The following is a 57,671-nucleotide window of genomic DNA, read 5'->3' as shown; positions in this document are numbered from 1 at the left end:
CGCGTACGCGAACCGGGTGCTCGCCGACGAGTCGCCGGCGGCCGGCCGGGAGACCATCGACGACGAGACCCGGTACGTGGAGCGGCTGCTCCTGGCGGCGCGGGTCCGTGGGGAGCTGCGGACGGACGAGATCCGACAGGACGCCCGTGGCCGGGTCGCCGGGCTCATCGCACGCGGTCTCGTCGACGGGCGCAGCGCCCTGGGGACGCCCGGCACGCCGGGTCGCCTCGACCTCACGCTGCAGGGCCGGCTGCTCGCGGACGCGGTGGTGCGGGAGCTGCTCGGCTAGGTGCTCGTGCTCAGTTCTTGATGAACTCGATCGAGAGCGGGTAGCGGTAGAACCGGCCCTGGTTCGCGGCGACGGCGGCCATGATGCCGAAGATGATCGTCACGACCCAGACAGCGAAGAGGATCAGCAGGCCGATGCCGAGCCAGACCGTGACGACCCCGACGGCGTACGCGATGGCCATCGTGATGTGGAAGTTCAGCGCGACGCGGGTGTGCTCGCGGACGAAGCCGCCGCGGTCGCGGAACAGCAGGTACGCGACGAGCGGGGCGATGAAGTTGAAGAAGATCCCGCCGATGTGCGTGAGCGTCGACCAGAGGCGCTGGTCCTCGGGGGTCATCGGCTGGGGTGGCTGGTACTGCTGACCGCCGGGCTGCTGTCCGTAGCCCTGGGGTCCGTTCGGCGGCTGTCCGTAGCTCATGCCGAGAGCGTATCGACACCGGTGCGCAAAGTGTCGGGACGTCGGTGGTCGGGCGTAGGATCAGCACTCGTCACGTCCGAGTGCCAGCGCGAGCGGAAGGGGTCCTGGTGGTCAGTGAACGGTCCCTCGAGGTCCTCAAGGCCATCGTGCGCGACTACGTCGCCTCTCGCGAACCCGTCGGCTCGAAGTCGATCGTGGAGCGCCACGCGTTCGGCGTCAGCGCGGCCACGATCCGCAACGACATGGCCCTGCTCGAGGACGAGCAGCTCATCATCGCCCCGCACACCTCCTCCGGTCGGGTGCCCACGGACAAGGGGTACCGCCTCTTCGTCGACCACCTCGCCGCCGCGCGCCCGCTGACCAGTGCCCAGCGCCAGGCCATCGAGACCTTCCTCGGCGCGTCGAACGACCTCGACGACGTCCTCAGCCGCACGGTCCGCCTGCTCAGTCAGCTGACGAACCAGGTCGCCCTCGTGCAGTACCCGTCGATGGTGCGCGCCCGGGTGCAGCACGTCGAACTCGTCCGGCTCGGGGACACCCGCCTGATGGTGGTGCTCATCACCGACACCGCCCGGGTCGAGCAACGCGTCGTCGAGACGGACGTCACCCTCGACGAGACCGCGCTCGTCGAACTCCGCTCCGTCGTCAACGGTTCGTCCGTCGGGCTCCTGCTCCACGACGTCCCGACGGCACTCCGGGCGATCCCCGCGCAGATCCGGCCGGAGTCCCAGACCCTCGCCGGCGTGGTCGTCGCGACCCTCATCGAGCAGGTCGCCGCCAACCGCCAGGACCGGCTGCTGATGGCCGGCGCCGCGAACCTCGCGAAGAGCGAACAGGACTTCTCCGGCGGCCTGTTCCCGGTCCTCGAAGCGATCGAGGAACAAGTGACCCTGCTCCGGTTGTTCGGGGAGATGCAGCTCGACGACGTCTCCGTGACCGCACGGATCGGCGTCGAGAACGCCGAGTACGGCCTCGACGCGACGAGCATCGTCGCCGGCGGGTACGTCGCGGCGGGCGGCGAGGTCGCCCGGCTCGGCGTCCTCGGCCCCACCCGGATGGACTACGGCTCCAACATGGCCGCGGTCCGCGCGGTCGCGCGGTACCTGTCCAGACTGCTCGGAGAGAATTGACGACCGACCACCCCGGGGACGCGCGCTGAGCGCGCGAGCCGACCCGGGCCTCCAGACCGATCCACCAGCAAGACCGACGAAACCTACCTGAGGAACACGTGGCAGACCACTACGACGTCCTCGGTGTCCCGCGCGACGCGGCCGACGCCGACATCAAGAAGGCGTACCGCCGCCTCGCCCGCGAACTGCACCCGGACGTGAACCCGAGCCCGGACGCCGCCGAGCGCTTCAAGGACGTGACGCACGCGTACGACGTGCTGAGCGACCCCGAGCAGCGTCGTCGGTACGACGCCGGCCCCCAGGCCGACAACCCGTTCGGCGGCGGCGCCGGCGGCTTCAGCGACATCTTCGACGCCTTCTTCGGCGGCGGGGGCGGTGGCGGCCGTGGCAACGGTCCGCGCAGCCGCGCCGAGCGCGGGCAGGACGCCCTGCTCCGCATCGACGTCGACCTCGACGAGGTCGTGTTCGGCACCCACAAGGACGTCGAGGTGGACACCGCGGTGCTCTGCGAGACGTGCGGCGGCTCCTGCTGCGCGCCCGGCACGAGCCCGCGCACCTGCGACATCTGCGGCGGTACCGGCCACATCCAGCGCCAGGTCCGCTCGCTCCTCGGCAACGTCGTGACGAGCGCGCCGTGCGGCACCTGCCGCGGGCACGGCACCGTCATCCCGAACCCGTGCCCCACCTGCCAGGGCCAGGGCCGCGTGCGCGCACGCCGGACCATCCCCGTGGACATCCCGGCCGGCGTCGACTCCGGACTCCGCCTGCAGATGCCCGGCCAGGGTGAGGTCGGCCCCGCCGGCGGCCCCTCCGGTGACCTCTACCTCGAGATCCGCGTGCGCCACCACGACGTCTTCAGCCGTGACGGGGACGACCTCCTCGCCACGCTCGAGGTGTCGATGACCGACGCGGTCCTCGGCACGAAGACCACGATCGACGGCCTCGACGGCCCGGTCGAGCTCGAGCTCCGCCCCGGTGTGCAGAGCGCCGACGTCCTCGTCCTCAAGGACCGCGGCGTCACGAAGCTCCGCGGGAACGGCCGCGGCGACCTCCGGGTCGGCGTGCAGGTCGTCACCCCGACGAAGCTCTCGCACAAGGAACGCCAGCTCGTCGAGCAGCTCGCGAAGTCGCACAAGGCGGCGCCGCCCCAGCTCGCGAAGTTCCAGCAGGGCATGTTCGGCAAGCTCCGCGACCGCTTCTTCAACTTCTGATGGCATCGCTCTACCTGGTGGACTCGCTCGACGGCGTGAGGGTCGGCGCGTCCGTCGCGCTCGACGGACCAGAGGGGCGGCACGCCGTGACCGTCGCGCGGGTCCGGGTCGGCGAGACGCTGCGGCTCTCGGACGGCCGGGGGACCGTCGCCCTCGGCTCGGTGGCGTCGCTCGACCGTGACGCCCTGGTGCTGACCGTGTCGTCGCTGACCACGTCACCAGCGCCGGTCCCGTCGCTGACGCTCGTGCAGGCGCTCGCGAAGGGCGGCCGCGACGAGATGGCGGTGCAGGCGGCGACCGAGATCGGTGTCGACCACGTCGTCCCGTGGTCGGCCGCGCGGAGCGTCTCCCGGTGGGAGGGCGCGAAGGTCGCGAAGGGGCAGGCCCGGTGGGCGGCCATCGCGCAGGAAGCCGCGAAGCAGGCGATCCGGTCGCGGGTGCCGTCCGTCTCGGCGCCGGTGACGACGGCGGCGTTGGCTGCCGGGGTCGGTGCCGGCGGTGCTGTCGGCGTCGGCGGTTCCGGCGGGCTCGGCTCCGGCGGTGCCGGCGATCCCGGCCTGGAGGCTCGGGTCGCGTTGGTCGTGCTCGACCCGACCGCCACGGTGCGGCTCGCGACCTGGGAACCGCCGTCCGACGCCACCGAGATCGTCCTGGTCGTCGGCCCGGAAGGCGGGATCGACGGCTCCGAGTTCGACCGGCTCACCGCCGCGGGCGCCGTCCGGGTGCGGCTCGGCGACAGCGTGCTGCGGACCTCCACCGCCGGCCCCGCGGCACTCGCCGTGCTGCAGGCCAAGCTCGGACGCTGGTGAACCCGGTGTCGCGGTCGGTGGCGCGTTCTACGATGGGGTCATGAGCAGCGTCTTCTCGAAGATCATCGCGCGGGAGATCCCGGCCACCATCGTGACCGAGGACGACCGCGTCATCGCGTTCGAGGACATCGCACCCAAGGCCCCCGTGCACGTGCTCGTCGTCCCCAAGACCGAGGACTACGCCAACGTGACCGAACTCGCCGCGGGTGACCCGGACCTCCTCGCCCACATCGTGACCACCGCGCAGCGCATCGCCGACGAGCGCTCCGGCGGGCAGTACCGTCTCGTCTTCAACACCGGCGAGACCGTCGGACAGACCGTGTTCCACGTGCACGCGCACGTACTCGCAGGCGACCTGCAGGAAGGCACCCTTGCCAGCTGACGACACCGCACACCCCGAGCCCGAAGCCGTCTCGGAACTCAGCGTCGACGGGATCGCGATGGTCCAGCTCCTCGGCCCCCAGGACCGGCTGCTGAAGACCGTCGAACGCCAGTACCCGGGCGTCCGGGTCCTGGTCCGTGGCAACGAGGTCACCCTCACCGGGCCGGAGCGCGACGTCGCCCGTGCCCGCGCGCTCGTCGACGAGCTCGTCGGCATGGTCAAGCGCGGCCAGGACATCGGTCAGGGCGACATCCCGACCTCCGCCCGGATCATCGACGAGGAACGTAGTCCTTCCGACGTGTTCGGCACGCCCATCGTCTCGAGCCGCGGCAAGTCCGTGCGCCCGAAGACCGACGGACAGCGGCGCTACGTCGACGCCATCGACGAGAACACCATCACGTTCGGCATCGGTCCCGCCGGCACCGGCAAGACGTACCTGGCGATGGCGAAGGCCGTGCAGGCACTGCAGCGGCGCGAGGTCACCCGGATCATCCTGACCCGCCCCGCGGTCGAAGCGGGGGAGCGCCTCGGGTTCCTGCCCGGCACGCTCACCGACAAGATCGACCCGTACCTGCGGCCGCTGTACGACGCGCTCAACGAGATGATGGACCCGGAGCTGGTCCCGAAGCTCCTCGCCGCCGGCACGGTCGAGGTGGCACCGCTCGCGTACATGCGCGGCCGGACGCTCAACGACTCGTTCGTGGTCCTCGACGAAGCGCAGAACACCACGCCCGAGCAGATGAAGATGTTCCTGACGCGTCTGGGCTTCGGCTCGAAGATGGTCGTCACGGGCGACATCACCCAGGTCGACCTGCCCGGCAACGTCTCCGGCCTGCGGATCGTCACCCAGATCCTGTCCGAGGTGGACGACATCCACTTCGCCCGCCTGGGCAGCGAGGACGTCGTGCGGCACACGCTCGTCGGCCGCATCGTCGACGCGTACACGGTGTACGACGAACAGCGGCTCGCCGAGCAGGCCGGGCACCGCCCCGGTGGTCGCGGCACCGCCCCGACGCCGAACCCCGCCGGCGCGAACCGTGCCGAGCGTCGTGGTCGCCCGCCGCAGGACCGCCAGCACAGCCCGTACCCCCAGAACGACCCCCGAGGAGGAACCCGGTGAGCATCGAGCTCAACAACGAGTCCGGTGTGGACATCGACGACGACGCCGTGCAGCGGCTCGCGGCCTTCGCGCTCGACGCGATGCACGTCCACGCGGACGCCGAGCTCGCGATCGTGCTCGTCGACGAGGGCGCGATGGAGCAGCTGCACGTCCGGTGGATGGACGAGCCCGGCCCCACGGACGTGCTGAGCTTCCCGATGGACGAGCTCCGCCCCGGGACCGAGGACGAGCCGACGCCCGCCGGACTCCTCGGCGACATCGTGCTCTGCCCGCAGGTCGCCGAGGCCCAGGCGAAGACCGCCGGGCACTCCACGACCGACGAGCTCCTGCTGCTCACCTGCCACGGCATCCTCCACCTCCTCGGCTTCGACCACGCCGAGCCGGAGGAGAAGGCCGAGATGTTCGGGCTGCAGGGGGAGATCCTGACCGCCTTCGCCGCGCAGCGCCGGGGGCGGTGACCGCAGTGCTGCTCGTCGCCGTCCTGCTCGCGGTGGCGTTCGTGCTCGTCGTCCTCGGCGGGCTCCTCGCCGCGTCGGACGCCGCGCTCGGGGTGCTCTCGCGCGCGGACCTCGACGACATCGCCCGCGGCAGCAAGCGCCGCCGAGCCATCGAGGCGATCGCTGACGACGTCGGTGCCCACGTCAACGCGTTGAACTTCTTCCGCGTGCTCGCCGAGACCGCAGCGGCCGTGCTCGTCACGATCGCGCTCTTCTCGGTGCTCGACACCTGGTGGCTGGCGCTGATCGTCTCCGCCGCGATCATGACCGCCGTCTCGTTCGTGCTCGTCGGGTCCAGCCCGCGGAGCGTCGGGCGCGCGCACGCCGACCGGCTCGTCGCGGTCACCGGCGGGCTCGTGCACGCCGTCCGCATCGTGCTGGGGCCGCTCGCCGGCCTCCTGGTGCTCATCGGCGACCGGGTCACCCCCGGCCGGAACGGCAGCACGTCGAGCGTCTCCAGCGAGGAGCAGCTGCTCTCCCTGGTCGACGAGGCGACCGAGAGCAACGTGCTCGAGGACGAGGACCGAGAGCTCATCCACTCGGTGTTCGAGTTCAGCGACACCCTGGTGCGCGAGGTCATGGTGCCCCGGACCGACATGGTCACCGCGGACGCCACCGACACCCTCGCCGCGGTGATGGAGCAGTTCCTCGCCGCCGGCGTCTCCCGGATGCCGGTCACCGGGCGGGACAGCGACGACGTCCTCGGCGTCGTGTACCTCCGCGACCTCGCCAGGGCCCTCTACGAGAGCACCGACGCCGGCGGCCGCCCCGTCACCTCGTTGCTCCGCGTCGCCGAGTTCGTCCCGGAGTCCAAGCACGCCGACGAGACCCTCCGGCACATGCAGGCCGCGAAGAACCACCTCGTCCTGGTCGTCGACGAGTACGGCGGGGTCGCCGGGCTCGTCACCATGGAAGACCTCATCGAAGAACTCGTCGGCGACATCTCCGACGAGTACGACCGCACCGTCATCGACCGCGTCGACCTCGGCGGCGGAGTCTGGCGGATCTCCGCCCGGATGCCGATCGACGACCTCGGCGACCTGTTCGGCATCGACCTCGACGACGACGACGTCGACACCGCCGGGGGCCTCCTCACGAAGGAACTCGGCCACCTGGCCACCGCGGGCGAGTCCGTGACCGTGTCCGGCGTCGTGCTGACGGCCGACCGCGTCGAGGGCAAGCGCCGCCACCTCATCTCCGTGCTCGCCGAACGCACCGACGCCCTCGCCGGCGCGGAGCAGGCGTTCGACGACACCGCATCCACCACGACGGGAACCACGCACCCATGACCGACACCTCCGCCACACCGTTCCGAGCCGGGTTCGTCTCGTTCGTCGGCCGCCCGAACGTCGGCAAGTCGACGCTCACCAACGCGCTGGTCGGCGAGAAGGTCGCGATCACCTCGTCGAAGCCGCAGACCACCCGCCGCGCGATCCGCGGCATCGTGCACCGCCCCGACGGGCAGGTCATCATCGTCGACACCCCCGGTGTGCACCGACCGCGTACGTTGCTCGGCGAGCGGCTCAACGACCTCGTCCAGTCCACCCTGGGCGACGTCGACGTGATCGGCTTCTGCGTCCCGGCGAACGAGCCGATCGGGCCGGGCGACCGGTTCATCAACGAGACGCTCGACCACTTCCCGCGCGCGAAGAAGATCGCGATCGTCACGAAGGTCGACCGTGCCGGCAAGGAGAAGATCGCCGAACAGCTCCTCGCAGTGTCCGCGCTCCGCGAGTGGGACGCGATCGTGCCGACGTCAGGGACGCAGGGCACGCAGCTGGAGGCCCTGCTCACGGAGATCACCGCGCTCCTGCCCGAGTCGCCCGCGCTCTACGGCGCCGAGGCCGTCACCGAGGAGACGAACGAGGAGCGGATCTCCGAGCTGATCCGCGAGGCCGCGCTCGAGGGTGTGCGCGACGAGCTCCCGCACTCGCTCGCCGTCACGATCGAGGACATGGTCGAGCCGGACCCCGACGACGACCCGAACGGGCCGCTGCGGATCTTCGCGAACCTGTTCGTCGAGCGTGACAGCCAGAAGTCGATCGTGATCGGGCACAAGGGCGAGCGTCTCAAGGACGTCGGTACCCGGGCGCGCGCCGAGATCGAGGCGCTGCTCGGCGGCCGGCACGTCTACCTGAACATCCGGGTCAAGGTCGCGAAGGAGTGGCAGCGCGACCCGAAGCAGCTCGGGCGGCTCGGGTTCTGACCGAACGGGCCGGGTCATTCCGCGGACTGACGCGCTCGTGACCCGGCGGTCGTACCGTGGACGGGTGTTCCGTCCAATGCTGCGCAGTCAGGTCACCGTCGACGTCGTCGTCGCCGGTGTCCTCGGCGCCCTCGTAGCGATCACGTCCACGCGCGGCATCGACGGCCCGGTCGCCTACCTGACCGTCCTCGGCATGACCGTCGCGCTGGCCTTCCGGCGACTCTCACCGGGCCTGGCCCTCGCGATCGCCTGGGCGGCCGCCGTCTTCCAGATGGCGACGATGCAGCAGCCGGACCTGTCCGACGTGTTCATCGCCGGGGTCCTGTACACGACGAGCGCGTACGGCAGCCGGCGGATCCGGATCGCCGGGCTCGTCTCGGCGATCGGCGGTGCCGTCGTCGCCGCCGCGTACGTCGGCCTGCAGGACTACGCCACCCGGTCCCACGAACAGACGATCTCCGGCCCGGTGGTCGAGTCCTCGCAGCTCGCGCTCGGGTCGCTCGTCGTCATCCTGGCGATCCTGCTCCTGCCCTGGCTCGGCGGCGTCGTCGCACGGACCCGGCAGACCGCGCGGATGAGCCGGGAAGCCCAGCTGCTCGCCGAACGCGATGCCGCCCGCGCCGACCGCGCGGTGGCCGTCGAGCAGGAGCGCGTCCGGATCGCCCGGGACATGCACGACATCGTGGCGCACTCGCTCGCCGTGGTCATCGCCCAGGCCGACGGCGCCCGGTACGCGCTCCGGGCCGACCCGGCCGTCGCCGACCAGGCGCTCGGCACGATCTCGACCACCGCCCGCCGCGCCCTCGGTGACGTCCGGGAACTCCTCGGCGCGCTCCGCCACGAGCAGGGCACCGCGCCGACGCCCGACATCGACGACATCGAGCAGCTCGTCGGGGAGATGCGCGACGTCGGCCTCGACGTGCAGGTCGAACGTCGCGGAGACGCGTCGGGGCTGCCGACGACCACGCAGCTCGCCGTGTACCGGATCGTGCAGGAGAGCCTGACGAACGCGTACAAGCACGGTGAGCACGGCACCCCGGTGCGCACCACTCTCACCTACCGCCCGGACACCGTCGAGATCGACGTGGTCAACCGGCGCGCCGACCACGGTCGTTCCGGGCCGGGCACCGGGCACGGGCTCGTCGGCATGCGGGAGCGTGCCACGATCTCCGGTGGGAGCATGACCGCCGGCCCCCGCGGCGCCGACTTCGCCGTCGCCGTCCGGATCCCGGCACACCCGGCCAGCGGGCAGATGCCCCGCGGGCTCGTCACCTCGACCGACCAGGAGCGCACCGCACGATGACCGAGAACCCCATCCGCGTCGCACTCGTGGACGACCAGGCACTGTTCCGGACCGGCATCCGGATGCTCATCGACTCGCAGCCGGACCTGCGCTTCGTGGGTGAGGCCGGCAACGGCGCCGAAGGGGTCGAACTCGTCCGCCGGGGCCGACCCGACGTCGTGCTCATGGACGTCCGGATGCCCGTGATGGACGGGATCACCGCGACGGCGCAGATCGTCGAGGACGCCGGGACCGACGGGGCGAAGGTGCTCGTGCTCACCACGTTCGACTTCGACGAGGCGGCGGCGAAGGCCATCCGCGCCGGTGCGAGCGGCTTCGTGCTGAAGGACGCCGACCCGGAGTTCCTGCTCGCGGCGATCCGGACCGTGCACGCGGGCACCGCGGTGTTCGCGGCGTCGGCGACACGCGAGCTCCTCCGTCGGTACGACGACTCCGCCGAGCGTGCCGCGAACGTGCCCGCGGCCGTCGACGACCTGACGCCGCGGGAGCGGGAGATCTTCGACCTGGCGGCGCGGGGGTTCAGCAACAGCGAGATCGCGCAGCACGAGTACGTCAGCGAGGCCACGGTGAAGACCCACATCTCCCGGGTGCTCACCAAGCTCGGGCTGCGGGACCGGGTGCGGCTCGTCGTGTTCGCACACGAGCACGGGCTCGTCACGCGGGACTGAGCGCTCCCGTCCGGCGTCTGGCGTCTGGCGTCCGGCGTCCGGCGTCCGGCGTCCGGGGTCATCCTGCCGGATGACGTGACCGCCGGCATGTGAGCCGATCGATCCATCCACAGGAGCCGACGGACCGACGCGGGACGTGCCTCCCGAGCGTCATGGTGGACACATGACCACCAGCCACGCTCCGATCATCCGACTCGACCACGTGTCCAAGCACTACGGCGACGCCGCGCGCCGGGTCACGGCGCTCGACGACGTCAGCGTCGACATCGGCGCCGGCGAGTTCACCGCGGTGATGGGGCCGTCCGGCTCGGGCAAGTCGACGCTCATGCACGTCGCCGCCGGGCTCGATGCGGTCTCCGCCGGACGGATCCAGATCGACGGGGTCGACATCACCCAGCTCGGCGACAAGGACCTCACCGAGCTCCGTCGCCGGCGGCTCGGGTTCGTGTTCCAGTCGTTCAACCTCGTGCCGACGCTCGACGTCAGCGAGAACATCCGGCTGCCGTTCCTGCTCGGCGGGCACAAGCCCTCGCGGGAAGAATCGGCGTGGATCGACCGGCTCGTCGACATGCTCGGTCTCGGGAACCGCCTCGGGCACCGGCCGCACCAGCTCTCCGGTGGCCAGCAGCAGCGGGTCGCGATCGCCCGCGCGCTGGTGTCCCGGCCGGCGGTCGTCGTGGCCGACGAGCCGACCGGCGCGCTCGACTCCCGGACCGGCCGTGACGTGCTCGCGATCCTCCGCGGGGCCGTGGCCGAGTGGGGCCAGAGCGTCGTGATGGTCACGCACGACCCGGTCGCCGCTGCCAACGCCGACCGCATCCTGTTCCTCGCCGACGGGCGGATCGTGGGGGACCGCCCGGCGATGAGCGCGGCGGACATCTCCACCACGATGCTGGGGATGGAGGCAGCAGCGTGAACACCGTCAAGGAGTTCAGCCCGACGATCCTGGTCGCGGCGCTCGGCACCACCTTCGGATCGGCACTCGTCATCGCGCCAGGCATCGCGACCGAAGCGCTCACCGCCGCCGGGTTCGCGGACCTCGGGCCGGTGAAGTCGATCCTCGACGTCATCGGCTGGCTGTTCCTCGGCATCGCGCTCTACGTCGGGGCGATCGTCACGGCGAACACCTGCGCGACGCTCATCGCCGGGCAGACGCGGATCATCGCGCTGCAGCGGCTGGTCGGGGCCACCGGCGCGACCCTCCGTGCCCGCATCGTCCGGGCGGGGCTCGTCGTCGGGGTCCTCGGCGGGCTGGTCGGGGCCGTCGTCGGCACCGGGCTGACCGCGCTCTTCGTCGCGGTGCTCCGGGGCAACGGGTTCCTGCCGGACACCACCTACACGCTCGTGCCGTGGCAGCTCGTGCTCCCGGTCGTCGCGGTCGTCCTCGCCACCTGGGGTGCGTTCGGCGTCGGCTCCCGCCGGGTGCTGACGGTCACCCCGCTCGAAGCGCTGTCCTCCAGCGTCGAGCCGAGCCACGACGACGTCCGCTCCGGCACCGCGCGGAAGGTCTGGGCGATCCTGCTCATGGCCGGCGGCGGCGCGCTCATGCTCCTCGGGCTGGTGCTCAGCGCCGTCACCCCGATCGCCGTGCTGCCGGCAGCGCTCGGCGGCTTCGTGTCGTTCGCCGGGGTCTCCGTCGGCGCCACGATCGTGATGCCGCCCGTGCTCGCGCTGATCGGGCGGATCGGCGCGAAGGACCCGGTCGTGCTGCTCGCGGGCCGCAACGCGATGCGGGCGCCGGGACGCTCGTCGCGGGCGACCATCGGGCTCGTCATCGGCGTCACACTGCTCGTCACCTTCGCCGTCGCGCTCGGGATGATGCAGCACGTGCTCGAAGCGCAGCTCCGCGGGCAGCTCCAGGGCGGCAGCCCCGAGCAGCTCCAGGGGATGCGGGACTTCTTCGTGCAGGTCAACGGCGTCGTCAGCGTGATCGTCGGGTTCTCCGCCGTGATCGCCGCCGTGGGGGTCGTGAACGCGCTGGCGCTCGGGGTGCTCCAGCGCCGGCGGGAGCTCGGGCTGCTCCGGGTCCTCGGACTCACCGGTGCACAGGTCCGACGGATGATCATCACCGAGGCCGTCCAGATGGTCGTCGCGGCGGTGCTCACCGGACTCGTCCTCGGTACGTTCTACGGCTGGGTCGGTGGGCAGACGCTCCTCGGGTCGCTCGGCTCGCCAGGTGCGCCGGTGCTGCCGCCGATGACCATCGTCATCGTGGTGGCGGGCGCGCTGGTGCTCGCCGTGGCCGCGACGGTCGCTCCCGTGCGGCGCGCGATGCGCGTGCCCCCGACGGAGGCGCTCGCCGTCGACTGACCCGTGGCCCTGTTGCGGGGCTGCCCGCGGCCACGGTCGCGACCACGTCCGGACGGGAGGCCCGGTGCCAGCTGGCACCGGGCCTCCCGTCCGTCGTCCGTCCGCTGTCCGCCCGTCGTCCGTCCGCCCGTCGGCCGTCCGCCGGGTCGCTCGCGGTCGCGAGCGTCCGCTGTCCGCCCGTCGTCCGTCCGTCGGCTGTCCGTCCGTCGTCCGCCCGTTGTCCGTCGGCCGGGTCGCTCGCGGTCGCGACACCCCGTCCGCGGACGCCGACCGGTCACGTTCCGTCGCTGAGGCGCGACCCGGGTGACGGAACGCGACCGGCCGGCGTCTGACTCGCGGGATGTCGTGACCGCTCGCGTGCGTCCGCCCGCCCGCATCATCCGGTGAGATCGCGTTCTGTGTCGCCTGAGACCCGGAGGTCCGACACGAAGTGCGATCTCACCGGCACCGGCACCGGCACCGGCACCGGCGCCGGGACCGGCGCCGGCGCCGGCGCCGGCGCGGGCGCGGGCACCGGCGCGGGCGCCGGCGCGACGGGGCCCCGCCTGTCACACGGGCGGGGAGCGGTGCTACCGTTGGCAGCGATGTACTCGGCGCTCCTCCTCCTTCGCTGCCGCGACGAGGCCTGACACAACGGCCCACCTCGTCGCGGAGTCCGTCGTGGCCGCACACTCCACTACACGACGAAAGTGCGACACCATGCAGAACACCCAGCGCCCCTCCGGGATGCCGATCCACAAGTACGTCCCCTTCCACGAGCAGATCTCGGTCGAGCTGCCGGACCGCACCTGGCCGACGAAGCGCATCGACAAGGCGCCGCGCTGGTGCGCCGTGGACCTCCGCGACGGCAACCAGGCCCTCATCGACCCGATGGACGCCGAGCGCAAGCGCGCGATGTTCGACCTCCTCGTGCGGATGGGCTACAAGGAGATCGAGGTCGGGTTCCCGAGCGCCTCGCAGACCGACTTCGACTTCGTCCGGAGCCTCATCGACGAGGGCGCCATCCCCGACGACGTCACCATCCAGGTCCTGACCCAGGCGCGTGAGCACCTCATCCAGCGGACCTACGAGGCGATCGACGGCGCGAAGCAGGCCATCGTCCACCTGTACAACTCGACGTCGATCGTCCAGCGCGAGGTCGTGTTCCGCACCGACGTGCAGGGCGTCGTCGACATCGCGGTGGCCGGCGCGAAGCTGTGCAAGGCGGCCGAGGCCACGCTGCAGCACGACACGACGGTCTACTACGAGTACTCGCCGGAGTCCTACACGGGCACCGAGCTCGAGGTCGCGCTGCAGATCTGCAACGCCGTGCTCGAGGTGTTCGAGCCCACCCCGGAGCGCAAGGTGATCATCAACCTGCCGGCCACGGTCGAGATGGCGACGCCGAACGTCTACGCCGACTCGATCGAGTGGATGTCCCGGAACCTGGCGCACCGGCAGGACGTGATCCTGTCGCTGCACCCGCACAACGACCGCGGCACCGCCGTCGCCGCGGCGGAGCTCGGCTACATGGCCGGCGCCGACCGCATCGAGGGCTGCCTGTTCGGCAACGGTGAGCGCACCGGCAACGTGGACCTGGTCGCACTCGGCATGAACCTCTTCACGCAGGGCATCGACCCGGAGATCTCCTTCGCGGACATCGACCAGATCAAGCGCACGGTCGAGTACTGCAACCAGCTGCCGGTCCCGGAGCGTCAGCCGTGGGCGGGCGACCTCGTCTACACGGCGTTCAGCGGTTCCCACCAGGACGCGATCAACAAGGGCTTCGACGCGATGAAGGCCAAGGCCGCCGCCGCGGGCAAGACCGTCGACGAGGTCGAGTGGGCCGTGCCGTACCTGCCCGTCGACCCGAAGGACATCGGCCGCTCGTACGAGGCCGTCATCCGCGTCAACTCGCAGTCGGGCAAGGGCGGCGTCGCCTACCTGCTCAAGACCGACCACGCGATCGACCTGCCGCGCAAGCTGCAGATCGAGTTCTCCGGGGTCGTGCAGCAGCGCACCGACACCGAGGGCGGCGAGTTCAGCTCCGACAAGATCTGGGACCTGTTCCGCGACGAGTACCTGCCGTCCCCGGTCGACGAGGACAAGTGGGGCCGCTACGAGATCACGAAGACGGCGACCTCGAGCGACTTCGAGGGCACCACGAACCTGTCGGTCGCGATGCGCGTCGACGAGGGTGCCGTCACCGCCGAGGCCGTCGGCACCGGCCCGATCGACGCGTTCCTCTCGGTGATGCGCGAGCAGGGCGTCGACGTCACGCTGTACGACTACTCGGAGCACACGATGAGCGCCTCGGGTGACGCCAAGGCCGCGTCCTACGTCGAGCTCGACGTGGACGGTGTGCGGCTCTGGGGCGTCGGGATCGACGCCGACATCGCGACGGCGTCGCTCAAGGCGATCGTCTCCGCGGTGAACCGTGCGGTGCGCGCCGGGGCCGCCTCCGGCGCGTCCCCGGAGCTCGTCTCCGCGTAGCCAGCTGCTCGGTCGCGTGCACCGAACGCGACCACGGCCGGGAGGCTCGGTGCGCGTCCGACGCGCGCCGAGCCTCCCGGCGGGGTTGCGTTCCCACCTCCCAGCGTCGCGTTGGTGGGTGGTTTCGTGCGTAGGGGGTCGGAACTTCCGACCCCCTACGCGCGATTCGACTGCCCACGCGCGAAACAGCCCACCAGCCCACCAGCCACCACCCACCCACTCGCGGCACGCGGTGTCGGGGGACCGGGGGATACTGGGGGGATGCCGCTCTACCGGGACGAATGTGTCGTGCTCCGCACCCACAAGCTCGGGGAAGCCGACCGCATCGTCACGATGCTCAGCCGGCAGCACGGCAAGATCCGCGCCGTCGCGAAGGGGGTCCGGCGCACCGCGTCGAAGTTCGGCTCCCGGCTCGAGCCGTTCATGGTCGTGGACGCCCAGTTCTACGAGGGCCGCTCGCTCGACATCGTCACGCAGGCCGAGTCCCTCGGGTCGTACGGGGCGCAGATCGTCGCGGACTACAGCGCGTACACCGCCGCGAGCGCCATGGTCGAGACCGCGGACCGCCTGAGCGAGGCGGACGCGGGGCTCCAGCAGTACCTGCTGCTCGTCGGCGCGCTCCGCTCCCTGTCCCGCAGCGAGCACGTCCCCTCCGCCACGCTCGACTCGTACCTGCTGCGCGCGATGAGCATCGCGGGCTGGGCGCCCTCGTTCTCGGACTGCGCGGTGACCGGGGAGCCCGGGCCGCACTCGGCGTTCGTCGTGCAGCTCGGTGGGGTCGTGGCGGACGGTGCAGCGCCTCCCGGCTCGCCGCGGCTCGACTTCGCGACGCTCTCGATCCTCGGGTCGCTGCTCGCCGGCGACTGGGCCACGGTCGACTCGGCGGACGAACGCACCAGGTCGCGTGCCTCCGGCGTGGTCGCGGCCTACGCCCAGTGGCACCTGGAACGATCGCTGAAGTCGCTGCCGCACGTCGACCGTACGGAACACCCGGCGGCGGTGCCGACGCACGGCCCCGGGCACGACCCGGTCGCGGCGACGGCCCGCGCGGTCGCGGCGACTCCAGCACCACCCCTCCCGGACCACGACCTCGAGCCGGGCAGAGCCGAAGGAACGCCCACCGCATGAGCCCCCGCCGATCCGACGCCGCCGAGCCGTTCCGGCCGATCGACTGGACCGGCGAGACGCCGCCGGCGATCCCGCAGCGGTTCGTGCCCGAACACGTCGCGATCGTGATGGACGGCAACGGCCGGTGGGCGAACGGCCGCGGTCTGACGCGCATCGAGGGGCACAAGGCGGGCGAGGCATCGCTCCTCGACGTCGTCGCCGGTGCGATCCAGATCGGCGTGAAGCACGTGTCCGCGTACGCGTTCTCGACGGAGAACTGGAAGCGCTCCCCGGAAGAAGTGCGGTTCCTGATGGGCTTCAACCGCGACGTGATCCGTCGTCGGCGTGACCAGCTGAACGAGTGGGGCGTGCGGGTGCGGTGGGCCGGGCGGCGTCCGCGGCTGTGGCGGAGTGTCATCGAGGAGCTCGAGGTCGCCGAGCGGATGACGGCGGGCAACGACGTCCTGACCCTGACGATGTGCGTCAACTACGGCGGCCGGAACGAGATCGCCGACGCGGTGCGCTCGCTGGCCGAGGACGTCGCCGCGGGGAAGCTCAAGCCGAGCCAGGTGACCGAGAAGGCCATCGCGAAGCGGCTCTACGTGCCCGAGATGCCGGACGTCGACCTGTTCCTCCGGAGCTCGGGGGAGCAGCGGACCAGCAACTTCCTGCTGTGGCAGTCGGCGTACGCGGAGATGGTGTTCCTCGACCGGCTGTGGCCGGACTTCCGGCGCACCGACCTCTGGGGCGCGGTGGAGCAGTACGCCCGGCGCGACCGGCGCTTCGGCGGTGCGGTCGACACGCCGACCGCGTAGCGCACGGGCACGTCGCCGCCCCTGACCGGGTGGGACGGCGAGCCGCGCATCAGGCGAGCAGGGTGGCGGCGGCGCGCACGGCGTCCAGCGTCGCGCGGACGCTCGGGACGCGCTCGGCGCCGCGTGCGACGACGACCTCGACGCGGCGGGCCAGGTCCTCGTCGACCGGGTCGATCGACACGCCCGCGGGGATGACCGTCGTCGCGAGCGCCAACCGGGGGAGCAGCGCCACCCCGAGCCCGGCGGCGACGAGTCCCACGACGGCAGCGGCGTTGTCGGTCTCGAGCACGATGTCCGGCGTGAACCCGGCTGTTGCGCACGAGGCGAGGAGGTGCCCACGGCAGCGCGGGCACCCGCCGATCCAGCGCGCGCCACGCTGGGACGCGAGGTCGACGACCGTGGTGCCGGCCACGGAGGATGCCGGACCGGCGGCGCGGACGTGGTCCGGGCCTCCAGGCCGAACGGACGCGACGGACGCGACGGACGCACCAGACGCGACGGACGCGACGGACGCACCAGACGACACGGACGCGGCGGACGGCACCGCCGCGACAGGCGTGACCAGCGCGAGCGGGTCCCGACCGAGCGCCCGCGTCACGAGCGCCGGGTCCGGCACCGCCGCCACCTCGTCCCCGACGTAGGTGAACGTCAGCGCCACGTCGACCTCCCCGCGCCGCAGCAGGTCGAGCGCCTCGGGCGGTTCGACCTCGACGTAGGAGGTGCTGAGCCCCGGCACCGACACCGCGAGCGACGCCAGCACGGCGGGCACGAGCGTCGAGGAGGCGCTCGGGAACCCGGCGATCCGCACCCGCCCCCGGGTGAGCCCGCCGATCGCGTCGAGGTCCTCGCGCGCTGCCGTCAACGCGGCGTGCACGTGCAGGGCGTGGTCGGCGAGGACGACCCCCGCCTCGGTGAGCGTCACGCCGCGCGCCCCGCGGAGCACGAGCGTGTGCCCGAGTCGCTGTTCGGCGCGCTGCAGCAGCTGGCTGACGGCGGGCTGGCTGTAGCCGAGCGCCGCGGCGGCCCCGGTGATCGACCCGGCGTCGGCCACGGCGCGGAGCACGCGGAGGAGTTGCGGGTCGAGGTCGGACACAACGCGATGTTATGGCACTGCGAACCAAGCTGTCCTGGTGTGATGGTCACGAGCGGAACACCATGGCCGCATGGACTCCTACGTCGACGGCCACGGGTACCTCGCCGCCTGCACCGCCGGGCTCCCGACGCACGGCACGCTCGCCGCGATGCGCGCCGACCTCGACGAGTGGGGCGGCGCGGCGTCGAGCCCGACCCGGTACGGCGCCCTGGTCGAGGAGGGCCGCGCCCTCTTCGCCCGGATCGTCGGCGTCCCGGCCGAGCTCGTCGCGACGGGCTCGCAGACCTCCGCGATGACCGCCGTCGTCGCCGCGGCACTGCCGGACGGCGCGGAGGTCCTCGTGCCGGACGGCGACTTCAGCTCGATCGTGTTCCCGTTCCTCGCGCAGGCGCACCGCGGGATCCGCGTGCGCAGCGTCCCGCTCGACGCCCTGGCCGGCAGCGTGCACGCCGACACGGCACTCGTCGCCTGGTCCGCCGTGCAGTCCGCCACCGGAGCGGTCGCCGACTCCGCCGCGATCGTCACGGCGGCGCGCGCGGCCGGGGCCCGCACGCTGTGCGACCTGACCCAGGCCGCCGGCGTCCTGCCGGTCTCCGCGGCTCCCTTCGACGTCACGGTGACGCACGCGTACAAGTGGCTCTGCGCCCCGCGTGGCGTCGCCTTCATGACCGTCTCCCCGGAAGCGCTCGCCTGGCTCCGGCCGGTGCAGGCCGGCTGGTACGCCGGCGAGGACGTCTGGTCCTCCTGCTACGGCCCCGCGATGCGACTCGCCGAGGACGCCCGCCGGTTCGACGTCTCCCCGGCCTGGCAGGCCTGGCCCGGCGCGGTCGCCGCCCTGCGGCACGTCGCGTCCCTCGACACGGCATCGGCCTGGAGGCACGCCATGCGTCTCGCGGACCGGCTCGCCGTCGCGATGGGGTCGCCCCCGCGGGCCCAGGCCATCGTGACCTTCCCGGACGCGTCCGGTGCGGGGCTGGCGGCGCTCGGCGCTGCGGGGATCACGGCGTCGGGGCGGGCGGGGCGGCTGCGGCTCGCGTTCCACCACTGGAACGACGAGTCCGACGTGGACGCCGTCGTCGCCGTGCTCTCCCGTTAGTCTGGCCGGGTACGTTTTTCGCACCGGGCATCCAGCTCGGCGACCTGATGGAGTTCTCCTTGGCTCAGCCCTCCCGTCTCGACTCGGTCATCGCCCTCGCCAAAGGCCGTGGGTTCGTCTTCCAGTCGGGTGAGATCTACGGCGGTTCCCGGTCCGCCTGGGACTACGGGCCCCTCGGTGTGGAGCTGAAGGAGAACATCAAGCGACAGTGGTGGCAGCGGTTCGTCCGCGGCCGTGGCGACATGGTCGGCCTCGACTCCGCCGTGATCCTGCCCCGCAAGGTGTGGGAGGCCTCCGGCCACGTCGCGACCTTCACCGACCCACTGGTCGAGTGCCTGCACTGCCACCACCGCTTCCGTGAGGACCACCTCATCGACGCCTTCGTGGCGAAGAAGGGCCGCCAGCCCGAGGGCGGCATGGCGGAGATCGCCTGCTCGAACTGCGGCACCCGCGGCCAGTGGACCGAGCCCCGCGAGTTCTCCGGGATGCTCAAGACCTACCTCGGCCCGGTCGAGTCCGAAGAGGGCCTGAACTTCCTCCGTCCGGAGACCGCGCAGGGCATCTTCGTCGACTTCGCGCAGGTCGTCACGACCAGCCGGATGAAGCCCCCGTTCGGCATCGGTCAGGTCGGCAAGGCGTTCCGCAACGAGATCACCCCCGGCAACTTCATCTTCCGGACGCGCGAGTTCGAGCAGATGGAGATCGAGTACTTCGTACCGCCGGCCTCGGCCGAGGAACACTACGAGCAGTGGATCGCCGACTCGGTCGCCTGGTACACGGACCTCGGCATCGATCCGGAGAACCTCCGCCGCTTCGACGTCCCGGACGGGGAGCGCGCGCACTACTCCGACGCCACCGCCGACATCGAGTACCGCTTCGGCTTCCAGGGCTCCGAGTGGGGCGAGCTCATGGGTGTCGCGAACCGCACCGACTTCGACCTCAACAACCACATCGAGGCGTCCGGCAAGGACCTCCGGTTCTTCGACCAGGCCGCCAACGAGAAGTACGTGCCGTACGTCATCGAGCCGTCGTTCGGCCTGACCCGTGCGCTGATGGCGTTCCTGCTCGACGCGTACCACGAGGACGAGGCCCCGAACGCGAAGGGCGGCGTCGACAATCGCACCGTCCTGCGCCTCGACCCGCGTCTGGCCCCGGTCAAGGCCGCGGTGCTGCCGCTGTCCCGCAACGAGCAGCTCTCGCCCGTCGCCCGCGGTCTCGCCGACGACCTCCGGAAGACCTGGAACGTGGACTTCGACGACGCCGGTGCGATCGGTCGTCGCTACCGTCGCCACGACGAGATCGGCACGCCGTTCTGCATCACGGTCGACTTCGACACGCTCGAGGACAAGGCCGTCACGGTGCGCGAGCGCGACACGATGAGCCAGGAGCGCGTGTCGCTCGACCAGCTGCAGGGCTACCTCGCCGCCCGACTCATCGGCGCGTAGTCACGCCAGTCCGACGCGGCCGTGTCCCCGGGAATGCCGGGGGCACGGCCGCGTTGTCGTTGAGCATGAGCGACAGCGTCATCAACGACAGCGTCATCAACGACGGCGGCAGCAACGACAGCGTGAAGGTCGATGTCTGGTCCGACATCGCCTGTCCCTGGTGCTACATCGGCAAGCGGAAGTTCGAGGCCGGAGTCGCCGCGTTCGGCGGGCCCGTCGAGGTCGAGTACCACTCCTTCGAACTGAGCCCGGACACACCCGTCGACTTCGAGGGCACCGAGGCGGAGTTCCTCTCCGGCCACAAGGGCATGCCCGTCGACCAGGCGCAGCAGATGCTCGACCAGGTCACCGCGATCGCCGCATCGGTCGGTCTCGACTACGACTTCGAGTCGATGCACCACACCAACACCGTGCAGGCACACCAGGTCATCCACCTCGCGAAGGAGCACGGCAAGCAGCTCGAGATGGTCGAGCGGCTGTTCGCGGCGTACTTCGAGCGCGGTGAGCACGTCGGGCAGGAGTCCTCGCTGGCGGACCTGGCTGCGGAGATCGGGCTCGACCGCGACGAGGTGCTCGCCACCCTGCGCGACGACGCGAAGCTCGCCGACGTCCGGGCCGACCAGGCGCAGGCACAGGCGTACGGCATCAACGGCGTGCCGTTCTTCGTCATCGACGGCAAGTACGGCGTCTCCGGCGCGCAGGACCCGGCAGCGTTCGAGCAGGTGCTGCGCCAGGTCGTCGAACTGCGGGAGCAGCCCGCGGACGTGGAGGCGACCCGATGACGGACCTCGACGTGCGTGGCGGGGCCACGCCGGGCCTCCAGGCGGTACAGCCCGGCACCAGTCTGGAGGCTGTCCCGGGCCTGGTCCCGCTGCTCACCGGGGGTGCAGCACCGGTCTGCGAGGGCGACTCGTGCTTCGTGCCGGGCGCCGAGGGTGACTGGTCCGAGGTCCCGGACTAGGTCACTCGCCTAGGCGCGCGCGGGTTCCTCGTCGGTGATGTCGGCGACCGTCGCGCCGTAGGCGGCGATGAGGTCGTCGGCGTCGACGAAGGCGCTCGCGCCGCGCCGGCCGGCGCCGAGGGCGACCCGGCGGCCGACGATGCGCTCGTCGGCGAAGACCGGCAGGTCGCCGGTCGCGCCGATCGGGGTGATCGTGCCGCGTTCGTAGCCGGAGGCCTCGAGCGCGGTGGCGGCGTCGGGCATCGAGAGCTTGTTGACACCGACCAGGGTGCGGAGCTTCTTCCACGCGATGCTGCGGCCGCCGGGCACCAGCGCGAGGACGAAGTCGCCGTCGTGGCGCTTCACGACGAGCGTCTTCACGATGTCGCCCGGGCTGATCCCGAGGAGGTCCGCCGCCTCGGCGAGGGAGTTCGCGGCGGGACGTTCGACCACCTCGACGCGCAGTCCTCGGGCTGCGGCGTCGGCGTCGAACCGGGCGATGGGGTCGGTCGTCATGTGGAGAACGCTACCGGCGCCTGCCGACGTGGGAGAATGGAGACCGTATGACCATCACACAAGCCCCCCGGAAGCCCCTGCGCATCGGCCCGATCGAGGTCGATGTGCCGGTCGTGCTCGCGCCGATGGCGGGCATCACGAACATGGCGTACCGCCGGCTCTGCCGCGAGTACGGCGCCGGTCTGTACGTCTGCGAGATGATCACCTCGCGCGCGCTCGTCGAACGGACGCCCGTGTCGATGCAGCTCATCCAGCACCACGAGTCCGAGACCCCGCGGTCCATCCAGCTCTACGGCGTCGAGCCGAACACCGTGGCCGAAGCCGCGACGATCCTCGTCGGCGAAGACCGTGCCGACCACATCGACCTGAACTTCGGGTGCCCGGTGCCGAAGGTGACGCGGAAGGGCGGGGGAGCGGCACTGCCGTGGAAGCTCGACCTCTTCAAGGACCTCGTCGAGAAGACGGTCCGCGCCGCCGGCGACGTGCCGGTCACGGTGAAGATGCGCAAGGGCATCGACGCCGACCACCTCACCTACCTCGACGCCGCCCGCATCGCGCGGGACGCCGGCGTCGCCGCGGTCTCGCTGCACGCCCGCACCGCGAACGAGCACTACTCGGGGCAGGCCGACTGGTCCGCCATCGCCACGCTGAAGGAAGCCGTCACCGACATCCCGGTGCTCGGCAACGGCGACATCTGGTCGGCGGCCGACGCACTCCGGATGGTCGACGAGACCGGCTGCGACGGCGTCGTCGTCGGGCGTGGATGCCTCGGACGGCCCTGGCTGTTCGGCGACCTCGCGGCGGCGTTCCGCGGTGAGGGCCTCCGCTACATGCCCTCGCTCGGCGAAGTGGCGGACGGGTTCCGTCGGCACGCCGAGCTGCTCGTCGAGTTCTTCGGGTCCGAAGAGCACGGCTGCCGCGACATCCGGAAGCACGTGGCCTGGTACTTCAAGGGGTACCCGATCGGCGGCGACGTCCGCTCCGGGCTCTCCATGGCCTCCTCGCTGCAGGAGATCGACGACCTGCTCGGCCAGCTCGACGCGGACGCCCCGTACCCGGGTGCCGACGCCGAGGGTCCCCGTGGCCGTGCCGGTCACCCGAAGCGGACGGCGCTGCCCGACCGCTGGCTCGAGACCCGCGACGTCGACGCCGAGTTCCGCAAGGTCCTCGCCGCCGCCGAACTGCACCACAGCGGCGGATGAGCGCCCTGTCGTCCTACGGCCCAGCCGACGCCGAACGCTGGCTCCCCGAAGAACACGGCAACCGCCGTTCGGACTTCGCGCGCGACCGTGCCCGGCTGCTGCACTCCAGCGCGCTCCGGCGCCTCGCCGCGAAGACCCAGGTGCTCAGCCCGACGACCGGGCTCGACTTCGCCCGGAACCGGCTCACCCACTCGCTCGAGGTGGCGCAGGTCGGCCGTGAACTCGCGGACTCCCTCGGGCTCGACCCCGACGTCGTCGACACGGCGTGCCTGGCGCACGACATCGGGCACCCGCCGTTCGGCCACAACGGCGAGACCGCGGTGAACGCGTGGGCAAGGGACATCGGCGGGTTCGAGGGGAACGCGCAAACGCTGCGGCTCCTCACCCGGCTCGAGCCGAAGGTGTACGGCGCCGGGGACCGCCCCTACGGCTTGAACCTCACCAGGGCGTCGCTCGACGCGTCGTGCAAGTACCCGTGGCCGGCGGCCCAGGGCGTGGCCGAGTCGTCGTCCGGACGCACGAAGTTCGGCTTCTACGACGACGACCACGCCGCGTTCGAGTGGCTCCGCGCCGGCGCTCCCCGACGGCAGCGCTGCATCGAGGCCCAGGTGATGGACCTCTCCGACGACATCGCCTACTCCGTCCACGACTTCGAGGACGCCGTCGTCGCCGGGTTCATCGACGTCGCCGCCCTCGGGGACCGCGTCGGTGAGAACGACATCGTGTCGGCCATGCACGCCTGGGTCGGGGACGACCTCAGCCGGGACGAACTGCTCGAGGCGTTCGACCGGCTCCGCGCCCTGCCGCTGTGGATGACCTCGTACGACGGCTCCCGTCGGGACGCCGCGCGGCTGAAGAACCTCACCTCGCAGCTCATCGGCCGCTTCGCCCGCACGGCGACCGCCGCCACCCGCCAGGCGTACGCATCCGGGTCACTCGTCCGGTTCGCCGCGTCGGTCGTCACCCCGCCGGAGATCATCGGCGAGATCGCGGTGCTCAAGGGCATCGTCGCGGCGTTCGTGATGACCCAGGGCGACCGGCAGCCCGTGTACGAAGAGCAGCGGCGCATCCTCACCGAGCTGCTCGACGCGCTCGCACACGGCGGGGACGCCGCGCTCGAGCCCGGGTTCGCCGCGGACTGGCGACAGGCGCAGGACGACACCGGGCGGCTCCGCGCCGTCGTCGACCAGGTCGCGAGCCTCACGGACCAGGGCGCCCTCGCGTGGCACCGGCGGCTCGTGGTGGGGGAGCGGGAGACCGTCCACATCCCCGTCTGAGCGGTCGGCGGCGTCCCCGGTCCGAACTAAGATCGTGGGGTGGCTGGACTCATCGCGCGGAACGACATCGACGAGGTCCGCGCGCGCGTGAACATCGCCGACGTCGTCGGTGACTACGTCACGCTGAAGTCCGCCGGGGTGGGGTCCTTGAAGGGCCTGTGCCCGTTCCACGACGAGCGCTCCCCGTCCTTCCACGTCCGTCCCCAGGTCGGCCGGTACCACTGCTTCGGCTGCGGTGAAGACGGCGACGTCTTCAGTTTCATCATGAAGCAGGACCACACCACCTTCTCCGAAGCGGTGGAGCGGATGGCCGCGAAGATCGGCTTCACGCTCCACTACGAAGAAGGCGACGGGCCGCGCACCGACTACAACACCCGCGCCCGGCTGATCGCCGCGAACGAAGCCGCGCTGCAGTTCTACATCGCGCAGCTCACCACGCCGGCGGCCGATCCGGCACGACGCTTCCTCGGCGAACGCGGCTTCGACCCGTCGGCCGCGCAGCACTTCGGCGTCGGCTTCGCGCCGAAGTCGTTCGACGCGCTGAAGGACCACCTCAAGGGCCGCGGCTTCACGATGGAAGAACTCACGTCCGCGGGGCTCGTCAGCCAGGGGGACCGCTCCCCGTACGACCGCTTCCGCGGCCGCCTGATGTGGCCCATCCGCGACGTCACGGGTGCCACGATCGGCTTCGGCGCACGTCGCCTGCTCGAGGACGACAAGGGCCCGAAGTACCTGAACACCCCGGACACGCCGATCTACCACAAGAGCCAGGTGCTCTACGGCATCGACCTCGCCCGCCGCGACATCTCGAAGCAGAAGCAGGTCGTCATCGTCGAGGGGTACACCGACGTGATGGCGTGCCACCTCGCCGGGATCACGACCGCGGTGGCCACGTGCGGCACCTCGTTCGGCGTCGACCACATCAAGGTCCTCCGGCCGATGCTCGGCGACGTCGGTGGCGGCGACCCGAACGCCAACGGTGAGGTCGTCTTCACGTTCGACCCCGACGAAGCCGGGCAGCGTGCCGCTTCCCGCGCCTTCGCGGAAGAGCAGCGGTTCGCCGCGCAGACCTACGTGGCCGTGGCACCGGGTGGGCTCGACCCGTGCGACCTCCGGCTCGCCCGGGGCGACGACGCGATCCGGCGGCTGGTCACGAACAAGCGGCCGATGTTCGAGTTCATGATCCGGCGAACGCTCGACGGCCACGACCTCGAGACCGTCGAAGGGCGTGTCGCCGCGCTGCGGTCCGCCGCGCCGGTGCTCGCCGGGATCCGTGACCGCTCGCTCACGCAGGGGTACGTCCGGGAGCTCGCGGGGTGGCTCGGCATGGAGATGGCCGAGGTCCGACGGGCCGTCGACGGTGCGCGCCGTGCGTCCTCGTCGTCGGGGTCGTCGGGGTCGTCGTCCGGCGGTGGGCGCGGAGTCCCCGTCGGACAGGCCGGACCCGGCGGACAGATGGTCGCACCGCTCGACGAACCCGTCGCGGGCATCCGATCGCTGCCGAACGACCCGATCACCCGGATGGAGCGCGACGCCGTGATGGCGATGGTGCAGCAGCCGACGTCGGTCGGGGCGCCGCTCCTCGGGCTCGCCGCAGCGGCGACGTTCTCGGCGCCGATGCTCGCCGTCGTGCGGGACGCCGTGGTCGCCAACGTCGACGCGCTCGGGCGGTCGGACTGGCTCGACCGCCTGACCTCGGACGTGCCGGCGCCGGTCCGTGGCCTCGTGTCGGAGCTCGCGCTCGCGCCGATCCCCGCGCGCAACGACGAGGACCTCGCGATCTACTGCCGGGGCATCGTCGTGGCGCTGGTCGAGCGGGACCTGCTCGCACGCAAGGCCTCGCTCCTCGGGCAGCTGCAGCGCGCGGACCCGAACGAGCACGCCGATCGTCGGGCGGACCTCCAGCGCCAGCTCGTCGACATCGACGCCCAGCGCATGCGCTTGCGCGCCGACGCCCAGGCGTCGTAGGCGCTGCGCTGCGCTGCCGCGCGCGGCCGCGCGGCCGCGCTCTGCGCGCTGCGCTGCGCTGCGCGCTGCCGCGCGCCGGAGTCGCACCGTGCGAGGTTCCGTACACCGTGGGAGCCGCCGGGCGCCGCACCGAGTACGGAACCTCGCACGCTGCGTGCGCCGGACCCGCGGCCTCGCACGGTGCGGGGCACGCGCCCCCTGCGCGCCCGCGAGGCGCGCTGGGCGGGCGTGGCGGAGGTGGGTCGCGCCTCCAGGCCGCTGGAGGAGGGATCCGACGGCCCGGGCGCCGGTGAGATCGCACCTGGTGTCGCTTCGGCCAGCGGGACCCGACACGAAGTGCGATCTCACCGCCTGCCCGCCTGCCCGCCTGCCCGCCTGCCCGCCGGCCCGCCCGCCCGCCGGCCTGCCCGCCTGCCCGCCCGCCGGCCCGCCGGCCTGCCGGCCAGCCGGCCCGCCGGCCAGCCGGCCCGCCGGCGGCCGCGTTGCGGGACGCAACAAGCGTGCGCGGAGCGCCGCGCGTCGAGGCGGAATCATGCGTCACGCGCGGGACTCTTGCGTTACAGCGGTGTAACAAAACCGTCCCCGCCGAAGAAAGTTCCGTGGCAGGGTGTCTCTCAATGAGTGTCCCGGCCGGGCACACAGCAGTTCCACCGTCCGGCCCGGGGCTCCTGCAACCATGACCAGAGAGGCATCGGATATGGCATCCGTGACCAAGTGGGGCAAGCGCACGATCGCGCTCGGCGCCGGAGCAGCAGCGACGGCGCTGGTGCTCACCGGCTGCGCGGGCGGCAGCGGCTCGTCCACCACCGACCTGAACGGCCTGATCATCGGCACGACCGACTCGATCACGTCGCTCGACCCGGCCGGCTCGTACGACAACGGCTCGTTCGCCGTGCAGAACCAGGTGTTCCCCTTCCTGATGAACACCCCGGTCGGCAGCCCGGACGTCAAGCCGGACATCGCGACCAAGGGCGAGTTCACGAACCCGACGACCTACACGGTCACGCTCAAGAAGGGGCTCGAGTTCGCGAACGGCAACAAGCTCACCTCGAGCGACGTGAAGTTCTCGTTCAACCGTGAACTGAAGATCAACAACGAGAACGGCCCGCAGTCGCTGCTCGCCAACCTCAAGAGCATCGACACGCCGGACGCCACCACCGTGGTGTTCAACCTCGACCACGCGGACCAGACCTGGCCGCAGGTGCTGTCGAGCCCGGCCGGCCCGATCGTCGACGAGGACGTCTTCTCCGCCACGAAGCTCACCCCCGCGGCGGACATCGTCAAGGGCAACGCGTTCGCCGGTCAGTATGAGATCACCTCGTACAAGGAGAACCAGCTCATCCAGTACAAGGCGAACAGCAAGTACGACGGGCTGCTCGGCAAGGCGAAGACGAGCGAGGTGACGGCCAACTACTACACGAAGGAGACCGACCTCAAGCTCGCGGTCCAGAAGGGCGACGTCGACGTGGCGTACCGCTCCCTGACCCCGACGGACATCGCGTCGCTCCGCAAGGACGACAAGCTGACGGTCACGGACGGCCCCGGCGGCGAGATCCGCTACCTGGTCTTCAACTTCAAGTCCCAGCCCTTCGGCACCGGCCAGTCCGACGCCGACGCGAAGAAGGCCCTCGCGGTGCGCTCGGCCGTCGCGGACGTCGTCGACCGTGACGCGCTCGCGAAGGAGGTCTACAACAACACGTACACGCCGCTGTACTCGATGGTGCCGGACGGCCTCACGGGTGCCGCGACGCCGTTCAAGTCGCTCTACGGCGACGGCAACGGCGCCCCGGACGTCGACAAGGCCAAGAAGGCCCTCAGCGACGCCGGTGTCTCCGGCAAGGTCCAGCTCGACATCCAGTACGCACCGGACCACTACGGTTCGGCGTCGGACGACGAGTACGCGCTCCTCAAGACGCAGCTCGAGAAGTCGGGCCTGTTCACCGTGAACATCCAGTCGACGGTCTACACGACCTACGCCCAGGAGCGCACGAAGGACTCGTACCCGGAGTACCAGCTCGGTTGGTTCCCGGACTTCTCGGACGCGGACAACTACCTGTCGCCGTTCTTCACGAAGGAGAACTTCGTGCAGAACCACTACGACGACAGCGTGATCCAGGACCTCATCGCCCAGGAGCAGGCGGAGTCCGACCCGACCAAGCGTGCGGACCTCATCGAGCAGGCCCAGCAGCGTGAGGCGACGCAGATCTCCACGCTGCCGCTGCTGCAGGGCAAGTCCGTGGCGGTCGCGAGCAAGGACGTGAAGGGCCTCAAGCTCGACGCCTCGTTCAAGTTCCGGTACGCGACGCTCAGCAAGTAACCCGACGAACGACAGGGGGCGCTCCCACGAGGGGCGCCCCCTGTCGGCGTCATCCGAAAGGCACCCATCCCGTGACCCTCACGAACCCCGAGGCGATCGACACGGAGCCCACGAAGCCACAGGCACAGCGACGTGCCAACGGCGGCGGCGGCATCGGTCGGTACATCCTCATCCGCTTCCTCCTCATCTTCCCGACCGTCTTCATCCTGGTGACGCTCGTGTTCTTCCTGATGCGCATCATCGGGAACCCGATCGTCGCCTCGGTCGGCGGTCGGCTCACCCAGGCGCAGCTGCAGGAACGCCTGCACGCCGCCGGGTACGACCGGCCGGTCATCGTCCAGTACCTGGAGTACCTCGGCAACATCGCCCGCGGTGACTTCGGGACGACGGCGACGGACCACCGCCCGATCACCGAGATCATCGTCACGTACGGCGGTGCCACGGCGGAGCTCGTCTTCTACGCGCTCATCGTCGCGCTCGTGCTCGGCATCCCGCTCGGCATGCTCGCCGCGTACCTGCGCGACAAGTGGCCGGACGTGCTCCTCCGCGCGCTGGCGATCCTGACCTACGCGACCCCGGTGTTCTTCGGCGGTCTGCTCATGAAGCTCGTGTTCTCGGTGTGGCTCGGGTGGCTGCCGCTCGGCGACCGGGCATCGACGCGTGTGGAGCTGGCGCTCGACCAGGTCCCCGGCGCGACGGGCATCTACATCATCGACGCGCTCCGCACGGGCAACGGCCAGATCATCGGCGACGTCCTGCTGCACGCGGTGCTGCCCGCGCTGACGCTGGGCCTGCTGACCGCCGGCATCTTCCTGCGCCTGGTGCGCGCCAACATGATCGGCTCGCTCGGCTCGGAGTACGTCGACGCCGCCCGGTCCCGCGGCGTCCGCGAGTCCCGGCTGGTCCGGACCCACGCGTTCCGTCCGGCGCTCGTCCCGATCATCACGGTGATGGGGCTCCAGATCGCCATGCTGCTCGGCGGCTCGGTCCTCACCGAGACCACGTTCGGCTGGCGCGGGCTCGGCTTCGAGCTCAACCAGTACCTGTCGGCCCGTGACTTCGTCGCGGTCCAGGGCATCGTCGCGATGCTCGCGGTGATCGTGGCGGTGACGAACTTCGTCGTCGACGTGGTCGCGGCCCTGATCGACCCGAGAGTGAGGTTCTGAACATGTCCGACACCACACTCGTCGACCGTCACGAGCCGCTGTGGAAGCGCCTGCCCGTCGTCGTCCAGCTGCGCCGGAGCACCGGGTGGCAGCGCGCGATGCTCATCGTCGGCGTGGTCATCTGCGCCGTCTACCTCATCGTCGCGGTGTTCGCTCCGCTCATCGCCCCGTACGGCTTCGGCCAGCTGCAGGGTGACGACGGCGTGAGCTTCCCGCGCACCGGCGCCCCGAGTCCCGAGCACATCTGGGGCACGACCGTCGGCGGCTTCGACGTGTTCAGCCGCGTCGTGTTCGGTACCCGGACCGCCGTCCTCGTCGTCATCGTGGCGGTCATCGTCTCGATCATCATCGGCGTGCTGCTCGGCATGGTCTCCGGCTACATCGGCGGGTGGCTCGACCGGGTCCTCGTCGTGGTCGCGGACGCGATCTACGCGTTCCCGTCGCTGCTCCTGGCGATCGTCGTCTCGATCGTCGTCTCCGGCGGCAACTCGAGCTACTACGGCGGCATCACGGCGGCGGCGATCTCGATCACCGTGGTCTACGTGCCGCAGTACTTCCGCGTGGTCCGTGCCGAGGCGGTCCGGCTGAAGAACGACGCGTTCGTCGAGTCGGCTCGCGTGATGGGCACGAACCCGTGGCGGATCATGACGCGGCACGTGCTCCGGAACTCGACCCGTTCGCTGCCGCTCATCCTGACGCTCAACGCCTCGGACGCGATCCTGACCCTGGCCGGCCTCGGCTTCCTCGGGTTCGGCATCGGCCCGACAGCGGGTGCCGAGTGGGGCTACGACCTCAGCCGCGCGCTGTCCGACGTCGCGTCCGGCGTCTGGTGGACCGGTGTCTACCCGGGTGTCGCGATCGTGGTCCTGGTCCTCGGGGTCACGTTCATCGGCGAGAGCCTCAACGACATCTCCGATCCCCGCCTGCGTGCGCGCCGGCGGCTGAAGCAGCTCGTGAGCACCCGCGACAAGCGTGGCACCACCGGAACGGAAGGGGCCGCAGCATGAGCACCCCCAGCAGCATGAGCACCCCCAGCAGCAAGAGCACCGCCAACACCACCGAGCCCGTCGTCGTCGTCGACGACCTCACCGTCACCTTCGCGACCGACGGCGGCGCCGTCGACGCGGTCAAGGGCGTCAGCCTCGACGTCCGCCCCGGCGAGGTCCTCGCCCTGGTCGGCGAGTCGGGCTCCGGCAAGTCGGTCACGGCCAGGAGCATGCTCCGCCTGATGCCGGAGACGGCGACCCTCGGCGGCGCGGTGCTCCTCGACGGCACCGACGTGGTCACGGTCGGCTCGCAGAAGCTCCGGGAGCTCCGCGGCACCGCGGGCGCGATGGTCTTCCAGGAACCCTCGACGGCCCTCAACCCGGTGTTCACCGTCGGGTGGCAGATCGCCGAGGGGCTCCGCGCCCACGGCGGCGTCTCGAGGAAAGAGGCCCGGGCGAAGGCGATCGACTACCTCGGCCGGGTCGGCATCCCCGACCCCGAGGTCCGCGTCGACCACTACCCGCACCAGTTCTCCGGCGGGCAGAAGCAGCGCGTCGTGATCGCCAGCGCGCTCGCCCTCGAGCCGAGCGTGATCATCGCCGACGAGCCGACCACGGCCCTCGACGTGACGGTGCAGGCGGAGATCCTCGACCTGCTGCGCCGGTGCCGTGACGAGTTCGGCACGGCGATCGTCATCATCACGCACAACATGGGCGTCGTCGCCGACCTGGCAGACCGCGTCGCCGTGATGTACCAGGGCGAGGTCGTCGAGGAAGCCCCCGTCGCCGAGCTCTTCGGGAACCCGCAGGCCGACTACACGAAGCGCCTGCTGGCGGCGGTGCCCCGGCTCGAGTCGTCGACGGGGGTCGCCCGGCGGGCCATCATCGCCGAGGACGTCGAACCCGTCGTCGAGGCCCGGGCGCTCGAGATCGAGTACCCCGGCCGGCTCGGTGCGCACGCGTTCAAGGCCGTCAAGGGCGTCGACCTGGCGATCCGTCCCGGCGAGGTCCTCGGCCTGGTGGGGGAGTCCGGCTCCGGCAAGACCACCATCGGCCGTGCCATCGCGGGGCTGACGCGGGTCACCGGCGGTTCCCTCCGGGTCCTCGGCACCGAGATGCTCGGGTACCGCGAGCGGGACTTCAAGCGGCTCAGGAAGGACATCGGGTTCGTGTTCCAGGACCCGGCGACGTCCTTCAACCCGCTGCTCACGATCGCCGAGTGCGTCGCCGAGCCGCTCGTCGTGCACGGCGTGGCGTCCTCGCCGCGTGCGGCGCGCAAGCAGGTCGACGAGCTCATGGAGGCGGTCCAGCTCCCCGCGGCGTACGGCGACCGGTACCCGCACGAGCTGTCCGGCGGGCAGCGCCAGCGCGCGTCGCTCGCCCGGTCGCTCGCGCTCCGGCCGAAGCTCCTCATCGCCGACGAGCCGACGAGCGCGCTCGACGTGTCGGTGCAGGCGCGGGTGCTGGAGCTCTTCCTCGAGCTGCAGCAGGACTTCGGCTTCGCCTCGCTGTTCATCAGCCACGACCTCGCGGTCGTCGGTGCGCTCTCCGACCGGATCGCGGTGCTGTACCGCGGCGATCTGGTCGAGACGGGCACCACCGCCGAGGTCCTCGGCTCGCCGCAGCACCCCTACACGCAGCGACTCCTGGCGTCGCTGCCGGTGCCGGACCCGGCGGAGCAGGCCGAGCGACGGCGTACGCTGGAGCGACTGGAGCAGGCAGGGGCCTGATCGCCGTCTGTGGTTCAGCAGACGGGCCCTGATCAGGTCCAGCCGGGAGGCGCGACGCACGTCGACGACGCGAGTCGCGCCTCCAGGCTGTCGGCCCCAGAGCACCACGTACGTCGCGCGGATCGGCCTCCGTCTCCGCGCTGCGCCGCCAGGGGCGGTGCGGAAGGGGTTCCATGATCGGGGTCAACGACCCGGCCGTCGTCGCGGACGACGTCTCCATCGAGTACCGGGTGCCGGGAGCGCGCCCGATCCGGGCGGTGGACGGCGTCAGCCTGACCGTCCGCAGCGGGGAGATCCTCGCGGTGCTGGGGGAGTCCGGCTCCGGCAAGTCCAGCTTCGCCGCCGCGGTCGCCGGCCAGCTCGGTGCCCGCGGTGAGGGGGAGGGCGCGCATCGTCGCCACATCGTCGGTGGTGAGCTGAGCGTCCTCGGGCAGAAGATGCGTGGGCTCCGGGCGTCGTCCCGTCGGCTCGCCCGACTGACCGGACGGATCGGGTACCTCTCGCAGGACGCCGCCGACCGGCTGAGCCCCGACCTGACCGTCGGTGAGGCGATCGCGGAGCCGATCTACGCCCGTGACCGCCGTTTCGACCGGAAAGAGGCCGGACTCATCGTCGCCCGGCTCGTCGACGCGGTGCACCTGCCGCTCGGTGTGATGCGCCTCAACACGTGGGAGCTCTCGAGCGGGCAGCGGCAGCGGGTGGCCCTCGCCCAGGCGCTCGTCCTCGAACCGCAGCTGCTCGTCGCCGACGAACCCGCCCGCGGCGTCGACGTCCTCGTCCGCCAGTCCGTGCTCGAGGCCCTCGCCGGACTGCAGCGGAACCGGCAGTTCTCCGCCGTCGTGGTCTCGAGCGACCTCCGCGAAGCCCGTGCGCTCGCGGACCGCGTCGCCGTCATGAACGAGGGTCGACTCGTCGGCCTCGGCACCTTCGACGACGTGCTCGACAGCCCCGTCGACCCCTACGTCCGGACGCTCGCCTCGACGGCGGCGCGCCCGGTGAAGCGTCCCGCCGCGGCCGGCGGGTCCGGCCCCCGCACGTCCCGACAGGAGCAGTCATGACCGACACCGACGTCCAGCCCCGCGGCCACCGCGCCGTCGTGACCGATGCCGGTGCGCCGCTGCCGGTCCCGCCGCCCGCCGCCGGGCCGATCGCGATCCTGCCGTCGCCCGCCGAGCTGCACGTCTCCGCGGTGGAGGCCGCTGGCGGCACCGTCGCAGCGCTCGGGCCCGACACGCGCGGCATCGTCTGGCTCGACCCGCATGACCCGTCCGGGCTCGCCGCCGCACTCGACTCGGCACCGTCCGTGGCCTGGGTGCAGCTGCCGTTCGCCGGCGTGGATGCCTTCGCGTCGCTGATCGCGTCGCACGGGGACTCGGTGCTGTTCACCTCGGCGAAGGGCGCCTACGCGGAGCCGGTCGCCGAGCACGCCCTCGCGCTGACGCTCGCGACGCTGCGGGTCCTGCCCGCACGCGCCCGTGCGAGGTCCTGGGCGACGAAGCCCGAGGGCGTGTCGCTCTACGGCCGCTCCGTCGTCGTGATCGGCGCCGGTGGCATCGCGCTCGAGTACCTCCGGCTGCTCGCGCCGTTCGACGTCGACGTCACCGTGGTGCGGCGCTCGTCCGCGCCGGTGCCCGGTGCTGCCCGCACCGTGACCACCGACCAGCTCGACGAGGTCCTGCCCACCGCGGACGTCGTGATGATCGCGGCCGCGATGACCTCGGGCACGTCGAAGCTCTTCGGCGCGCACCAGTTCTCGATCATGCAGCCGTCCGCACGCCTGGTGAACATCGCCCGCGGCGGACTCGTCGACACCGACGCGCTCGTCGATGCGCTGCACGCGGGGGAGATCGCCGGCGCCGGGGTCGACGTGACCGACCCGGAGCCGCTGCCCGACGGGCACCCGCTGTGGGACGCGCCCGGCGCGATCATCACGCCGCACCAGGCCGACACGCCGGAGATGGTGGCGCCGCTGCTCGCCGAGCGGGTGCGGGTGAACGTCGCCGCGTTCCTCGGCGGCGCGGGCGAGGGCTTCGTCGGCGTCGTGGACCCCGTCGCCGGGTACTGAGGCGCGGCTGCGCGGCGCGGCACGCGGCGCGGCACGCCCGGGGTGCGTGCCCGATGCGCGGGGCGCGGCCGATGTCCTGCTATGCTGTTACCCGTTGTTCAGACCGGCTCGACCGGCAGCGCAACTGATCCTCGATAGCTCAATTGGCAGAGCAGCCGGCTGTTAACCGGCAGGTTGTTGGTTCGAGTCCAACTCGGGGAGCATCAGACCCCCACCGTTCGCGGTGGGGGTCTTCGTGTTTCCCAGGACGTGTTTCCAGGACGTGTGTTCCTGCGCGCCGCTCGGGGCGTCCGGGTTCTCGGTCGTCTCTTGGCTCGTCCACGGCCGGGCCACCGGGACAAGCTGTTAGCGTTCACAGGTGCACTCCCTCCGCCGAACCGCCGCAGCAGCGCTCTGTGCGGCTGCGCTCGCGGTCCTCGTCAGCGGGTGCACGTCCGGCGCCGAGTCGGAACCGGACGACTCCGTGGACCGCACGCCGTCGTCGGAGATCGCCGCGTCGGGGACCTCGCCGATCGTGTTCGCGTTCGTGTGCGACGTCGACGGCTCGGACCGCACCGAGACCTACACGACGTACTCCGCGGTGTGGCAGGACGAGCGCACCGAGTGCCGAGCCGAACGGATCACCGGGACCGAGGCGTCGGCGCAGCAGCAGGCAGCGCTCGATGCGGCGGCGGGGGAGTCCACGCTCGAGCAGCTCGCCAGCGGTTGCGCGGTCACCGGGGTGTCGCCGTGGACCTCGACGATCCAGTCCGCGTCCGCCGCCGACACGGCCGCCGGCCTGGCGCTCTACTGCCCCGGGCATCCGCAGATGGACCACCTGCAGGACGCGATCGCCGCCTACCGGGGCTGAGCCGAGCCTCCTGGCCGGTGCCCGTCGTCGGTCGGCGTGCGGACCGGCGTCAGCCCTCGGGGTGGTCCCGGCCGGGGAGCCAGGACTTGCCGGGGCCGCCCCAACTGTTCTTCTTGACGGCCTTCTGGACCTGCTTCGGGTACGGGTGGCCGAGTCGGTCGGCGTAGAGCAGGCCGTCGAGGTGGTCGTACTCGTGCTGGAAGATCCGCGCGAGCCAGCCGTGCGCCTCGATCTCGAACGGTTCGCCGTGCTCGTCGAACGCGCGGAGGAGCGCGCCCTCGGAGCGGCGCAGCGGGAAGCGGAGGCCCGGGATGGAGAGGCAGCCCTCGGACTCCTCGTCCTCGTCGAGTTCCTCCACAGCCTCGGGTTCGGCCGGAGTGATCCACAGGACGGGGTTGATCGCCGCGCCGCGCCACTGCACCTCGTCATCATCGACGAATGAGTACACGAAGAGCCGCTTGCCCACCCCGACCTGCGGGCCGGCCAGCCCGACACCCGGTGCCAGGTCCATGGTCTCGAACATGTCCGCCACCAGGGTGCGGAGTCCGTCGTCGAAGGCGGTGACCTCCGCGGCGCGTTCGTGCAGGACGGGTTCACCGGTGATCCGGATCGGGAGGACGGCCATTCACCCAGGTTATCGGGAGGAGTCGGATAGCCTCGACGCGTGACGAGCGACCTGCAGATCCCGGACGCCGTGAGCAACCTCACCCCGTTCCAGGCCCTCATGATCCCCGTCGCGTTGATCGGGGCGGTGTTCCTCTCGCTCGGGGCGCAGTTCCAGAGCCGCGGGGTCAAGCGGGTCGAGGCCCGGCTGGGCAAGCAGTCCAAGGGGCTCAGCGTCCGACACATCGTCGGGCTGGTCTCGAGCGGCTACTGGGTGCTGGGCACCCTGATGCTCGGCATCGCGGTCGTCCTGCAGCTGATCAGCATCACGTTCGCGCCGCTCATCGTCGTGCAGCCACTCGGAGCGGTCGCACTGGTCATCACGACGTGGTTCTCCTCACGGTCCTCCGGGGTCCCGCTCGGCCGGCGTGCCCGCCGTGCGGTGTGGACGTGCATCATCGGCGTCGGGATCTTCGTGGGCATCGCGGCGTTCGTCGGGCACGAGAGCCCGATCACCCGGTCGCAGCTGATCACGGTCCTGGTGATCCTGGCGGTCGTGCTGATCCTGGTGCTGGTGTCGTTCCGGGTCGTGGCCAAGCACAAGAGCGCGCTGTACTACATCATCGGCGCCGGGGTCCTCTACGGGTTCGTGGCGACCCTGGCCAAGGTCACGCTGAACCGGTTCGTGAACCACACCTTCGACTGGTTGACCGTCCTGGCGATCATCGGCGTCGTCGTCGCGGCGTCGCTCGGCGGGTACTTCGTGCAGAACGCGTACTCGGCGGGCTCAGCGGACCTCGTCATCGCCGGGCTCACCGTGGTCGACCCGATCGTCGCCGTCGGCATCGGGGTGATCGTCCTCGGAGAAGCGGACGGGGCACCACCGATCGCGGTGTTCGGGTTCGTGGTCGCTGCCGCGATCGCGGTCACCGGGGTGTTCCTCCTCGCCAAACACCACCCGGAGGCACAGCGGTAACCACTGCGCCGCACCCTCGGGTGCCGTCCTCCTCTGGCAGGGGGCACCGTCAGCCGCGCGGCGGACGTGCTCGCGCATCGGCGTACGGTAGCGTTTCAGACCCAGACCAGCCCGGTACCAGCACCACCACCGGTACCGGACGAAGGCCCAGGAGAGGACGACGCCCGCCGTGTCAGGAGACGCCACCCCCGTTCCGCTCGACCACCCGACGGACCACCGGCCCTTGCGGGTGCTGATGGCCGCGGACACCTTCGCCCCGGACGTCAACGGTGCCGCCACGTTCACCGAGCAGCTCGCCGTCGGCCTCGCCGAGCGTGGGCACGAGGTCCACATCATCGCCCCGGCAGCGGGCCGGAACCACGGCACCTACGACGAAGAGCTCCACGGCGTGACGCTCGTCGTGCACCGCCTCCCGTCGTACAAGTGGCCGCTGCACGCGTGGCTGCGGTTCGCGTGGCCGTGGACGGTCCGCAAGCACGTCGCGCCGATCATCGACGCCTTCAAGCCCGACGTCGTGCACATCCAGTCGCACATCATCGTCGGCCGTGGTGTCGCTCGTGAAGCCCACGACCGCGGCATCCGCATCATCGCCACGAACCACTTCATGCCCGAGAACCTGCTCGAGTACACGCCGTTCGGGCGCTTCACGCTGCCGATCGCGCTGAAGATCGCGTGGAACGACGCCGCGCACACGTACCGGCTCGCGGACGTGATCTCGACGCCGACCAACCTGGCGGCGGACTACCTCCGCAAGGCCATCGCCGGCCAGCGCGTCCTCGCGATCTCCTGCGGCATCGACGCCTCGCGCTACCTCGCACGAGAAGGCCGCCCGGCGAACAACGACATCACCTTCGTCGGCCGCATCGCGCCGGAGAAGAACCTCGACGTGCTCTTCCGGGCGCTCCCGCTGCTGCCCGCCGAGCTGAACGCGACCATCACGATCGTCGGTGACGGCGAGATGATCCCGAAGCTCACCGCGCTGTCGAAGGAGCTCGGCATCGAGGACCGCGTGACGTTCCTCGGGTTCGTCTCCGACGAGGTCAAGTTCCGCGCGCTCACCAACTCGACCGTGTTCGCGATGCCCTCGACGGCCGAACTGCAGAGCATCGCTTCGCTGGAGGCGATGGCGTCCGGCCTGCCGGTCGTCGCCGCGAACTCGATGGCGCTGCCGCACCTGGTCGACGGCAACGGGTACCTGTTCGAGCCGGGGGACGAGCGTGCCCTCGCCGACAAGCTCACGACGGTGCTGACGGCCTCGGACGAGGACTACGTGGCGATGCGGACGCGCAGTCTGGCCATGATCGAGGCGCACGACATCAACCGCACCCTCGCGACGTTCGAGGCGCTGTATCGTGGGGAACCGGTGGCCTAGGCCTGCCGACGAGGGGCGGTAGCCAAGCTGGTCAAGGCAGTCTGCTCATAACGGAACGATTCGCGGGTTCGAGTCCCGCCCGCCCCACGTGCAACTCCGTAAGAAGACCGCCAGCCACGACGCTGACGCCCCCGGCCCGACCCCGAACGTGACGTTCGAGGCGTCCAAGGGCGGCACCGGCGTGCGCGTCAACGCGTTCCGGATCGGGTTCATGGGCGGCATCGGCGTGCTCGTCGCCCTGCTCGCCGGGGCCCTCATCGGGCAGCTGTCGACCGTGCTGGTCTACATCGGCGTCGCGCTGTTCATCGCGCTCGGCCTCGACCCCCTGGTGACCTTCCTCGAGCGGTACATCCCACGGTGGGCGGCGATCCTCGCGGTCGTCGTCACGGTGCTGCTCGCGTTCGGGGGCGTGGTGTTCGCCGTCGTCCCGATCCTCATCAACCAGGCGACGAACCTGGTGCAGAACTTCCCGGACATCGTCCAGGACCTCTCCCAGCAGGACTGGGTGCAGAACCTGTCGAAGCAGCTCAACGGGTCGTTCGACGTCGACCACTCGCTGCAGCAGCTCCAGAAGTTCGTCGAGGACCCGGGCAACCTGCTGAGCCTCGGCGGCGGCATCCTGGCCGTGGGTACCGGGATCCTGTCGGGCCTGACCGGCGCGCTCATCGTCCTCATCCTCATGCTCTACTTCCTCGCCTCGATGCGGAGCATGAAGAGCATGATGTACCGCTTCGTGCCGGCGTCCCGTCGGCAGAACTACATCGACGTCAGCGAGGAGGTCACGTCCTCCGTCGGCCGCTACGTCGTCGGGCAGATCACGCAGGCGGGCATCAACGGCGTCCTGAGCCTGGTGTTCCTGCTCATCATCGGTGCTCCGCTTCCGGTGCTCCTCGCGACGTTCGCGTTCATGGGCTCGCTCATCCCGCTCGTGGGGACCCTCGGCGCGGCGATCGTGATCTCGCTGCTGTGCTTCTTCGCGTCGCCCGCGACCGCCCTCGCCGCCGCGATCTACTACCTCGTCTACATGCAGGTCGAGTCGTACGTGATCTCGCCGCGCATCATGTCCCGCGCGGTGCAGGTGCCCGGTGCGCTCGTCGTGATCGCGGCCGTCGCGGGGGCCACCATCGGCGGCGTCCTCGGTGCCCTCGTCGCGGTGCCGGTCGCCGCGTCGGTGATCATCATCGTGCAGAAGGTCATCTACCCGCGCCAGGAGCAGGCGTGACCGACCCTGCGGACGGCGCCGCTGCCGCTGCCGCCGCTGCCGCTGCGCGCGACCGGTGGGCCCGCAGCCCACGTGGACCGCTCGCCCTGGTGAACGCGCAGCGCGTCGACCACGCGCAGCCCGTCTGGCCGGTCCCCGGCACGTGGGCGCCGGCCGTGGGCGGGCTCACGGTGACCGCTGACGCCGCCGACGGGGTCGTCGTGGACGGCGTCCCGGTCGACGGGACCGTCCTCGTCGCCGGCGACGAGGCCGTCGTGCCGTCGGCCGTCGCCTTCCCGGACGGCTTCGCGGGCACCGTCTCCGGCTCGACGCTCCGCGTCTGGGACCCCGCGTCCGATGCGATCGCACGGTTCACGCGGATCGACCGCTTCCCGTACGCGGCCGATCTGGTCCGTCCAGGCCGGTACACACCGGTCGACGACAGCCTGGAGGCCCCTGGTCACGTCCTCGACGCCGCCGGCGATCCGCTCCTGGTCGCGGGCACCGTCGAGACCACCGTCGGTGGGGTGGTCGCCTCCCTGCTCGCGGTGCGGTCGGCACCGTTCGGCGGGGTCGCGCGGCTGCAGCTCATCGTCCAGGACGGCACGAGTGCGCTGCCCGAGGACGACGCCGCGAGCTCCTACTCGATGGGCCGGTTCCTCTTCGTCGACGACCCGGGCGGCCCCGCGGACGTCGCGGTGGACTGGAACGGCCTGGTGCTCCCGCCGTGCGCGTTCTCGTACCAGTACGCGTGCCCGATCCCGCCGCCGCAGAACCGCCTGGTGATCCCGATCCCGGCGGGCGAGCGGCACCCGATCGACCACGACGGCGCCGTCCTGCACTGATCGGGCCGGTGTCCTTGCCGTTCCCAGCGCCGACGCTGCATAATGGGCGTGTCCGCCAGGACATCACAATCGGATATCGATGGTTCCACGGTGCTCTCGAGCACTGGTCCGGATCCTCCAGCACAGGTCGATGGGGAAGTCGCACCTGATGATCGGAGGAACCATGACCGGGACTGCGTCTGGAGTGCTCTACGTGCACTCCTCCCCACGCGCGCTCTGCCCCCATGTCGAATGGGCAGCAGGTCGCGCGATGAGTCGCGCCGTCAACTTCTCCTGGCTGGACCAGCCGGCGCAGGACGGCTCGCGTCGTACGGAGTACACCTGGACCGGCGCGGTCGGCACCGGTGCGGCCATCGCCTCCGCGCTGCGCGGGTGGGAGCACCTCCGCTACGAGGTCACCGAGGAACCCACCGAGGTCTCGGACGGCGGCCGGTGGATGCACACGCCCGATCTCGGCGTCTTCTACGCGCAGACCGACGTCACCGGGAACATGGTCATCCCCGAGGACCGTGTCCGCTACGCGATGGAGGTCGCCGGCAGCAACGCCCTCGAGCTCCACCGGGAGCTCCGGCTGGCGCTCGGGCAGGCCTGGGACGACGAGCTCGAGCCGTTCCGCCACGCGGCCGAGGGCAACCCGGTCGTCTGGCTGCACCGCGTCGGCTGACGCCCGCTGCGGGCGCTGCCGGAGCTCGCGCTGCCGGCGCTGACGCTCCTCCTGCGACGAAACACCTCCGAACACACGGAACACCTCCGAACACACGAAACGCCGCCGATCCCGGCGGCGTTTCGTGGTGTCAGCGGTGTTTCGACGTGTGGGCGGTGCCACACGGGGCGGAGGCGAGCCGAGCCTCCGGACCGGAGGCGGTGGTCAGGCCGTGCGGAACGCGACGACGGCGTTGTGGCCGCCGAAGCCGAACGAGTTGCTCACGGCGAGCAGGTCGCCCGCCGGGAGCTCGCGCGGCGAGGTCGCGACGTCCATCACGATCTCCGGGTCCTGCTCGGTGAGGTTGATCGTCGGCGGAGCGACGCGGTTGTGCAGCGCGAGGACGGTGAACGCCGCCTCGATCGCACCGGCACCACCGAGGAGGTGCCCGGTCGACGCCTTGGTGGCCGACACGACGACGGAGTCGAGGTGGTCGCCGAAGACGCGGCGCATCGCGTGGTACTCGGCGATGTCGCCCACCGGCGTCGACGTGGCGTGCGCGTTGACGTGCACGACGTCTTCGCGCGACGCACCGGCGTGCTCGAGTGCCATGAGCACCGCACGGGCAGCCGCGCTGCCCTCGGGGTCGGGGGCGGTGATGTGGAACGCGTCCGAGGTGATGCCGGCACCGGCGACCTCGGCGTAGATCTTGGCGCCGCGGGCTTCCGCGTGCTCCTTCGTCTCGAGGACCAGCGCCGCAGCGCCGTCCGCGAGCACGAAGCCGTCACGCGTGACGTCGTACGGACGCGAGGCGGTCTCGGGGGAGTCGTTGCGGCGCGACAGGGCCTGCATCGCGGCGAACGACGCGAGGGGCATCGGGTGCAGCGCGGCTTCGGCGCCACCGGCGATGACGATGTCGGCTTCACCGGTCGCGACGTGGCGGTACGCCTCGGCGAGGGACTCGGTGGAGGACGCGCACGCCGAGAGGTAGGTGCGGGCGCCACCACGGGCGCCGAACTCCATCTCGATGGCGGCGGCGGGGCCGTTCGCCATGAGCATCGGGACCGTCATCGGCAGGACGCGGCGCGGGCCCTTCTCGCGCAGGGTGTCCCAGGCGTCGAGCAGCGTGTTCACGCCGCCGATGCCGGTCGCCCAGTCGACGATGAGGCGCTCGGGCACGACGGTCTCGTTGTCGATGCCCGCGTCGGCCCAGGCTTCACGCGCGGCGATGAGCGAGAGCTGCGACGACGGGTCGAAGCGCTTGGTCTCGGGGCGGGTGAGCTGGTCGGTGATGAAGCGGCGCGCCTGCCCGGCGAACTCGACGGGGATGTTGAGTTCGGCGTAGCGCGGGTCTTCGAGCCTGGTGATCCCGGACTTGCCCTCGAGCAGGGCGTCCCAGGTCTCCGAGGCAGTCGCGGCGAGAGGGGTGATCGCACCGATCCCGGTGACGACGACGGTCTTGTTGGTCATGGAACGACTTGTTTCTGCTGAGGTGGACATGACGAGCGCCGCGGCCCGTGACCGGAAGGGTCGAGCCGGACCACGGCGCTCAGGAAGTTCGTGTCAGGCCTGGGCCTTGACGATGAAGTCGACGGCGTCACCGACGGTCTTGAGGTTCTTGACCTCTTCGTCCGGGATCTTCACGTCGAACTTCTCTTCGGCGTTGACGACGATGGTCATCATCGAGATGGAGTCGATGTCGAGGTCGTCCGTGAACGACTTGTCCGACTGCACCGTGTCGGTGGCGATGCCGGTCTCGTCGTTGATGAGCTCGGCCAGGCCGGCGAGGACTTCTTCGTTGGACAGGGCCATGATGGTGTCTCCTTGAGGGGGGTGTCGTTTGACCGTGGACCAGCCTAGGGCACGGGGTGGTCCCGTGCCCGCAGCCTGGCGGGACTGTGGAAAGTCTTGCTGCGCTCCGGTGTCCCGGAGCACCGGGCGTCCTACGGGAGGACGACCACCTGGGCGCCGAACACGAGTCCGGCGCCGAACCCGATCTGCAGGGCGAGGCCGCCCGACAGCTCCGGGTGCTCGTCGAGCAGGCGGTGGGTGGCGAGCGGGATGCTCGCGGCGGAGGTGTTGCCGGTGGTCGTGATGTCGCGGGCGATCACCACGGACTCGGGGATGCCGAGCTGCTTGGCGAACTCGTCGATGATGCGGATGTTCGCCTGGTGGGGCACGAACGCGGCGAGCTGGTCGGGGCGGACGCCCGCGGTCTCCAGCGCTTCTCGGGCGACCTTGACCATCTCCCAGACGGCCCAGCGGAACACGGTCTGACCGGCCTGCCGTATCGTCGGCCGCGCGGCCCCCGCTTCCCACTCGTTGAAGGTGGCGGTCATGCCGATCGCGTCCCACTTGGAGCCGTCGGAGCCCCAGATGGTCGGCGCGATGCCGGGGAAGTCGCTCGGGCCGACGATCGCGGCGCCGGCGCCGTCGCCGAGCAGGAACGAGATCGAGCGGTCGGTCGGGTCGACGATGTCGCTGAGCTTCTCGGCCCCGACGACGAGCACGTGGTCGGCGATGCCGGACTTCACGAACGAGTCGGCCTGGGCGATGCCGTAGGCGTACCCGGCACACGCGGCGCTGATGTCGTACGCCGCCGCGGGGGCGGCGCCGATGCGCTCGGCGAGGAGCGACGCCATCGACGGGGTGGCCACGGTGTGCGTGACGGTGCTGACGAGCACGACGCCGATCTGGTCGGGCGTGATGCCCGCCTTGGCGATGGCCTCGAGCGAGGCGGCCTCGGCGAGGTCGACCGCTTCGACGTCGGCACCGGCGCGCATCCGGGTGACGATCCCGGTGCGCTGGCGGATCCACTCGTCGGAGGAGTCGATCGGGCCGACGAGGTCGTCGTTCGGCACGGTGTTCTCGCCGCGGGCGGCGCCGAGCGCGAGGATGCGGCTGAACTCGTGGCCGCGGCGCTGCGCGAGGACGGGACGAGCTGCGTCGACTGCGGTGGGGGTGGTGCTGTCGGTCATGCGGATGCCTCTGCGGTGTTCAGGAGCTCGATCGCGGCCGGCAGGTCCTCGGGGGACTTGACCGCGACGGTGGGCGTGCCCCGGAGGCCGCGCTTGGCGAGCCCCACGAGGGCGCCGGCGGGGGCGAGCTCGATGATGCCGGTGACCCCTGCCTGCTGGAAGGACTCCATCACGGAGTCCCAGTGCACGGGGTTCGCGATCTGGGCGACCATGAGGTCGACGAACCGGCGGCCGTCGTCGACGCGGGAGCCGTCCGCGTTGGTCCAGATCGGGAGCGTCGGGTCGGTGACGGCGGTCGCGGCGGCCACCGGGGCGACGCGCTCGACGGCGGGGGCCATGTACCGGGTGTGGAACGCACCGGCCACCGCGAGGGGGATCACGCGGGCCTTGGTCGGCGGGTTCTCGGCGAGGGCCGCGATCGCTGCGGCAGCGCCAGCGACGACGGTCTGGCCGCCGCCGTTGTGGTTCGCGGCCACGAGCCCGTTGGCTTCGAGTGCCTGCGCGACATCGTCCGGGTCGCCGCCGAGGACGGCTGCCATCGAGGTGGGCTCGAGGGCCGCGGCGTCGGCCATCGCCCGGCCGCGCTCGGCGACCAGTGCGACGGCGTCGGCCGGTGTGAGGATCCCGGCGACCGCGGCGGCGGTGAACTCCCCGACGGAGTGGCCGGCGACGCCACCGACGAGGGCGCGACGGCCGTCGGCGAGGAGGGCGTCCGCGGTGATGATGCCCGCGGCGACGATGAGCGGCTGGGCGAGCGCGGTGTCCTTGATGGTGTCCGCGTCGGACTCGGTGCCGTGCAGCGCCAGGTCGACGCCGATCGCCTCGGACCACTGCCCGACACGGTCACGGACGGCGGCGTCCTCGAGCCACGGGGCGAGGAAGCCTGGGGTCTGGGAGCCCTGTCCGGGCGCGACGACGACGATCACCGGACAATCCTGTCTGCCGTCGGGCGTGCGGCCCGTGTGGACTCCCGACACGAATCCGCGCGAGACATTGTGGGACCCCTACCGACGGCGGTCCCGCGGTCGCCCGTCACCGTCGTCCGACGCGCCGGCGGCTGGAGGCCGATTCGGACATCGCACCGAGGATCAGCGCGGACTGCACGATCAGGGCGTCACGGGCGTGGGTGGCGTCCCAGCCGATGATGTCCGCCACACGGCGCAGGCGGTACCGCACGGTGTTCGGGTGCACGAAGAGCTCGCGCGCCGTCGCCTCGAGGGAGCGACCGGTGTCGAGGTAGCACCAGAGCGTCTGCAGGAGCTCGGTGGACTGGTCCTTCAGCGGCACGTAGATGCGCTGCACGAGCGCGGACCGGGCCAGGGGGTCACCGGCGAGGGCCCGCTCGGGCAGCAGGTCGTCCGCGAGCGCGGGACGGGGAGCACCGCGCCAGGCCCGTGCGACGGCGAACCCGGCGAGGGCGGCCTTCGCGGAGGTGGAGGCGTCGACGACCCCGGGGACCTCGTTGCCGAGGACCAGGTGGCCCTCGCCGAACATCGGCTCGAGGGCCTGCGCGATCGCCAGGAACGAGACCGGCTCCTCGCCTTCCGGGACGTCGTCCCGCGGGGTGGAGCGGCCGATGACGACCACGAGGCGCGAGCCCTGGACGCCGATGAGCACGTCCGCGTCCATGTGGCGGGCGGAGCGCCGGACCTGGTCGACCTCGAGCTGCTTCGGTGCGGTGCCGACGAGCACCGCCACCTCGCCGTGGCCGTGCCAGCCGAGCGCCGCGATGCGGGAGGGGAGCTCGTCGTCGTACTCGCCGGAGAGGATCGAGTCGACCACGAGCGCTTCGAGCCGGGCGTCCCAGAGCCCGCGCGCCTCGGCGGCACGGGCGTAGACGTCGGCGGCCGCGAAGGCGATGTCCCGGGAGTACTTGAGGATCGCCTCCTGCAGCATCTCGTCGTCCTTGGCGCGTTCCTCCACCACGGTCACGACCACGCGGATGAGCTGCAGGGTCTGCTGCAGGCTCACCGAGCGCAGGAGTTCCCGCGGCGCGGAGCCGAACACGTCGGCGGCCGCGATCCACGGTGTCGACGCGCTGCCCTCGAGCCAGGAGATGAACGAGGTGATGCCGGCCTGGGCGACCATGCCGACCGCGGACCGACGCCCAGGGGGCATCTCGCTGTACCAGGGGAGCGTGTCCTCGAGCCGCTTGATGGTGGCGGTCGAGAGTTCGCCCGACACCTGCCGGAGCCAGGAGAGCGCCCGTTCACGGTCGTTCTCCCGGCCCACGGCGGGGTCGGTGCGGGGTGTCGTCACCGGGTGATCAGCTCTCGCCGCCGGCGCTGCCCGTGGTGCCGGCGGTCACGTCGTGCAGGCGGTACTTGTCGATCGCCTGCTGGACGAGCGCCCCGTCGATCTTGCCCTGGCGGGCGAGCTGCTGCAGCGTCCGCACGACGACCGAGGGGCCGTCGATGTGGAAGAAGCGGCGGGCGGCCGGACGGGTGTCCGAGAAGCCGAAGCCGTCGGCGCCGAGCGTGGCGTAGTCGGTCGGCACGAACGGGCGGATCTGCTCCTGGACCTGGTGCATGAAGTCGCTGACTGCGACGACCGGGCCCTCGGTGGCGAGCAGACGCTCGGTGACGTACGGCGTGCGGGGCTGCTCGTTCGGGTTGAGGAACGCGTGCTGCTCCGCGGCGAGACCGTCACGGTACAGCTCACCCCAGCTCGTGACGCTCCACACGTCGGCGGAGACGCCCCAGTCCTCGGCGAGGAGCTGCTGCGCCTCGAGGATCCACGGCACCGCGACACCGGACGCGAGCAGCTGGGCCTTGGGGCCGTCGTGCTCGCTGCCCTTGAGCAGGTACATGCCCTTGACGATGCCGTCCACGTCGACGCCCTCGGGCTCGACGGGCTGCACGATCGGCTCGTTGTAGACCGTCAGGTAGTACATGACGTTCGGGTCGTCGTGCTTCGGCGAGCCGTCCTCGTTCGTGCCGTACATCCGGTCGAGGCCGGACTGGACGATGTGGCCGATCTCGTAGCCGTAGGCCGGGTCGTAGGACACGACCGCGGGGTTCGACGCCGCGAGGAGCAGCGAGTGGCCGTCGGCGTGCTGCAGGCCCTCACCGGTCAGGGTGGTGCGACCGGCGGTGGCGCCGATCATGAAGCCGCGTGTCATCTGGTCACCGGCGGCCCAGATCGCGTCACCGGTGCGCTGGAACCCGAACATCGAGTAGAAGACGTAGACCGGGATGAGCGGCTCGCCCTGCGTCGAGTACGAGGTGCCGACGGCGGTGAACGCCGCGAGGGCGCCCGCCTCGTTGATGCCGACGTGGATGATCTGGCCCTGCGGGCTCTCCTTGTAGGCCAGGAGGAGCTCACGGTCGACCGACGTGTAGTGCTGGCCGTTCGGGTTGTAGATCTTCGCCGTCGGGAAGTACGCGTCCATGCCGAACGTGCGCGCTTCGTCCGGGATGATCGGGACCACACGGTCACCGAAGTCCGGGGAGCGCAGCAGGTCCTTCAGCAGACGGGCGAACGCCATGGTTGTGGCGATCTCCTGCTTGCCGGAGCCCTTCTTGACGACCTGGTACTTCGCGTCGTCGGGGAGCGTGATGGACGTGTACTTGGTGCGACGCTCCGGCACGTACCCGCCGAGCGCGTGACGGCGCTCGTGCATGTACTGGATCGCCTCGTCGTCGTTGCCCGGGTGGTAGTACGGCGGCGTGTACGGGTTCTCCTCGAGCTGCGCGTCGGAGATCGGGATGCGCATCTCGTCGCGGAACTGCTTGAGGTTGTCGAGCGTGAGCTTCTTCATCTGGTGCGTCGCGTTGCGCCCCTCGAAGCTCGGGCCGAGGCCGTAGCCCTTGACCGTCTTCGCGAGGATGACGGTCGGCTGGCCCTTGTGCTCGGTCGCCGCCTTGAACGCCGCGTAGACCTTGCGGTAGTCGTGGCCACCGCGCTTGAGGTTCCAGACCTGGTCGTCGCTGTAGCCGTCGATCAGCTGGAGCGCCTTCGGGTCGCGCCCGAAGAAGTTCTCCCGGACGTAGGCGCCGTTCTCGGCCTTGTACGTCTGGTAGTCACCGTCGGGGGTGACGTTCATCAGGTTGAGGAGCGCGCCCTCGGTGTCGCGGGCGAGCAGGTCGTCCCACTCGCGGCCCCAGATCACCTTGATGACGTTCCAGCCGGCACCGCGGAAGTAGCTCTCGAGCTCCTGGATGATCTTGCCGTTGCCGCGCACCGGGCCGTCGAGACGCTGCAGGTTGCAGTTGATCACGAAGTTCAGGTTGTCGAGGCCGTCGTTCGCGGCGACCTGGAGCTGGCCGCGGGACTCGACCTCGTCCATCTCGCCGTCGCCGAGGAAGGCCCAGACCTGCTGCTCCGAGGCGTCCTTGATGCCGCGGTTGGACAGGTACTTGGCCTGCTGCGCCTGGTAGATCGCGTTGATCGGGCCGATGCCCATCGACACGGTCGGGAACTGCCAGAAGTGCGGCATGAGCCGGGGGTGCGGGTAGGAGGACAGCCCGCCACCTGCGTGCGACTTCTCCTGACGGAACCCGTCGAGCTGGTTCTCGTCGAGACGGCCCTCCATGTAGGCGCGGGCGTACATGCCGGGGGAGGCGTGGCCCTGGAAGAACACCTGGTCGCCGCCGGAGGGGTGGTCCTGCGCGCGGAAGAAGTGGTTGTAGCCGACCTCGTACAGGGCGGCGCTCGACGCGTACGTCGAGATGTGCCCACCCACCGAGATGCCGGGACGCTGCGCGCGGTGCACCGTGATGGCCGCGTTCCAGCGGATCCACCGGCGGTAGCGGCGCTCGAGCTCCTCGTCGCCGGGGAACTCCGGCTCGTTCTCCGGCGCGATCGTGTTGACGTAGTCCGTCGTCGGGACCATCGGCACGCCGAGGTGCAGTTCCTTGGACCGCTTGAGCAGGCTGAGCATGATCTCGCGGGCACGCTCGTGCCCGTGTGCCGCGACCAGTCCGTCGAGGGACTCACGCCATTCGGCGGTCTCCTCCGGGTCCTGGTCCTCGTGCCCTGCGCTGTACGGGTCCTGGTCGTTCACCGTCACCCTTGACCTCGGTTCGTTCTCGTGGTGGTGGACATGGTCGGTCCACCGATCGATCGGGTCGCGACCGGCGGTGGGAGCCGCCGTCCACTCTAGGCCCCACTGCCGACCGGTTGGCTGTGGGAGCCACCACCACACGGTGCAGACGTCCGGGCCCCACGACCGACCGCCTGCCTGATGGTGGCGTGTGTCCGCACCCTGTGCACAGGTGCTTGCATTCGCGGATCGTCGGCGTACGATTGCCGATCGTGCCCACGCGAACCCGCGAGGGCGTGGATGGACGGGCACACCCGCAGCCCGAGGAAGAAGCACACGTACCGATGGCACTGGAGACTGGGTCGCTCGCGCCGGACTTCGAACTCCCGAACCAGTTCGGGGAGCACGTCCGCCTCAGCGACTTCCGCGGGTCCCGCCCGGTCGCACTCGTCTTCTTCCCCCTCGCGTTCTCGTCGACGTGCACGAGCGAGCTCTGCGCACTCCGGGACAACATCGCGATGTTCCAGGACAACCGCATCGAGCTGATCGGCATCTCGGTCGACTCGAAGGCGACGCTCCGCTCGTTCGCCGATGCGAACGGTTACGACTTCGAACTCCTGGCGGACTTCTGGCCGCACGGTGCCGTCTCCAAGGAGTACGGCGTCTTCCTCGAGAACAAGGGCTTCGCGAACCGCGCGACCTTCGTCATCGACGTGCAGGGCCGCATCCGCGCGTCGATCATCTCGGAGCCCGGCGTCGCCCGCGACGTCGCCGAGTACCGCGCGGCCCTCGACCGGCTCGCCGCCTGCACGGCGCCGGTCCCCGTCGGCTAGGCAACCGGCAGCCGGTCCCGTTCCGAACACCCCAGGGGTGCTCAGGCACCGGACTGGAGGCACGGTGCACCACATCGGCACGGCGACGCGACCCGACGTGGTCGGCTCGACCGGCTACGCCCCGTACCCGGTGACGACCGACCCTGCCCCGTGGTCGCTGACGCGCTCCGTGGTCGACACCGCCGTCGGACCGGTCGTGGTGCACGCCCGACGGGGCCCGCGACCGCTGCTCCTGCTGCACGGGGTCGCCGGCTCGTGGACGACGTGGACGCCCCTGCTCCGTGCCGCGGACGGCTTCGACGGCCGCGGACTCGTGCTGGTCGACCTGCCCGGCTGGGGTTCGTCGCCGGCACCCGCACGACGGCTCGACGTCGACGACGCCGTCGCCGTGCTCCGATCGGTCCTCGAAGCCGTCGGAGTCGACACGGTCGACGTCCTCGGGCACTCGATGGGCGCGTTCATCGGCATGCACCTCGCCGTGGCCGCACCGGAACGGGTCCGCTCGACGACCCTGGTCTCCGGGACCACGTTCGCGGCGATCGACGCCGCCCGGCACCCGGTGCGCGGGGTCCTGACCCTGCCGTCCTTCGCACTGCTCCGCGCCGGACTCGCCGTCACCCGGAGCGCTGCTGTCCCGCTGCTCCGCGGCCTCGCGCGCGTCGGCCTGCTCCGCCTGCTCGCCGCGCCGGTGTTCACCCACGTGCGCGCACTCGACCGCAGCGTGCTCGACGCCTTCGTCGAGGAACTGCGGCCCGACGGCTTCCTCGGCGCGGCACGGACCGGCGCCGGGTACGACACCGACCGGTGGCGGAGCATCACCTGCCCGGTCACGGCGATCGCCGGCCGCGACGACGTCTTCGCGCGGGTGCGGGACCTCGACGACCTCGCACGGGTGGTGCCGCAGACCCGGACGGTGCTGCTCGACGACTGCGGCCACTTCGCGCACGTCGAGCACCCGGCTGCGGTGCTGCTGGCCCTCGGCGACGACACGGTCGGTGGTGACCGCGCGCTCGGTGACGACGGCGGGGTCAGTGGTACTGCGGTGGCCAGTCGAACGCCGGCGGGCGGTGCGGCACCTCCCCGATCGTCGTGACGACGAGGTCGACCTGCTCGAGGTCGCGCAGCTCGATCGACCGCGGGTTCGCGTAGTACCGGCGCCCGTCGACCCACACGGTCAGGTCCCCGTGCAGCCCGCCGACGTGCGCGGGGCCGAGGGAGACGTCCCACTCGTCGAAGAACTGTCCGAGGGTGAAGGTCCGGCGCTCGGGGGACTCGACGTGCACGATGCCCGAGGTGTCGTGCGTGTGGATCTCCGCCGCGAACCGCTGTTTCGCCGAGTGCCCGATGTTGCCGGGGACGACGACGGGTTCGCCTCCGTCAGTGATCGTCAGGTGCGTGTGGATGTGCTCCGCGAAGCGCTCGGTGGTGACGACGGGGTCGATGGCGACGACGGGGTCAGTGGTACTGCGGTGGCCAGTCGAACGCCGGCGGGCGGTGCGGCACCTCCCCGATCGTCGTGACGACGAGGTCGACCTGCTCGAGGTCGCGCAGCTCGATCGACCGCGGGTTCGCGTAGTACCGGCGCCCGTCGACCCACACGGTCAGGTCCCCGTGCAGCCCGCCGACGTGCGCGGGGCCGAGGGAGACGTCCCACTCGTCGAAGAACTGTCCGAGGGTGAAGGTCCGGCGCTCGGGGGACTCGACGTGCACGATGCCCGAGGTGTCGTGCGTGTGGATCTCCGCTGCGAACCGCTGTTTCGCCGAGTGCCCGATGTTGCCTGGGACGACGACGGGTTCGCCTCCGTCGGTGATCGTCAGGTGCGTGTGGATGTGCTCCGCGAGGCGCTGACCCCACACGTCGTGCAGCCCCGCGGCTTCGGCTCGTGCGGCGAGGTCCGTCGGCCTCGGCCACGGCGGCGCTCCCGGGGGCGTGGCACACCCGCTCGCGAGCACCACGACGGCCAGCCCCACCGCCGCTGCCCGCATCGCTCGTCGCACCCGTCCATGCCTACTCGCGTACGTCCCCGCTCGACCTGTGGGCTCGACGGTCGTGAGCGGCGCGGGGCGCGCGGGGAGCGCGGGACGCGGGTGCGCCGCGGTCAGGCGTGGACGGGGAAAGCGGCGGCGACGCGGGAACGGACCTCGGCGAGGACCGCGGCGCGCATGGTCGGGGAGAAGAGGGAGTGGTCCCCGCCGGGGACGTGCACCAGGGCGACCGACCCGCCCGGGCCGCCCGGAGCCCACCGCCGGAGCGCGGTGCGGCCGCCGAGGCGGTGGAAGAGCTCGGCGTCCTCGTCCGCCGTGATCAGCACGACGTCGGTGCCGTTCGTCACGAGGGGCCGGACGTGCTCGACGACACCGCCGGCGCGGTCCCGGCGGGCGATGCGGGCGCGGAGCTCCTCCGGCACGAGTGCGTTGTACCGCTCGCGGAGCCACAGCCGTGCCGGCGAGGGGGAGTCCACCGCGCGGACGGCGTCGCTGTAGCTCCCCGGCACGGCCGGACGGCGCCGGTAGTCGTTCGGGCTGATCTGGACGACGAGCCTCGGTGTCTCGGCACGGGCACGCCCCGCCACCCAGGCGCCGGCGCACATCCCGACGAGGGCGAGCCGGTCCGCCGGGACGCCCAGCGCGGCCACGATCTCGGACTGGTCGTCGATCCACTCCTGCGCGAACAGGTGGTCGCGTTCCTGGCCGCAGACCACGGAGCTCTCGCCGGTACCGCGGCGGTCGACCCGGACGACCCGCGCACCCTCCCGAGCGAGTGCCCGGGCGAGGGTGACCTGGTAGTCGGTCGCGCCGACGCGGTGCTCGGCGGCCCCGTTGTGCAGCACGACCACGGGCCCGTCGTCCGCCGGCCGCGCGGGAGCGGTCTCGACGGCGAAGAGTGCTTCGGGACCGAGGTGCACGATCCGCTCGGCGACGCCGTGGTCGAGGTCGACGACGGTGTCCAGCACGGGCGAGCGCGTCCGGACCGTGGCAGCCGGGATGTGCTCGTCGATCCAGGACACGACCCGGTCGACGGCCTCCGACGGGATCCGCGCGTGGATGCTCGTGCCGTCGAGGAGTTCGGCGGTCCCGGGGACCTCGACGGGCCGCACGTCGCCGAGGGCCTTCGGCGCCCGGCCACCCGGACGGACGAACACGGCGGTCGCGACGGTCCGCGGTGCGAACCGGAGCGCCGACAGCACCGCCGCCTCCGCCGGGTCGACGTCGATGCCGATGAGGCTCTCGACGTCGTCGACAACCCGCGACGGGCCGATCGTGATGGACGCGAGGGCACGCTGCCGGCGGAGCAACGCCCGCCCGGACTCCGGTGCGTCCCAGAGCACGAGGGCGTCCTCGTCCCGGGCGGCCGCGGCAGCGACGAGGGCCGATGAGGCGAGCCCCACGAACACGATCTGCGACACACCGGTCGTGCGCAGCACGGCCGCGGCCCGCACGGCGGACCGGACCTGCGCGTCGGGGTCGGCATCGGGACCGGAGTCCCCACGTCCGGACGGGTCGTAGCGCACCGAGGCCACGCCACGAGCCTCCAGGCGGTCTGCCAGCAGGCGGAGCGTGCGGTACGCGATCACGCCCTCCTGTCCGAGTGGCGGACAGATGACGACACCGGCGCGTGCCGACGGCGGCACCTGCACGGCCGCACGGATCGCCGGCGGACCGGACCAGCCGTGGTGGGTGGTCACAGTGCCAGCGCGCGACGGACGTCCGTCGGCCAGGCCGCCGGATCGGTGCCGTGTGCGGCGAACAGGGCGATCGTGATGCGCTCCAGGCCGAAGGCGAGGCAGGCGCTGTGTGCGACCTCGCCGTCCGCCGTGCGGATTGCGAACGAGCTTCCGAAGTGGTCCTCGTGCAGGTTCGCCGAGCTGATCGCCGTCGGCTCGCCGGCATCGCCGTAGACCGGCGTGACGAACTCGAACTTCAGCGACTGCTCGACCTGGTTCCGCGCGAGGATCTTGCCCACCCGGCCGAAGAACGGATCGTTCGCGGGGACGACGTCGATCTCGAGCCCGAAGCCACCGAGGAGGTCCCGCATCACCGGGATCCGGCCGTCACGGTGCTGCTTCGCCGAGGCGGGCGTGCCGATGTGCACGAACTCGTGCATGTGGAACGCCTGTAGGCGCATCGGGTCGAGGGAGGGCTCGCGGCGGAAGGAGTCGCCGACGATGTCGAACGTCCGGCCCTCCTGCGGGACCGTTCCCGTGACGAGGCCGTAGACGGGGTGGCAGACGGCCGGCGCGAGCATCAGGTCGGCCGGTTCGAGGAACGACTCCCAGCGCTCGCCGCGTTCCCGCGCCGCGAGGAGCTCGCGGTGCTTCCGGTCGTCGCCCGTGAACCCGGAGATGGACGCGGCCAGGTCGGGGAACGACGCGATGTAGTCGGTGCGTTCGAACGCGGCGAGGGGCTCGACGGGCGGGAACCGGAGGACCTCCGCGTCGAGATCGGCCATGGAGCGGACGGCCGCGGCGTCGACGGCGGTGTACACGCGGTCGAACACGCCCGTGCGGCCGTAGAGGCCGGGGGAGCCGAGGTCGATGAGGACGCCGTCGGTGAGGAGGCGCGTGCGGAGGGCGGCGTGGGCGCGGTCGAGCGGGGACGTGTCGATCGTGGTGGTCGGGTCCGTGGTGGTCACAGGATCACTCCGGTCATGATGGCCAGTCCGGCGTCGTTCTGGAGGAGACGGTCGTTGCTCACCATGACGGCGGCCCCGTGGGCGTCCCGGAGGTGTCGGGCGATGCTCATCGGACCGGTCGCCGCGTACCCGGCGATCCCGACGATGCGCATCGCCTTCGTGACGAGGTCGGTGACCCGTTCGGAGGCCCCGATCTTCAGGGCGTTCGCGGCCAGTGCGTGGGCACTCGACTCCAGGGCCTCCGGGTCGTCCGCGATGCCGTCGTACCGCTCGGCGGCGTGCCGGACGGTGTCCGCGAGGGCCTGCAGGTCGACGAGGAGCTCCGCGAGCCGGAGCGCTCCCGGCGGGGTGCTCCCGACCGAGGCGCGTGCCTGCTTCCGGACCGCGGCACGTGCACGCTCGGCGGCCGACGCGGCGATGCCGAGCCAGACGGATGCCCAGAGCACGTGCGAGACGGGGAGGACGGTGTGCGCGGAGATCATCGCGTAGTCGTCCCGGAACACCGCGTCCACGGTGGTGGAGGCGTCGAGGACCCAGCCGTTGCTGCATGTGCCGCGGAGGCCCATCGTGTCCCATGTCGACGTCTGCGACAGCACGGTGTCCGCCGTCCAGCAGACGACGAGGCGCTGGTCGGACGCCGGGGCATCGGGATCGCGGCGGGCGGTCACGAAGACGGCGTCGGCCTCGGTCGCGTAGGAGATCACCGGGGCGTCCTTGCGGAGGCGGATGCGTCCGGCGCGCCTGTCGTCGGTGTTGCCCTCGTCGTCCGGCTCGTTCGCCTCGGGCTCGTTCGCTTCGGGCTCGATCGCGCACGTGGACCGGCGGGCGTCGCCCCCGACACCCTTCTCGGTCGTCGCGGACGCCACGAGCGCACCGTTCCGCACGGCCTCGGTCATCGCCAGGACCCCGGCGCCGTCACCGCCGTGCCGCCACAGGGCCATCGCCTGGCCGTGGTGCATCGCGAAGACCATGCCGGTCGCCGCACACGCACGGCCGAGTTCGGTCGCGATGGCGGAGAGCTCCGACACCGTCGCACCCTCCCCGCCGAGGTCGGCGGGGACCGCGGCGGCGAGGAGGCCGTACTCCCGCATCGCGGCGATCGCCTCACGCGGGGGCCGTGCGTCCCGGTCGACCTCGTCCGCGAACTGCGCGGCGATCGCGGCGACCGCGGCCGCGCGTTCGGCGAAGCGGTCGCGGGTCGTGGTGCCGACCGTGTCAGCAGTGCGGTGGGCGTTCGTCTGCAGGAGCGTCACGAGGCCGTCGCCAGGGCCGCGGCGGCGACGATCGACTCGACCGAGCCGAAGGTCGCCCGGTTCAGGACCGCGTCCGGGAACTCCGCGTCGAGCTCGTTCTCGACCGCGAGCATCACGTTCACCGTGGCGTGCGACGTGAGCCCGAGTGCGTAGAGATCGGCGATCGGTGCCACGTCCCACGCGTCGACGGTGAGCCGTCCGTGGTCAGCGAGGGCCTGCCGCACGGCCTGTTCCGCCGCGGGGTCAGCGAGGGCGACGGTGGTCGCTCCGGTGTTCGGGTCCTGGTGCATGCGAGCCACGATAAGGAGCGCTCGGCGCCGGGAAACCGCCGTGCGGGTGCGGGATCCCGCAGGACGGTTTCGGAACTGAACGCGGGTACAGCCTGCAGCGTTGTAACGCCCGTCACCGCTCCGAAAGGGCCACCGCGGTCGCCATCGCAAGCCCCCGTTCGTGGGACAACGAGACAGATACCGTCGTGATCCCGAGGTCCGCGGCGAGCGCCTCCGCGGCCCCGGACAGGACCACGGTCGGGGCACCGTGCTCGTCGAGGACGATGGCGACGTCGTGCGGCCCGATCGCGCCCGTGCGGGTCGGACGGAGCAGTTTGATCACCGCTTCCTTGCCGGCGAACCGGGCGGCGAGGCGGTCGGGTGCGTCGCCGGCGTCGGCACGCTCGCGTTCCGTGAACACGCGGGCGAGGTAGCGCTCGCCGTGTGCCTGGATCCCGGCGGTGACGTCCTCGACGGCGGCGAGGTCGCAGCCGGTGCGGATGGCGGTCATGACGGAAGCGTAGGGCCGTCGTGATCGGGCGTCGGGGCTTCGTTCGTGCTGCCCGCCCCGCGCCGGAGTGTCCGGGTCACCAGGCTCCTGAGCCACGCGTGTCCGCGGTCCGTGGTGAACCGGCGGTGCCACGTCAGCACGACGGCGACCGACGGCAGGTCGACCGGCGGCGTGAAGACCACCACGGTGTCCCCGGCGGCGGCTGCCCGGGTCGCCACGGACGCGGGGACGACGACCACGGCGTCGGTCGCGCGCACGATCTCGGTCGCGGCGCTCGTCGACGCCACCGATGCGATCACCGAACGGGTGTCACCGGTGGCGCGGTCCACCCGATCACGGAGGCGTCCGCGGCGGGACACGACGACGTGCGGTGTCGCCAGCCATGCGGCGAGGGTGATCTCGTCGTCGTCGAACAGCGGGTGGCCACGGCGAGCCAGTCCGACGAGGGCGTCGTCGGTGACCGTCTCGTGGTCGATGGCCGGTGCCGTGGGGACCTCCGACCCGATCTCGAGGTCCACGACACCCCGCTGCAGGTCCGTCGTGTCGTCGGGCGCCTCGCCGAGGAAGCGCAGGATGACCCCGGGGGCGTCCGCGGCGACCCGCTGCACGAGCGACGGGGCGAGGGCGGTGACGAGGGCGTCGTGGGCGCGGATCGTGAAGGTCCGCTCCAGCGTCCCGAGGTCGAGTCCGGTCTCCGGGGCGAGGACGTCGCGGCTCCGGAGGACGAGCGAGCGGACCTCCGCCCGCATGGCCAGCGCACGGGGCGTCGGGCGCATCTCCCGCCCGGCGCGGACCAGGATCTCGTCGCCGGTGGCCCGTCGGATCCGGCCGAGGGTGCGGCTCATCGCGGGTGCCGAGAGGTGCAGGCGGTCCGCTGCCCCGGTGACGCTCTCCGCTTCGAGCAGAGCATCGAGCGCGGTGAGGAGGTTCAGGTCGAGTTGCACGGGACGCAATCTACACGTGCACGGAATGTCCTTGTGTGCATCCTGTCGCCTTCCTAGCGTTGCTCCCGGATCGACCACCGGGGCCGACCGGACGGAGGAGACGAACCATGGACGACGACGGACTGCTCGACGACGCACTGCTCGACGACGCACTGCTCGACGGGGTGACCCGTGCCGTGTCCGATGCCGGACGGGTGCTGCTCGAGCGGTTCTCCACCGCGAACCGTGTGGACGACGC

At 71.4% G+C, this 57,671-nt stretch carries 56 protein-coding genes and 2 tRNA genes (2 of these 58 only partly in view); 40 read left to right on the top strand and 18 right to left on the bottom strand.

The genetic code is table 11. The annotated features are described in order from the left end of the window. On the top strand, window positions 1–289 hold the 3' portion of the coding sequence (gene hemW / locus EDF24_RS15585; RefSeq protein WP_123704025.1) for a radical SAM family heme chaperone HemW. Its footprint begins 944 nt before the window's first position; the window shows 289 of its 1,233 coding nt (coding positions 945–1,233); its start codon lies beyond the left edge, outside the window; the stop codon is at window positions 287–289. A 10-nt stretch (window positions 290–299) separates the two neighbouring features. Here hemW and EDF24_RS15580 read toward each other — a convergent pair whose 3' ends face one another. Then, complete coding sequence (locus tag EDF24_RS15580; protein WP_243698339.1) at window positions 300–707, bottom strand: DUF4870 domain-containing protein; 408 nt, start codon at window positions 705–707, stop codon at window positions 300–302. Between the two features lie 107 nt (window positions 708–814). On the opposite strand from EDF24_RS15580, the gene hrcA reads away from it, so the two are divergent. From hrcA to EDF24_RS15495, 15 genes are all read left to right on the top strand, one after another. Next, window positions 815–1,837 carry a heat-inducible transcriptional repressor HrcA gene (gene hrcA, locus EDF24_RS15575; RefSeq protein WP_123653132.1) on the top strand — a complete coding sequence of 341 codons (1,023 nt, stop codon included), beginning with the start codon at window positions 815–817 and terminating at the stop codon, window positions 1,835–1,837. A 98-nt stretch (window positions 1,838–1,935) separates the two neighbouring features. Further along, the gene (dnaJ, locus tag EDF24_RS15570) at window positions 1,936–3,048 is read left to right on the top strand and encodes a molecular chaperone DnaJ (RefSeq protein ID WP_123704023.1); all 1,113 of its coding nucleotides are present in this window, start codon (window positions 1,936–1,938) and stop codon (window positions 3,046–3,048) included. Continuing rightward, entirely contained in the window at window positions 3,048–3,857 is an 810-nt protein-coding gene (locus EDF24_RS15565) for a 16S rRNA (uracil(1498)-N(3))-methyltransferase (protein ID WP_123704021.1), read from the top strand. Before dnaJ ends, EDF24_RS15565 begins: the two co-directional genes overlap by 1 nt. A 40-nt stretch (window positions 3,858–3,897) precedes the next feature. Then, complete coding sequence (locus EDF24_RS15560; protein WP_123653135.1) at window positions 3,898–4,239, top strand: histidine triad nucleotide-binding protein; 342 nt, start codon at window positions 3,898–3,900, stop codon at window positions 4,237–4,239. 58 nt (window positions 4,240–4,297) lie between these two features. Further along, window positions 4,298–5,359 (top strand): PhoH family protein, encoded by a 1,062-nt coding sequence (locus tag EDF24_RS15555; RefSeq protein ID WP_243698360.1) that lies wholly within the window; start codon window positions 4,298–4,300, stop codon window positions 5,357–5,359. After that, window positions 5,356–5,817 (top strand): rRNA maturation RNase YbeY, encoded by a 462-nt coding sequence (gene ybeY, locus EDF24_RS15550; RefSeq protein ID WP_123653137.1) that lies wholly within the window; start codon window positions 5,356–5,358, stop codon window positions 5,815–5,817. The genes EDF24_RS15555 and ybeY overlap by 4 nt, the downstream gene beginning before the upstream one ends. A gap of 5 nt (window positions 5,818–5,822) precedes the next feature. After that, window positions 5,823–7,145, top strand: coding sequence for a hemolysin family protein (locus EDF24_RS15545; protein ID WP_123704017.1), 1,323 nt, complete (start codon window positions 5,823–5,825; stop codon window positions 7,143–7,145). Continuing rightward, complete coding sequence (gene era / locus EDF24_RS15540) at window positions 7,142–8,062, top strand: GTPase Era (protein ID WP_123653138.1); 921 nt, start codon at window positions 7,142–7,144, stop codon at window positions 8,060–8,062. The genes EDF24_RS15545 and era overlap by 4 nt, the downstream gene beginning before the upstream one ends. 64 nt (window positions 8,063–8,126) lie before the next feature. Then, window positions 8,127–9,365, top strand: a complete 1,239-nt coding sequence (locus EDF24_RS15535) for a sensor histidine kinase (protein WP_243698337.1) — start codon at window positions 8,127–8,129, stop codon at window positions 9,363–9,365. Further along, window positions 9,362–10,033, top strand: coding sequence for a response regulator transcription factor (locus EDF24_RS15530; RefSeq protein WP_123653139.1), 672 nt, complete (start codon window positions 9,362–9,364; stop codon window positions 10,031–10,033). The genes EDF24_RS15535 and EDF24_RS15530 overlap by 4 nt, the downstream gene beginning before the upstream one ends. A gap of 163 nt (window positions 10,034–10,196) precedes the next feature. Then, on the top strand, window positions 10,197–10,949 hold the full coding sequence (locus tag EDF24_RS15525; protein WP_123704013.1) for an ABC transporter ATP-binding protein: 753 nt from the start codon (window positions 10,197–10,199) through the stop codon (window positions 10,947–10,949). Next, a complete protein-coding gene (locus EDF24_RS15520; RefSeq protein WP_123704011.1) occupies window positions 10,946–12,343 on the top strand; it encodes an ABC transporter permease in 1,398 nt (465 codons plus the stop codon). Before EDF24_RS15525 ends, EDF24_RS15520 begins: the two co-directional genes overlap by 4 nt. Window positions 12,344–13,042: 699 nt before the next feature. Continuing rightward, window positions 13,043–14,815, top strand: a complete 1,773-nt coding sequence (gene leuA, locus EDF24_RS15505) for a 2-isopropylmalate synthase (RefSeq protein ID WP_123653143.1) — start codon at window positions 13,043–13,045, stop codon at window positions 14,813–14,815. Window positions 14,816–15,076: 261 nt separating this feature from the next. Next, complete coding sequence (gene recO, locus EDF24_RS15500) at window positions 15,077–15,943, top strand: DNA repair protein RecO (RefSeq protein ID WP_123653144.1); 867 nt, start codon at window positions 15,077–15,079, stop codon at window positions 15,941–15,943. After that, complete coding sequence (locus EDF24_RS15495) at window positions 15,940–16,737, top strand: isoprenyl transferase (protein ID WP_123653145.1); 798 nt, start codon at window positions 15,940–15,942, stop codon at window positions 16,735–16,737. Before recO ends, EDF24_RS15495 begins: the two co-directional genes overlap by 4 nt. Before the next feature lie 49 nt (window positions 16,738–16,786). On the opposite strand, the gene EDF24_RS15490 is transcribed toward EDF24_RS15495, so the two are convergent. Continuing rightward, a complete protein-coding gene (locus EDF24_RS15490; RefSeq protein WP_123704005.1) occupies window positions 16,787–17,830 on the bottom strand; it encodes a LysR substrate-binding domain-containing protein in 1,044 nt (347 codons plus the stop codon). Window positions 17,831–17,900: 70 nt separating this feature from the next. Here EDF24_RS15490 and EDF24_RS15485 point away from each other — a divergent pair, with 70 nt between their 5' ends. From EDF24_RS15485 to EDF24_RS15470, 4 genes are all read left to right on the top strand, one after another. Further along, window positions 17,901–18,926: an aminotransferase class V-fold PLP-dependent enzyme gene (locus EDF24_RS15485; RefSeq protein ID WP_123704002.1), complete on the top strand. Its 1,026-nt coding sequence runs from the start codon at window positions 17,901–17,903 to the stop codon at window positions 18,924–18,926. 59 nt (window positions 18,927–18,985) lie between these two features. Beyond that, window positions 18,986–20,371, top strand: a complete 1,386-nt coding sequence (locus tag EDF24_RS15480) for a glycine--tRNA ligase (RefSeq protein ID WP_123704136.1) — start codon at window positions 18,986–18,988, stop codon at window positions 20,369–20,371. A gap of 65 nt (window positions 20,372–20,436) precedes the next feature. Next, the gene (locus EDF24_RS15475) at window positions 20,437–21,153 is read left to right on the top strand and encodes a DsbA family protein (RefSeq protein WP_123704000.1); all 717 of its coding nucleotides are present in this window, start codon (window positions 20,437–20,439) and stop codon (window positions 21,151–21,153) included. After that, complete coding sequence (locus EDF24_RS15470; RefSeq protein ID WP_123703998.1) at window positions 21,150–21,332, top strand: hypothetical protein; 183 nt, start codon at window positions 21,150–21,152, stop codon at window positions 21,330–21,332. Before EDF24_RS15475 ends, EDF24_RS15470 begins: the two co-directional genes overlap by 4 nt. A 9-nt stretch (window positions 21,333–21,341) precedes the next feature. On the opposite strand, the gene EDF24_RS15465 is transcribed toward EDF24_RS15470, so the two are convergent. Beyond that, window positions 21,342–21,827 carry an aminoacyl-tRNA deacylase gene (locus EDF24_RS15465; RefSeq protein WP_123703996.1) on the bottom strand — a complete coding sequence of 162 codons (486 nt, stop codon included), beginning with the start codon at window positions 21,825–21,827 and terminating at the stop codon, window positions 21,342–21,344. Window positions 21,828–21,874: 47 nt separating this feature from the next. On the opposite strand from EDF24_RS15465, the gene dusB reads away from it, so the two are divergent. The 11 genes from dusB to EDF24_RS15410 all read left to right on the top strand — a co-directional run bounded on the left by dusB (window position 21,875) and on the right by EDF24_RS15410 (window position 35,388). Next, on the top strand, window positions 21,875–23,029 hold the full coding sequence (gene dusB, locus EDF24_RS15460) for a tRNA dihydrouridine synthase DusB (RefSeq protein ID WP_123653153.1): 1,155 nt from the start codon (window positions 21,875–21,877) through the stop codon (window positions 23,027–23,029). Further along, complete coding sequence (locus EDF24_RS15455; protein WP_123653154.1) at window positions 23,026–24,306, top strand: deoxyguanosinetriphosphate triphosphohydrolase; 1,281 nt, start codon at window positions 23,026–23,028, stop codon at window positions 24,304–24,306. Before dusB ends, EDF24_RS15455 begins: the two co-directional genes overlap by 4 nt. Window positions 24,307–24,345: 39 nt before the next feature. Next, complete coding sequence (dnaG, locus tag EDF24_RS15450; protein WP_123703994.1) at window positions 24,346–26,274, top strand: DNA primase; 1,929 nt, start codon at window positions 24,346–24,348, stop codon at window positions 26,272–26,274. A gap of 697 nt (window positions 26,275–26,971) precedes the next feature. Continuing rightward, a complete protein-coding gene (locus EDF24_RS15445; RefSeq protein ID WP_123703992.1) occupies window positions 26,972–28,591 on the top strand; it encodes an ABC transporter substrate-binding protein in 1,620 nt (539 codons plus the stop codon). A 95-nt stretch (window positions 28,592–28,686) separates the two neighbouring features. Next, window positions 28,687–29,757, top strand: coding sequence for an ABC transporter permease (locus EDF24_RS15440; protein WP_243698359.1), 1,071 nt, complete (start codon window positions 28,687–28,689; stop codon window positions 29,755–29,757). Window positions 29,758–29,759: 2 nt separating this feature from the next. Then, on the top strand, window positions 29,760–30,764 hold the full coding sequence (locus tag EDF24_RS15435; RefSeq protein WP_123653158.1) for an ABC transporter permease: 1,005 nt from the start codon (window positions 29,760–29,762) through the stop codon (window positions 30,762–30,764). Window positions 30,765–30,778: 14 nt separating this feature from the next. Next, on the top strand, window positions 30,779–32,473 hold the full coding sequence (locus EDF24_RS15430; RefSeq protein WP_123653814.1) for an ABC transporter ATP-binding protein: 1,695 nt from the start codon (window positions 30,779–30,781) through the stop codon (window positions 32,471–32,473). 173 nt (window positions 32,474–32,646) lie between these two features. Next, window positions 32,647–33,531, top strand: coding sequence for an ATP-binding cassette domain-containing protein (locus tag EDF24_RS15425; RefSeq protein WP_123653159.1), 885 nt, complete (start codon window positions 32,647–32,649; stop codon window positions 33,529–33,531). After that, a complete protein-coding gene (locus tag EDF24_RS15420) occupies window positions 33,528–34,538 on the top strand; it encodes a D-isomer specific 2-hydroxyacid dehydrogenase family protein (RefSeq protein ID WP_123703990.1) in 1,011 nt (336 codons plus the stop codon). The genes EDF24_RS15425 and EDF24_RS15420 overlap by 4 nt, the downstream gene beginning before the upstream one ends. Window positions 34,539–34,666: 128 nt before the next feature. Further along, a tRNA-Asn gene (locus EDF24_RS15415) sits at window positions 34,667–34,739 on the top strand. A gap of 157 nt (window positions 34,740–34,896) precedes the next feature. Continuing rightward, entirely contained in the window at window positions 34,897–35,388 is a 492-nt protein-coding gene (locus EDF24_RS15410) for a hypothetical protein (protein WP_123703988.1), read from the top strand. 49 nt (window positions 35,389–35,437) lie between these two features. Here the strand turns inward: EDF24_RS15410 and def are convergent, their stop codons facing one another. Continuing rightward, a complete protein-coding gene (gene def, locus EDF24_RS15405; RefSeq protein ID WP_123703986.1) occupies window positions 35,438–36,013 on the bottom strand; it encodes a peptide deformylase in 576 nt (191 codons plus the stop codon). Between the two features lie 39 nt (window positions 36,014–36,052). On the opposite strand from def, the gene EDF24_RS15400 reads away from it, so the two are divergent. From EDF24_RS15400 to EDF24_RS15375, 6 genes are all read left to right on the top strand, one after another. After that, window positions 36,053–36,967: a DMT family transporter gene (locus EDF24_RS15400; protein ID WP_185021687.1), complete on the top strand. Its 915-nt coding sequence runs from the start codon at window positions 36,053–36,055 to the stop codon at window positions 36,965–36,967. Between the two features lie 169 nt (window positions 36,968–37,136). Then, on the top strand, window positions 37,137–38,339 hold the full coding sequence (locus tag EDF24_RS15395) for a glycosyltransferase (protein WP_260233466.1): 1,203 nt from the start codon (window positions 37,137–37,139) through the stop codon (window positions 38,337–38,339). Between the two features lie 12 nt (window positions 38,340–38,351). Further along, window positions 38,352–38,426, top strand: a tRNA-Ile gene (locus EDF24_RS15390). A gap of 1 nt (window position 38,427) precedes the next feature. Next, window positions 38,428–39,561, top strand: coding sequence for an AI-2E family transporter (locus EDF24_RS15385; RefSeq protein WP_123703982.1), 1,134 nt, complete (start codon window positions 38,428–38,430; stop codon window positions 39,559–39,561). Further along, entirely contained in the window at window positions 39,558–40,385 is an 828-nt protein-coding gene (locus EDF24_RS15380) for a DUF1684 domain-containing protein (RefSeq protein ID WP_123703980.1), read from the top strand. The genes EDF24_RS15385 and EDF24_RS15380 overlap by 4 nt, the downstream gene beginning before the upstream one ends. Window positions 40,386–40,548: 163 nt before the next feature. Then, window positions 40,549–41,049, top strand: a complete 501-nt coding sequence (locus tag EDF24_RS15375; protein ID WP_123653165.1) for a DUF3145 domain-containing protein — start codon at window positions 40,549–40,551, stop codon at window positions 41,047–41,049. A gap of 204 nt (window positions 41,050–41,253) precedes the next feature. Here the strand turns inward: EDF24_RS15375 and EDF24_RS15370 are convergent, their stop codons facing one another. From EDF24_RS15370 to aceE, 6 genes are all read right to left on the bottom strand, one after another. Further along, window positions 41,254–42,498 (bottom strand): beta-ketoacyl synthase, encoded by a 1,245-nt coding sequence (locus tag EDF24_RS15370; protein WP_123703978.1) that lies wholly within the window; start codon window positions 42,496–42,498, stop codon window positions 41,254–41,256. Window positions 42,499–42,591: 93 nt separating this feature from the next. Then, window positions 42,592–42,840: an acyl carrier protein gene (locus EDF24_RS15365; RefSeq protein WP_071275967.1), complete on the bottom strand. Its 249-nt coding sequence runs from the start codon at window positions 42,838–42,840 to the stop codon at window positions 42,592–42,594. Between the two features lie 131 nt (window positions 42,841–42,971). Continuing rightward, complete coding sequence (locus tag EDF24_RS15360) at window positions 42,972–44,006, bottom strand: beta-ketoacyl-ACP synthase III (protein WP_123703976.1); 1,035 nt, start codon at window positions 44,004–44,006, stop codon at window positions 42,972–42,974. Continuing rightward, window positions 44,003–44,932, bottom strand: coding sequence for an ACP S-malonyltransferase (locus EDF24_RS15355; protein WP_123703974.1), 930 nt, complete (start codon window positions 44,930–44,932; stop codon window positions 44,003–44,005). The genes EDF24_RS15360 and EDF24_RS15355 overlap by 4 nt, the downstream gene beginning before the upstream one ends. A 106-nt stretch (window positions 44,933–45,038) precedes the next feature. After that, a complete protein-coding gene (locus EDF24_RS15350; RefSeq protein WP_123703972.1) occupies window positions 45,039–46,265 on the bottom strand; it encodes a CdaR family transcriptional regulator in 1,227 nt (408 codons plus the stop codon). A 7-nt stretch (window positions 46,266–46,272) separates the two neighbouring features. Next, window positions 46,273–49,017 (bottom strand): pyruvate dehydrogenase (acetyl-transferring), homodimeric type, encoded by a 2,745-nt coding sequence (gene aceE / locus EDF24_RS15345; RefSeq protein ID WP_123703963.1) that lies wholly within the window; start codon window positions 49,015–49,017, stop codon window positions 46,273–46,275. Window positions 49,018–49,334: 317 nt separating this feature from the next. Here aceE and EDF24_RS15340 point away from each other — a divergent pair, with 317 nt between their 5' ends. Both EDF24_RS15340 and EDF24_RS15335 read left to right on the top strand, forming a co-directional pair. Continuing rightward, window positions 49,335–49,823: a peroxiredoxin gene (locus tag EDF24_RS15340; RefSeq protein WP_123703961.1), complete on the top strand. Its 489-nt coding sequence runs from the start codon at window positions 49,335–49,337 to the stop codon at window positions 49,821–49,823. Window positions 49,824–49,887: 64 nt separating this feature from the next. Continuing rightward, a complete protein-coding gene (locus tag EDF24_RS15335) occupies window positions 49,888–50,916 on the top strand; it encodes an alpha/beta fold hydrolase (RefSeq protein WP_185021686.1) in 1,029 nt (342 codons plus the stop codon). On the opposite strand, the gene EDF24_RS15330 is transcribed toward EDF24_RS15335, so the two are convergent. The 8 genes from EDF24_RS15330 to EDF24_RS15295 form a co-directional block, all read right to left on the bottom strand. After that, entirely contained in the window at window positions 50,852–51,106 is a 255-nt protein-coding gene (locus EDF24_RS15330; protein ID WP_123703957.1) for a hypothetical protein, read from the bottom strand. The two genes, EDF24_RS15335 and EDF24_RS15330, sit on opposite strands and share 65 nt — an antisense overlap. A 172-nt stretch (window positions 51,107–51,278) precedes the next feature. Beyond that, window positions 51,279–51,821: a hypothetical protein gene (locus tag EDF24_RS15325; protein WP_148070909.1), complete on the bottom strand. Its 543-nt coding sequence runs from the start codon at window positions 51,819–51,821 to the stop codon at window positions 51,279–51,281. A gap of 101 nt (window positions 51,822–51,922) precedes the next feature. Beyond that, window positions 51,923–53,509 (bottom strand): alpha/beta fold hydrolase, encoded by a 1,587-nt coding sequence (locus EDF24_RS15320; RefSeq protein WP_185021685.1) that lies wholly within the window; start codon window positions 53,507–53,509, stop codon window positions 51,923–51,925. Next, the gene (locus tag EDF24_RS15315) at window positions 53,506–54,456 is read right to left on the bottom strand and encodes an amino acid--[acyl-carrier-protein] ligase (protein ID WP_221181386.1); all 951 of its coding nucleotides are present in this window, start codon (window positions 54,454–54,456) and stop codon (window positions 53,506–53,508) included. The genes EDF24_RS15320 and EDF24_RS15315 overlap by 4 nt, the downstream gene beginning before the upstream one ends. Continuing rightward, window positions 54,453–55,709, bottom strand: a complete 1,257-nt coding sequence (locus EDF24_RS15310; protein WP_221181385.1) for an acyl-CoA dehydrogenase family protein — start codon at window positions 55,707–55,709, stop codon at window positions 54,453–54,455. The genes EDF24_RS15315 and EDF24_RS15310 overlap by 4 nt, the downstream gene beginning before the upstream one ends. Next, window positions 55,706–55,999 carry an acyl carrier protein gene (locus EDF24_RS15305; RefSeq protein ID WP_123653175.1) on the bottom strand — a complete coding sequence of 98 codons (294 nt, stop codon included), beginning with the start codon at window positions 55,997–55,999 and terminating at the stop codon, window positions 55,706–55,708. Before EDF24_RS15305 ends, EDF24_RS15310 begins: the two co-directional genes overlap by 4 nt. A gap of 112 nt (window positions 56,000–56,111) precedes the next feature. Then, window positions 56,112–56,489: a holo-ACP synthase gene (locus EDF24_RS15300; RefSeq protein ID WP_123703951.1), complete on the bottom strand. Its 378-nt coding sequence runs from the start codon at window positions 56,487–56,489 to the stop codon at window positions 56,112–56,114. Then, window positions 56,486–57,433: a LysR family transcriptional regulator gene (locus tag EDF24_RS15295; RefSeq protein ID WP_185021684.1), complete on the bottom strand. Its 948-nt coding sequence runs from the start codon at window positions 57,431–57,433 to the stop codon at window positions 56,486–56,488. Before EDF24_RS15295 ends, EDF24_RS15300 begins: the two co-directional genes overlap by 4 nt. Before the next feature lie 107 nt (window positions 57,434–57,540). Between EDF24_RS15295 and EDF24_RS15290 the strand changes: the two genes are divergently transcribed. Then, window positions 57,541–57,671: the 5' portion of an inositol monophosphatase family protein gene (locus EDF24_RS15290; RefSeq protein ID WP_123703949.1), read on the top strand. Its footprint extends 685 nt past the window's final position; 131 of the gene's 816 nt are visible here — the first part of the coding sequence; its start codon is at window positions 57,541–57,543; the stop codon falls past the right edge of the window.

The sequence above is a fragment of the Curtobacterium sp. PhB130 genome (assembly GCF_003755165.1).
GTDB lineage: Bacteria > Actinomycetota > Actinomycetes > Actinomycetales > Microbacteriaceae > Curtobacterium.
The sequence above is the reverse complement of the archived record's forward strand: the minus strand, read 5'-3'. Positions and strand labels throughout refer to the sequence as shown.

Bases quoted from the DNA above. Each gene is read 5' to 3' on its own strand.
- EDF24_RS15360 (WP_123703976.1), bottom strand. From the start codon at position 44,006: ATGACCGACAGCACCACCCCCACCGCAGTCGACGCAGCTCGTCCCGTC.
- EDF24_RS15455 (WP_123653154.1), top strand. From the start codon at position 23,026: ATGAGCGCCCTGTCGTCCTACGGCCCAGCCGACGCCGAACGCTGGCTC.
- EDF24_RS15300 (WP_123703951.1), bottom strand. From the start codon at position 56,489: ATGACCGCCATCCGCACCGGCTGCGACCTCGCCGCCGTCGAGGACGTC.
- EDF24_RS15370 (WP_123703978.1), bottom strand. From the start codon at position 42,498: ATGACCAACAAGACCGTCGTCGTCACCGGGATCGGTGCGATCACCCCT.
- EDF24_RS15430 (WP_123653814.1), top strand. From the start codon at position 30,779: ATGAGCACCCCCAGCAGCAAGAGCACCGCCAACACCACCGAGCCCGTC.
- EDF24_RS15560 (WP_123653135.1), top strand. From the start codon at position 3,898: ATGAGCAGCGTCTTCTCGAAGATCATCGCGCGGGAGATCCCGGCCACC.
- EDF24_RS15305 (WP_123653175.1), bottom strand. From the start codon at position 55,999: ATGCACCAGGACCCGAACACCGGAGCGACCACCGTCGCCCTCGCTGAC.
- EDF24_RS15375 (WP_123653165.1), top strand. From the start codon at position 40,549: ATGACCGGGACTGCGTCTGGAGTGCTCTACGTGCACTCCTCCCCACGC.
- era (WP_123653138.1), top strand. From the start codon at position 7,142: ATGACCGACACCTCCGCCACACCGTTCCGAGCCGGGTTCGTCTCGTTC.
- dusB (WP_123653153.1), top strand. From the start codon at position 21,875: ATGACCATCACACAAGCCCCCCGGAAGCCCCTGCGCATCGGCCCGATC.
- recO (WP_123653144.1), top strand. From the start codon at position 15,077: ATGCCGCTCTACCGGGACGAATGTGTCGTGCTCCGCACCCACAAGCTC.
- EDF24_RS15525 (WP_123704013.1), top strand. From the start codon at position 10,197: ATGACCACCAGCCACGCTCCGATCATCCGACTCGACCACGTGTCCAAG.
- def (WP_123703986.1), bottom strand. From the start codon at position 36,013: ATGGCCGTCCTCCCGATCCGGATCACCGGTGAACCCGTCCTGCACGAA.
- EDF24_RS15475 (WP_123704000.1), top strand. From the start codon at position 20,437: ATGAGCGACAGCGTCATCAACGACAGCGTCATCAACGACGGCGGCAGC.
- EDF24_RS15365 (WP_071275967.1), bottom strand. From the start codon at position 42,840: ATGGCCCTGTCCAACGAAGAAGTCCTCGCCGGCCTGGCCGAGCTCATC.
- leuA (WP_123653143.1), top strand. From the start codon at position 13,043: ATGCAGAACACCCAGCGCCCCTCCGGGATGCCGATCCACAAGTACGTC.
- EDF24_RS15530 (WP_123653139.1), top strand. From the start codon at position 9,362: ATGACCGAGAACCCCATCCGCGTCGCACTCGTGGACGACCAGGCACTG.
- EDF24_RS15445 (WP_123703992.1), top strand. From the start codon at position 26,972: ATGGCATCCGTGACCAAGTGGGGCAAGCGCACGATCGCGCTCGGCGCC.
- EDF24_RS15420 (WP_123703990.1), top strand. From the start codon at position 33,528: ATGACCGACACCGACGTCCAGCCCCGCGGCCACCGCGCCGTCGTGACC.
- EDF24_RS15465 (WP_123703996.1), bottom strand. From the start codon at position 21,827: ATGACGACCGACCCCATCGCCCGGTTCGACGCCGACGCCGCAGCCCGA.
- EDF24_RS15555 (WP_243698360.1), top strand. From the start codon at position 4,298: ATGGTCCAGCTCCTCGGCCCCCAGGACCGGCTGCTGAAGACCGTCGAA.
- EDF24_RS15435 (WP_123653158.1), top strand. From the start codon at position 29,760: ATGTCCGACACCACACTCGTCGACCGTCACGAGCCGCTGTGGAAGCGC.
- EDF24_RS15340 (WP_123703961.1), top strand. From the start codon at position 49,335: ATGGCACTGGAGACTGGGTCGCTCGCGCCGGACTTCGAACTCCCGAAC.
- EDF24_RS15470 (WP_123703998.1), top strand. From the start codon at position 21,150: ATGACGGACCTCGACGTGCGTGGCGGGGCCACGCCGGGCCTCCAGGCG.
- EDF24_RS15565 (WP_123704021.1), top strand. From the start codon at position 3,048: ATGGCATCGCTCTACCTGGTGGACTCGCTCGACGGCGTGAGGGTCGGC.
- EDF24_RS15485 (WP_123704002.1), top strand. From the start codon at position 17,901: ATGGACTCCTACGTCGACGGCCACGGGTACCTCGCCGCCTGCACCGCC.
- EDF24_RS15425 (WP_123653159.1), top strand. From the start codon at position 32,647: ATGATCGGGGTCAACGACCCGGCCGTCGTCGCGGACGACGTCTCCATC.
- EDF24_RS15580 (WP_243698339.1), bottom strand. From the start codon at position 707: ATGAGCTACGGACAGCCGCCGAACGGACCCCAGGGCTACGGACAGCAG.
- EDF24_RS15495 (WP_123653145.1), top strand. From the start codon at position 15,940: ATGAGCCCCCGCCGATCCGACGCCGCCGAGCCGTTCCGGCCGATCGAC.